This is a genomic window from Leclercia sp. GHBNCSD (assembly GCF_055805075.1).
The window spans coordinates 1,775,428-1,832,795 of record NZ_JBQVYO010000001.1 but is presented as its reverse complement, the minus strand read 5'-3'; the positions used below and the strand labels follow the sequence as shown (position 1 = coordinate 1,832,795).

Genomic DNA, 57,368 nt, shown 5'->3' with positions numbered 1-57,368 from the left:
CATGTCAGAACAAAATAATACCGAGATGACTTTCCAGATCCAGCGCATCTACACCAAAGATGTCTCCTACGAAGCACCTAATGCGCCGCACGTTTTCCAGAAAGACTGGCAGCCAGAGGTTAAACTTGATCTGGATACCGCTTCCACCCAGCTGGCGGAAGATGTGTATGAAGTCGTGCTGCGTGTTACCGTAACCGCCTCTCTGGGCGAAGAGACTGCATTCCTGTGTGAAGTACAGCAGGGCGGCATCTTCTCTATCGGCGGCATCGAAGGTAATCAGATGGCGCATTGCCTGGGCGCATACTGCCCGAACATTCTGTTCCCGTATGCCCGCGAATGCATCACCAGCCTGGTTTCCCGTGGTACGTTCCCGCAACTGAACCTTGCGCCAGTGAACTTCGATGCGCTGTTCATGAACTATCTGCAGCAGCAAGCTGGCGAAGGTACTGAACAACATCAGGATGCCTGATGAGTACTGTCAATGCGTCAATGACTGTGATCGGTGCCGGCTCTTACGGCACCGCTCTTGCCATCACCCTGGCAAGAAATGGACACGAAGTGGTTCTCTGGGGCCACGATCCCAAACATATCGCGACGTTACAAGCCGATCGCTGCAACGTCGCGTTCCTCCCCGATGTGCCTTTCCCTGACTCACTGCATCTTGAAAGCGATCTTGCGACGGCGCTTGCCGCCAGCCGCAATATTCTGATCGTGGTGCCAAGCCACGTGTTTGGCCAGGTGCTGCGACAGATTAAACCGCTGATGCGTGACGATGCGCGTGTGGTATGGGCGACTAAAGGGCTGGAAGCCGAAACCGGACGCCTGTTACAGGATGTCGCCCGCGAAGCGCTGGGCGATGCCATTCCGCTGGCGGTGATCTCCGGCCCAACCTTTGCGAAAGAGCTGGCGGCAGGGCTGCCGACGGCCATTTCACTTGCCTCGACCGATGAGGCCTTCGCTGACGATCTGCAGCAGCTGCTGCACTGCGGTAAGAGCTTTCGCGTTTACAGCAACCCCGATTTTATCGGCGTACAGCTGGGCGGTGCGGTGAAGAACGTTATCGCTATCGGCGCGGGCATGTCCGACGGCATCGGCTTTGGCGCCAACGCACGTACCGCTCTGATCACCCGTGGTTTAACTGAAATGTCCCGTCTTGGCGCGGCGCTCGGTGCCGAACCGGCCACCTTTATGGGGATGGCAGGGTTAGGCGATCTGGTGCTGACCTGTACCGACAACCAGTCCCGTAACCGTCGTTTTGGCATGATGCTCGGCCAGGGCATGGATGTGATCGGCGCGCAGGAGAAGATCGGCCAGGTGGTGGAAGGCTACCGCAATACCAAAGAAGTCCGCGAGCTGGCACACCGCTTTGGTGTCGAAATGCCAATAACCGAGGAAATTTATCAGGTATTGTATTGCGGAAAAAATGCGCGCGAGGCAGCATTGACCTTATTAGGTCGTGCACGCAAGGACGAGCGTAGCAGCCGTTAACCGCAGGAAAGCGTTGTCCCCTGAATGACCCGGCTGGCAAAGAACTGGCCGGTCATTATTATTACGTCTGGAGTAAGCAATGCCGTGTGAAGAACTGGATATCGTCTGGAACAATATTAAAGCCGAAGCCCGGGCTCTGGCTGACTGTGAGCCCATGCTGGCCAGCTTCTACCACGCGACGCTACTCAAGCACGAAAATCTCGGCAGCGCCCTGAGCTATATGCTCGCCAATAAACTGGCTTCACCGATCATGCCGGCAATCGCCATCCGTGAAGTGGTGGAAGAGGCCTATGCGGCTGACCCGGAGATGATCGCCTCCGCCGCCTGCGATATTCAGGCGGTACGCAACCGCGACCCGGCGGTGGACAAATACTCCACGCCATTACTCTATCTGAAAGGTTTCCACGCCCTGCAGTCCTACCGTATCGGCCACTGGCTGTGGAACGAAGGTCGCCGCGCGCTGGCCATCTTCTTGCAGAATCAGGTCTCGGTGAGCTTCCAGGTGGATATTCACCCGGCGGCGAAGATTGGCCGCGGCATCATGCTCGACCACGCAACGGGTATTGTGGTGGGTGAAACGGCGGTGATTGAAAACGACGTCTCAATCCTGCAGTCCGTTACCCTGGGCGGGACCGGGAAAACCAGCGGTGACCGTCACCCGAAAATTCGTGAAGGGGTGATGATTGGCGCAGGCGCGAAGATCCTCGGCAATATCGAAGTTGGGCGCGGCGCGAAGATTGGCGCCGGTTCGGTGGTGCTGCAACCTGTCCCGCCGCATACCACCGCCGCAGGCGTTCCGGCACGTATCGTCGGCAGGCCGGACAGCGATAAACCGGCGATGGATATGGATCAGTTCTTCAACGGTATCCACCATACCTTTGAGTATGGCGACGGGATTTAACCTGTAGGCCGGGTAAGCGAAGCGCCACCCGGCAAGAAATCAGCTACGTAATATCGCGCCAGGGTATCCCAGCTGGCGCCAGGCTTCATACACCACCACCGACACCGCATTCGACAGGTTCATACTGCGGCTGTCCGGCATCATCGGAATACGAATTTTTTGTTCAGCAGGCAGGGCATCAAGAATGGTGGCCGGCAGGCCGCGCGTTTCCGGGCCAAACAGCAGATAATCCCCTTTCTGATAGCTCACGGCGCTGTGGGCAGGCGTGCCTTTCGTTGTCAGGGCAAAGATCCGCTCCGGCTTTTCCGCGTCCATAAAGGCAGCCAGATCCTGATGGCGCACCACGGCGGTGAATTCGTGGTAATCCAGCCCGGCGCGGCGCAGGCGCTTGTCGTCCCACGTAAAGCCCATTGGCTCGATGATATGCAGACGGAACCCGGTATTGGCGCACAGGCGGATGATGTTGCCGGTATTAGGTGGAATTTCTGGTTCGAATAGAACGATGTTAAGCATGCTGCCCCCTTAAATAGCGCGGGCAGAATATCATCCCCTCTCCCCTTTGGGGAGAGGGTCAGGGTGAGGTATCAGACCGCACTCATCTACGCCGCGTTCCCCTGCGCCAGCGGCGCCAGCCCGGCAGGGAGTTTACTCAACTCCTGCACCAGCATCTCCTTGCTGATTTCCGGGATGGTTTTCGCTCCGGTGAGCGTCATCGCCACCTTCATCTCTTTCTCGATCAGGTTGAGCAGATTGGCAACGCCTGCCTGGCCGTGGGTCGCCAGCGCATACAGATAGGCGCGGCCCAGCAGGACGGTATCGGCCCCGAGGGCAATCATACGCACCACGTCCAGGCCGTTGCGGATGCCGGAGTCCGCCAGAATCGCGATATCGCCCTTAACCGCATCGGCAATGGCGGGCAGGGCGCGGGCCGAGGAGAGCACGCCGTCGAGCTGGCGGCCGCCGTGGTTCGACACCACAATCCCGTCGGCGCCGAAACGGACCGCATCGCGGGCATCTTCCGGATCGAGGATCCCTTTGATCACCATCGGGCCATCCCAGAACTCGCGGATCCACTCCAGGTCTTTCCACGAGATGGACGGATCGAAGTTATTCGCCAGCCAGCCAATGTAATCTTCCAGCCCCGTCGGCTTACCCAGATAGGTGGAGATATTCCCCAGATCGTGCGGGCGGCCGTTGAGCCCCACATCCCACGCCCATTGCGGATGCGTTACCGCCTGCCAGTAGCGGCGCATCGCCGCATTCGCGCCGCTCATTCCGGAGTGAGCATCGCGATAGCGTGCGCCGGGGGTCGGCATGTCCACGGTAAAGACCAGGGTGGAACAGCCTGCCGCCTTCGCCCGCTCCAGCGCATTGCGCATAAAGCCGCGGTCGCGCAGGACGTACAGCTGGAACCACATCGGGCGCTTAATGGTGGGAGCCACCTCTTCAATCGGGCAGACGGAAACGGTTGAAAGCGTAAACGGAATGCCTTTCGCATCCGCGGCGGCGGCGGCCTGCACTTCACCCCGGCGGGCATACATGCCGCACAGCCCGACCGGGGCGAGGGCGACCGGCATGGAGAGCGTTTCATTGAACAGCTTCGTCTCAAGACTCAGGTCGGACATATTCTTCAGCACGCGCTGGCGTAGGGCCACTTCCGACAGGTCTTCCACGTTGCGACGCAGGGTGTACTCGGAATAGGCCCCTCCATCGATATAGTGAAACAGGAACGGTGGCAGGATGCGCTGGGCGGCGGCGCGATAGTCACTGGCTGCGGAAATGATCATCAGTTCTTCTCCCTGGAAATAACAGTATCGCCCGGTAGGCGGGTAATACGCGCCTGCCGGGCCTGATCTTCATCAAATTGTTTAATGGTGGTGTGGACGAAGCCCAGATGCGCCATCATCGCGGCGCGTGCGGCTTCGGCATCACCTGCCAGAATGGCGTTGAGGACCGCTTCGTGCTGCTCGGTCAGCCGGGCAAAAACCGGCGGCACCAGATACATGCGCTGGCGACTCTGCTTTACGGACGATTGCAGCAGGTCGAAGAAGCCGCGCATGGTCTGGAGCAACACGACATTGTGTGAGGCCTCGGCAATGGCCAGATGAAACCGGACGTCCGCCTGCGAGGCGATATCCGGATCGCTGCTTTGGGTGGCCTCGAAGCAGGCTTTGAGCTTCTCTTTATCCGCTTCGGTTGCCCGCATAGCCGCATGCCAGGCGGTGCTGGTTTCTATGGCGTGACGGGCTTCGAGGATGTCAAAGCTGTAGTCCGGGTCGTTCTCCATCAGAGTTTTCAATGGCTGAACAATGTTCTGCCCGGACCAGTCATCGTCCTGCCAGCGCACAAAGGTGCCGCCACCGCGACGGCTCACCAGCACCCCTTCGCTGACCAGGGTCGCCAGGGCTTCGCGCAGCGAGTTACGCGATACGCCAAGCCGGGCGGCAAGCTGGCGTTCGGCGGGCAACTTCATGCCCGCTTCCAGCTGCATCTCTTCAATCAGCGCCCGCACGCGAGTAGCAATCTCGTCGGACAGGCGTCTGGGCATCACTATCATGGGATCATCCAGGTTAAGACATAGGCCTGCAGGGTGGTGATGACCCCGACCATGCAGGTAAATATCAGGCTGTGTTTAACGGTAAAGCGGAACAGGTCGGACTCTTTCCCCACCAGGCCTACCGCCGCACAGGCAATGGCGATGGACTGCGGGGAGATCATCTTGCCGGTGACGCCCCCGGTGGTGTTGGCCGCCACCAGCAGAACATCCGACACGCCAATCTGCTGCGCGGCTGTCGCCTGCAGGGCCGCGAACAGGGCGTTCGATGAAGTATCTGACCCGGTCAGGAAGACCCCCAGCCAGCCGAGGAACGGCGAGAAGAAGGTGAAGGCTGAACCGGTATGGGCCAGCGCCAGGGCCAGCGTTGACGACAGGCCGGAGTAGTTCGAGATAAACGCGAACGCCAGCACCATGCCGATGGAGTAGATCGGCAGCATCAGCTCTTTAAGGGTCGCGGCAAAGGTCTGCACCGCGGCAACAGGCTTCATGCGCAGCCACATCACGGAAAGGAGGGCGGCAAACAGAATGGCGGTACCGGTGGCCGAGAACCAGTCGAACTTGAACACCGCCGCGTACGGCGTGGCGTCATGTACCACCGGCGGCATACGGGCAACCATCTTGTCGAGGAACGGCACGGAGATATTGACCACCATGTCATACAGCGCGCCGTTCGGAGCGAACAGGGCTTTAAACGGCGGGATACTCCACAGCGTCACGGTCGCGGTCAGGAACAGGAACGGCGACCAGGCGCGGACGATTTGTCCTGCGGTATAGCCCGTGCGGGCCAGAGTCTGATCCACGTGCGAGGCGCCCATATCGGCAAAGCGGAAGATACGCACCGGCTGCCAGCGTTTCAGGAACAGCGTCAGGCAGACCAGCGAGACCAGGGAAGAGATAATGTCCGGCAGTTCCGGGCCAAGGAAGTTAGAGCTCAGGTACTGGGCGATGGCGAACGAGCCACCCGCGACCATTACCGCAGGCCAGGTCTCTTTAATGCCGCGCCAGCCGTCCATAATCGCCATGATCCAGAACAGCACGATAATGGTCAGGAACGGCAGCTGGCGGCCCACCATCTGGCCGATCTCGAAACTGTCCAGGCCGGTTACCTGCCCGGCCACCAGAATCGGAATGCCCATCGCACCAAACGCCACCGGCGCGGTGTTGACGATCAGGCACAGACCCGCGGCATAGAGCGGATTGAAGCCAAGACCGACCAGCAGGGCGGCGGTGATCGCCACCGGGGCACCAAATCCGGCAGCCCCTTCCAGGAACGCGCCGAAGGAGAAGCCGACAATCAGCATCTGCAGACGCTGGTCCGGGGTGATGGAGAGGATCGACGAGCGGATAATGTCGAACTGCCCGGTCTTCACCGAGATTTTATAGACAAAGACCGCTGCAATGATGATCCAGGCGATGGGCCACAGGCCGTAGAAGAAGCCATATACCACCGAGGCCAGGGCACGATCGACCGGCATTTTGTAGAAGAACAGCGCTACCAGCAGGGCGATGGCAACGGTGTACGTCGCCGCAAGGTAGCCCTTCAGCTTGAGCTTAATCAGCGCGAAGAAGAAGAACAGAATAGGTAGCGAGGCGATCAGGCTAGATAGCCAGATATTTCCTGCCGGATCGTAGTTTTGTTGCCAGAGGCTCATTGCAGGTCTCCCGAGGACCACACCTTCTGTGAGGCGGTGAGTCTGTGCTCATCTCTGCGTCACATTATGTGTAAAAGTGGTCCTGCCAATAGTGTGATGTAGGGTTAATGACAACAAATGGTTAACCAAATGTTATTGGTCGGCAATGTGTTTGTGAGCAAAGATTATAGAAATGTGAACCAAGGAAGGGTTGTTCAGTGAATTGGTAGGGCCAATGTGGAGAGGGAAGAAAGCGGTAGGCCGGGTAAGCATCGCGCCACCCGGCAAAAAATCAGAACTCGGTCTTACTGAAACCGGTCATCTCTTTCAGACCCATTTCACGACCCAGCTCGGTCATCGGATGGACAACCACCAGGCCGCGCACGCTTTTCTTCAGCTTGCCCATATCGGCCTGCTCTTTCTTGGTGATCGCACGGCGGAACGGCAGCTTAGTGAGCTTTTGCGCCTCTTTGCTCAGCTTCTGGCTGTGCACGCTGCGCAGACGTTCGATCTCAGTTTCCAGCGTCGCTTTCTCTTTTTCTAGTTCGGCGTACTTCTCTGCGGCATCAACCAGAGAGAGGCTGGCCTGCTGGTGGCGGATCAGATCCAGACGATCGCTCAGACGTTTAATTTCACTCTTTTCGACTTCTTTCATAACAAATGGCTCTAAAAACAGGGGGAATTACCACAAAGGATACACGAATGTGCGCAGGCTTACTTCTGAAACGCTTTTTTTAAGCTGATTCGGGAAATCAGCTCGGTCAGGGAGAGTACCATGGTGGAGCGAACAATCTGCTGATAACGCTGTTTCTGCATGGCGTAAAGCTCAGGATCGCTGGTATCAAAATGCGGCGCCGGGGGCAGGGCGGTAACGCAATGCAGCTCGCCCAGCGGACCGAGGATCTCGTCGTCGGTAAACGAATAGTCGTTGCCGTCGTGATTGAGCTCCTCGCGCAACGCCATCAGCAGTTCCGCATCTTCATACTCGTGACGGCTGATGACGCCCAGGCCATAGATCAGTTTCAGACGTACAGATAAATCGCCCAAGGGGCCGTCACCGTCGAGCAACGGTTCAACTGCGTATTTCACTGCGTAGTCGTCTTTGCGAAACACCTGAAGCACCAGGATATTCACCGCCTCGGTTAATAACTCGACGGCGGATATCAGGAAACTTCGAACGGTTTTGCCAGCATTCAGACGCTCCAGCACACGGTTTTCAAAGGCCTGGGTTTGTTCCATTATTGCCTGCATATCTGACAATCTATCTTCCGGGCGCAGGATGACCTGCGCCAGTTCCTGCATCATTTGGTTGCGTTATAGTCGTTCACCGCCTCCACGACCACGTCGCTGTTGGCATCCAGACCGGATACCTGCGCCAGCGCGGCCTGTGGACCTTTCTCAGCAATTAACTGCGCCAGCTCCTGCGCCTGCGGATCTTCTTCGCTGCGGTAGTGCATCGCGGCGGCAATGCCTTTGACCAGGTTGGCGTGCGGCAGACCATATTCCAGGGTGCCGAGCAGCGGCTTAATCAGGCGATCGCCCGCACTCAGTTTGCGCAGCGGCTGACGGCCAACGCGCTCAACGTCATCTTTCAGATACGGGTTTTCAAAACGACCGAGGATTTTCTGAATGTATGCCGCGTGCTTATCGGCATCAAAACCGTAGCGTTTAATCAATACCGCGCCGCTCTCATCCATTGCACCTTTTACCACGGCGCGGACCTTCTCATCGAGAATGGCGTCACGAATGGTCTGATGACCGGCTAATTTACCGAGGTAGGCGGTTATAGCATGCCCGGTGTTCAGCGTGAAGAGCTTACGTTCGACAAATGCCATCAGGTTATCAGTTAATTCCATGCCAGCAATGTCAGGCAGTGGGCCTTTAAACTGGGTTTTGTCGACAATCCATTCGCTGAAGGTCTCGACGGTCACTTCCAGCGGATCGTGCGTGGCAGAGGCGGACGGTGGCACAATACGGTCTACGGCGGAATCAACAAAGCCAACGTGCTCTTCAACCCAGGCTTTATCTTCATCGGCTACCGCGGCCATCACGTGGCCTTTCAGCTGGCTGGTTCCACGCACCATGTTTTCACAGGCGATGATATTCAGCGGGGCGTCGTTACCCTGGGCCTTACGTTTGGCCAGACCTTTCGCCACCGCTGGCGCGATGCGCTCCAGCACCACCGGACCGACGGCGGTCGTCACCAGGTCAACCCCGGCAATCAGATCGATAACGTCGTCGCCAATGCTGCTGACCGCGTTGACGCCGGTCACGGTTTCAACCTGCTCGTTTTCGCCAACCACATGCACCTGATAGCTATGACGTGCATTCAGGGCATCAAGTACCGTCTGGTTGACATCGGCGAATGTCAGCGTAATGCCCGCGTCTGCCAGCAGTTTACCGATAAAGCCACGACCGATGTTACCTGCGCCAAAATGTAATGCTTTCATAGTATTAACCTTCATCAATGTTTTTACCCGAGAGGGCTGGGGTGAGGAACCACGCGAATTTCCCCTCACCCTAGCCCTCTCCCCAACGGGGAGAGGGAGGTTTGCTTAACTTACTTGTTCAGCAGCGCCAGAACTTCTTCTACGCTGGTGGTGTTAGCCAGACGTTCGATAACACTCTCATCGTCCAGGGCATTGGTCAGGCTGGTAATCACCTGAATGTGCTCGTTGTTACGGGCCGCGATACCAATTACCAGACGGGCGATGTCATCTTCTTCTTCACCGAAGCGCACGCCTGCCGGGTACTGACAGAACACCACGCCGGTTTTCAGAACGCGATCTTTCGCTTCAACCGTACCGTGCGGTACCGCAATGGATTCGCCCAGGTAGGTCGGGGTCAGTTTTTCACGTTCCAGCATCGCTTCAACATATTCTGGCTGAACGTAGCCGCCTTTCACCAGCTGCTCACCGGCAAAGCGAATCGCTTCTTCTTTATTGCTCGCGGTACGGCCAAGGAAGATGTTCTCTGCACCCAGACGGAACAGGTGGCTGTTGCTCTCGTCAAAGCTGTCCTGCAGGCTGGTACGCACTTTCACTTCGTTTTCTTCGTGACGCTGTGCCGCCACCAGGCGTTCGGTCAGGCTGGTATACAGGCCGCTGTCGAGGAAGTTGGTCAGCGAAATGTGCTGCGCCTGCGGTACCTGGCGCATCGCACGCTCGGTCAGGTCGCGGTGGGTGATGACCAGGTCAACATCCGGCGGCAGGCTGTTAATGGCGCTGTTGGTAACGGAGATCTGAGACAGACCGGCATCCGCCACTTTCTTACGCAGTACGCCTGCACCCATGGCGCTGGAGCCCATACCGGCGTCGCAGGCAACGATGATTTTACGAACATGGCTCAGGTCGTTAGAGACATCGCCCGCAGCCAGCGGCGTTGCGCCTTTAGACTGGGCTTTCATGTCCTGCATACGACGGGTTGCCGCTTCGATATCGTCTTCTTCTTTCACTTTGCTGGTTTTCAGCAGGATAGATGCCACGATGAAGGAGACTGCCATAGCTGCAAAGATTGCCGCGAGGTTAGCGAAGTAAGCACCTTTCGGGGTCATCGCCAGTACTGCCAGGATAGAACCCGGAGAAGCCGGAGAAACCAGACCGCCACCCAGCACGCTCAGGGTGAACACACCGGTCATACCGCCGAGGATAACGGCGAGGATCAGACGTGGGTTCATCAGCACGTACGGGAAGTAAATTTCGTGGATACCACCCAGGAAGTGGATGATTGCCGCACCGCCCGCAGACTGTTTCGCACTGCCGCGACCGAAGAAGATGTACGCCAGCAGGATGCCCATACCTGGACCCGGGTTCGCTTCAATCAGGAAGAAGATAGACTTGCCGAGATCGTGAGACTGCTGAATACCCAGCGGTGAGAAGATACCGTGGTTGATGGCGTTGTTAAGGAACAGAATTTTCGCCGGTTCAACAAAGATGGACGCCAGCGGCAGCATGTCGTGGGCAACCATGAAGTTAACGCCCGCCGCCAGCAGTTTGGAAAGTACTTCAACTGCAGGGCCAATGCCGAGGAACGCCAGAATCGCCAGGATCATACCGATGATGCCGGCAGAGAAGTTGTTCACCAGCATTTCGAAGCCGGATTTGATCTTGCCATCAACCCAGACGTCAAATTTCTTAATTGCCCAGCCGCCCAGTGGACCGGCAATCATTGCGCCGAGGAACATCGGCATATCCGCACCGACAATAACACCCATGGTGGTGATAGCACCGACCACGCCGCCACGGTCACCGCCAACCAGACGACCACCGGTATAACCGATGAGCAGCGGCAGTAGATAGGTGATCATTGGGCCTACAAGTTTTGCCAGCGTTTCGTTAGGCAACCACCCTGTCGGAATAAATAACGCGGTGATGATACCCCACGCGATAAACGCGCCGATATTTGGCATCACCATGTTGCTGAGGAAACGACCAAAGCTTTGAACTTTGATCTTGAAATCGGATGACATAAAACACCCCTTCTTTTTGTTTACGCAGGCCTTCGGCCCGAGGTTTGTTGTGAATGCGGTGGCAGAGGTAGCCTGCACTGTTCTGATGTCGTGAAATCTGGCACTTAATTGTTTCACTGTCCAGATGGGCAAAATTTATGTGATCTTAATCACGTAAATGTGGGGGGTGTGGTGAGGAATGGCGTGATGAATATCACAAAATTGATGTGTAAAAAAAATACAATGGACGTGAAGGCGACAATATAACCCCTTAAATGTGAAGTAAATCACATTTAGAAGTCGCGAGTTTGTTTCTGGAGTGTGATCAAAACCACAAAAAATTTTTATGCGGATTTCTCTGGATGTGATCGCAGACAACTTCTGCTTTGGCGAACAGCGCCAGGATGTAAGTCAACAACACTTATCGCCAAAATTAAATATCTGTGATGTGGTGTGGCAAAAAGTTATAAGCTAAAGTAATCCATATTGTAAATTTAAGTCTATTATTATTCAGGATATATTTTGTCACGCTTATAAACTTGCATGGAGATATAACGAAAAACCATACTCCCCGGCTCTGAAATATTAATATCACGATCGTGTACTTACCAGTGAATTAATATGCTTGCTTACCATTTAATTACTTAAATGAGTTGTTGATTTATTTAGCGAGGCAAATATGTTTCTCAACTATTTTGCGCTGGGTGTGTTGATTTTTGTTTTCCTGGTTCTTTTCTATGGAATCATCGCTATCCATGACATTCCTTATAATATGGCCAAAAAGCGCAACCATCCTCATGCCGATGCGATCCATACGGCGGGATGGATAAGCCTGTTTACGCTCCATGCCATCTGGCCATTTCTGTGGATTTGGGCCACGCTCTACCAGCCAGAGCGCGGCTGGGGAATGCAGAACCACATTCAGCCCCCGGACCGTAGCCCCGACGTAGATGCGCTGGCGAAGCGCGTAGCCGAGCTGGAACAAAAACTGGCCGCCGTGCCGCCCGTTGCTGACAAGAATACGCCGGAGCGATAATCATGGATCTGTTGATCATATTGACCTATGTCGCGTTTGCATGGGCCATCTTTAAAATATTCCGTATCCCGGTAAACCAGTGGACGCTGGCGACCGCAACGTTAGGCGGCGTATTTATCGTGGCCGGCCTTATTTTATTAATGAACTATAACCACCCCTATACGTTTACGGCGCAGAAAGCGGTTATCTCAATTCCGATTACGCCGCAGGTTACAGGGGTAGTAACCGAAGTGACCGATAAAAATAACCAGCTCATTAAAAAGGGCGAAGTGTTATTTAAAATCGACCCGGGCAGGTATAAAGCGCGCGTCGATCGGCTCCAGGCCGACCTGGTGACGGCGACACACAATATTGATGTTCTGAAAGCCCAGCTTACGGAAGCACAATCGAATACCACCCGCGTCTCCGCCGAGCGTGACCGTCTGTTCAAAGACTATCAGCGTTATGTGAAAGGCAGCCGGGCGAAGGTGAATCCGTTCTCTGAAAGCGACATCGATAACGCGCGGCAAAACTACCTGGCGCAGGACGCCATGGTGAAGGCGTCGGTGGCGGAACAGGTGCAGATCCAGAGCCAGTTAGAAAGCATGTCTAACGGCGAACAGTCGCAAATCGCCTCTCTGCGCGCCCAGCTGGCCGAAGCCACCTACAACCTGGACCAGACCATCATCCGGGCGCCGAGCAACGGCTACATCACCCAGGTGCTGATTCGTCCGGGGACCTATGCGGCTTCACTGCCGCTGCGTCCGGTGATGGTGTTCATTCCTGAGCAGAAACGGCAGATTGTGGCGCAGTTCCGCCAGAACTCGTTGCTGCGTCTGAAACCGGGCGATGAAGCTGAAGTGGTATTCAACGCCCTGCCGGGCCAGGTGTTCTCTGGCAAGCTCACCAGCATTCTGCCGGTGGTGCCGGGCGGTTCTTACCAGGCGCAGGGCTCGCTGCAGTCCCTGACGGTAGTGCCGGGTACCGACGGCGTGCTGGGCACCATTGAACTGGAGCCGAACGCCGACGTGGACGCTCTGCCTGACGGTATCTATGCCCAGGTGGCGGTTTACTCCGATCACTTCTCGCATGTTTCCGTGATGCGTAAGGTCCTGTTGCGTATGACCAGCTGGATGCACTACCTCTATCTCGACCATTAATCCCCTGAAAGGCAGGCATGCGCGATGCATCGCCTGCCTTTTTTCTTTGCCTGAGCCATACTTATGCTTTTGTTGGCGGATAAGGAGCAGGCAATGAAACTCATCGGCAGTTATACCAGTCCCTTTGTACGTAAAATCTCCATTCTCCTGCTGGAGAAAGGCATCACTTTTGAATTTGTTAATGAACAGCCCTATCAGGCTGAAAGCGGTGTCGCGCAGTACAATCCCCTGGGCAAAGTCCCGGCGCTGGTAACCGATGACGGTGAACACTGGTTCGATTCCCCCATCATTGCCAGCTATATCGAACTGCTGGATATCGCCCCGGCGATGATCCCCCGTGAACCGAAAGCGGCGCTGGCTATCCGGCAAATCGAGGCGCTGGCGGATGGGATCATGGATGCGGCGTTAGCCTCCGTGCGTGAACAGGCCCGCCCGGCGGCGCAGCAATCCGAGACCGAGCTGCTGCGTCAGCGCGAGAAAATCGCTCGCAGTCTCGATCATTGTGAGCAGCTGATCCGCGACGGGAAAATTGCCACCGACAGCGTCAATCTGGCGACCATCGCCATCGCCTGCGCCATCGGCTACCTCAATTTCCGCCGGGTTTCACCGGGCTGGTGCGTCGATCGTCCGCTGCTGGTTAAGCTGGCGGAAACCCTCTTCCAGCGTGAAAGTTTCGCCCGTACCGAACCGCCAAAGGCTTGATGTCGTCGATAACACTTCCTTGCCGGACGCGGTACAATCGCTCCTGACATTGACTCCCTCTCCCGTCGGGAGGGGGGAAAATACCTAACTGTCAGGCATATTCATGACTACTCAGCACGCTCTCTACAGCCAACTCCCCGCGACCGATCGTCTGCTTCGCGATGCCCGTCTTACTGCCATTATTGCCCGGTTTGGTCACAGCCGAACGGTGGAGACCTTGCGTCTGTTACAGGACGAAGCCCGCGCCGGGATCCGCGCCGACAACCGCCTGCCAGCGTGGTGCGACGACTGGGCCCAGGAGACCGAAAAGCGGCTGGCGCAGGATGACGCCACGGGCCTGCGCCCGGTCATCAACCTGACGGGCACCGTGCTGCATACCAATCTGGGGCGCGCGCTGCTGGCAGAGGAGGCGGTTGCCGCGGTCACCCAGGCGATGCAGGTGCCAGTGACCCTGGAGTACGATCTCGACGGTGCCGGACGCGGCCACCGCGACCGCGCGCTGGCGGCGCTGCTGTGCCAGCTCACCGGGGCGGAAGATGCCTGCATTGTGAATAACAACGCTGCGGCGGTGCTGCTGATGCTGGCCGCGACGGCAAGCGGCAAAGAGGTGGTGGTCTCCCGCGGTGAGCTGGTGGAGATTGGCGGCGCGTTTCGCATCCCGGATGTGATGACCCAGGCCGGGTGCCAGCTTCGCGAGGTGGGCACCACCAACCGTACCCACGACCGGGATTACGCCGCAGCCATCAATGAAAACACCGCTCTGTTGATGAAGGTGCATACCAGTAACTACCACATCGAAGGCTTTACTCATGCCGTCGACGAAGCCGAGCTGGTGCGCATCGGGCAGGAGAAAGAGGTGCCGGTGGTCGTCGATCTGGGCAGCGGTTCGCTGGTGGATCTCAGCCGCTATGGCCTGCCGAAAGAGCCGATGCCCCAGGCGCTGATTGCCGCCGGTGTCAGCCTGGTGAGCTTCTCGGGGGATAAGCTGTTAGGCGGTCCGCAGGCGGGGATTATTGTCGGTAAGCGCGAGCTGATTGCCAGATTGCAACAGCATCCACTGAAACGCGCCCTGCGGGCGGATAAAATGACCCTCGCCGCGCTGGAGGCGACCTTGCGCCTCTATCTTCATCCGGAGACGCTGGCCGAACGGCTGCCGACGCTGCGCCTGTTGAGCCGCGATGCCGCCTCCATTCACCGTCAGGGGGAGCGGCTGCTGACAGACATTGCTGCACACTACCCTGACTTCGAGGTGCGGGTGGAAGATTGCCTGTCGCAGCCGGGCAGCGGGTCGCTGCCGGTGGATCGTCTGCCCGGCGCGGCACTGACCTTTACCCCGCGTGACGGGCGCGGCGGCCAGCTGGACGCGCTGGCATTGCGCTGGCGCTCGCTGCCCGTGCCGGTGCTCGGACGGATCAAGGACGGGCGCCTGTGGCTGGATTTACGTTGCCTGGAAGATGAAGCACTGTTTCTGGAGATGTTGTTGAAATGATTATTGCCACTGCCGGTCATGTTGACCATGGCAAAACGACGTTGTTGCAGGCGATCACCGGCGTCAACGCCGACCGACTGCCGGAAGAGAAAAAGCGCGGTATGACCATCGATCTGGGTTATGCCTACTGGCCGCAGCCGGATGGCCGGGTGCTGGGGTTTATTGACGTGCCGGGGCACGAAAAGTTTTTATCCAACATGCTGGCGGGGGTGGGCGGTATCGATCACGCCCTGCTGGTGGTGGCCTGTGATGACGGGGTGATGGCGCAGACGCGCGAGCATCTGCAGATCCTCAGTCTGACCGGCAACCCGCAGCTGACGGTGGCGCTGACCAAAGCCGATCGCGTCGATGAGGAGCGGGTGGAGGCGGTGCGCGAGGAGGTGCTGGCGACCCTGCGCGATTATGGCTTCGCGGATGCCACGCTGTTTGTCACCGTCGCCACCGAAGGGCGGGGAATCGATGCCCTGCGCGATCATCTGCAACAGCTCCCTGAGCGCGCCCATGCTGACCATCACCGTTTTCGGCTGGCTATCGACCGCGCCTTTACCGTGAAAGGGGCGGGGCTGGTGGTGACCGGCACGGCGCTGTCTGGCGAGGTGCGCGTGGGTGACAGCCTGTGGCTGACCGGAGTCAACAAGCCGGTACGTATTCGCGGGTTGCACGCGCAGAATCAGCCTGTCGAACAGGCGCACGCCGGACAGCGTATTGCCCTGAATCTGGTGGGTGATACGGAAAAAGCTGAGCTGAACCGCGGCGACTGGCTGCTGGCCGAAGCGCCGCCGGAGCCGGCCACGCGGGTGATTGTCTCCCTGCAGAGCGATGTACCGCTCGCGCAGTGGCAGCCGCTGCATATTCACCATGCCGCCAGCCACGTGACGGGACGTGTCTCGCTGCTGGAGGGGGCGCTGGCGGAGCTGGTCTTTGACACCCCTCTGTGGCTGGCCGGCAACGATCGGCTGGTGCTGCGCGATATTTCTGCCCGCGTCACCCTGGCCGGGGCGCGGGTCGTGACGCTTAATCCCCCGCGTCGCGGAAAGCGTAAGCCGGAGTACCTGAACTGGCTGGCGACGCTTGAGACGGCGACGGATGACCGCAGCGCCCTGCTGGCGCACCTGGAGCGTGGGGCGGTGAATCTGGATGACTTTGGCTGGGCACGCCAGCTCAGCGGAGAAGGACTGCGTCAGCTGACGCAGCAGCCGACGTTCATCCAGGCCGGAAACAGTCTGTTAAACACCCCGGTTGCCGCACGCTGGCAGCGTAAAATTCTCGATGTGCTGGCAATCTATCATCAGCAGCATCAGGATGAACCTGGCCCCGGGCGCGAGCGCCTGCGTCGCATGGCGCTGCCGATGGAGGATGAAGCCCTGGTGCTGCTGCTGATCGAGCGGATGCGCGAGAGCGGGGAGCTACACAGCTACCACGGCTGGCTGCATCTGCCGGATCATAAAGCGGGCTTTACCCCGGAGCAGCAGGCCGTCTGGCAAAAAGCGCAGGCGCTGTTCCGCGACGACCCCTGGTGGGTACGCGACCTGGCGCGTGAAACCGCCACTGACGAACAGACCATGCGTCAGGTGCTGAAGCATGCGGCGCAGCAGGGGCTGATCACCGCGATCGTCAAAGACCGTTACTATCGCCACGATCGCATCGTCACCTTTGCGAATCTGATCCGGGCGCTGGATAGCGAGCGCGGCTCCACCTGCGCGGCGGATTTCCGCGATCGGCTGAACGTCGGGCGTAAACTGGCGATCCAGATCCTGGAGTATTTCAACCGCATTGGCTTTACCCGCCGCCGCGGTAACGATCATCTCCTGCGTGACGCACAGCTCTTTACCGGCGAGTCGCCGCAGCCTTAAGCCTCGCTTCTGGCAAGTTTCTGTTTTGCCAGCCATACGGCTCCCAGCCTGCCCGCCTGGTTACCCAACTGACAGGGCAGGATGGGCACCTGCAGCGCCTCCCACTCTTCAAAGGTCTGCAGGTGTCTGTCGAGCAGCTTATAAATTTTCTCCTGCTCGCTGATGCCGCCGCCAATCAGCACCACCTGCGGATCAAACATGGAGATGACGCTGTAGACTCCGCGGGCCAGAAACAGGGCCCACTCTTCGACGGCTTCGCGCAGATGCAGGTCGTTCTCCATACGCTCGAACAGCTCTTCGCCTTTCGGCATCTCCTCTTCGGAGACGGCCAGCGCCCGGCGGCAGGTCTCCATCAGCCCTTTGGCCGAGGCGACGATATGCATCCCTTCGCCGTTCTTGCCGACCGGGATCACCCCGAATTCCCCGGCGCGGTGGTGCGAGCCGCGCCAGAGATCGCCCTCCACCACAATGCCGCCGCCGATCCCGGTACCGAGCGTAATGCAGACAAAGTTTTCATATTCACGCCCCGCGCCGCGCCAGCGTTCGCCCAGCGCAGCGCAGTTGGCGTCATTCTCGGCGATAACCGGCAGGTCCGTCAGCTCTGAGAAAAGCGCATACAGGTTGACGTTGTCCAGATAGTCGAGCGCGCCCGCCTTTGCGGCTTCGCCGGTATGGGTATTGATGTGGCCAGGAAAACTCACGCCGATAGCCGCGATCTCGTGTTCGTTCTGGTAAGCCTCGACCACCTCGCGCCACTGTTGCTTAAAGCTCTCTTCATCCTCTGGGGTATCAAACTGATCGGTGGCGATTTCGTTGCCGTTCTCGTCGATCACGCCATGTTTAATGTGGGTTCCGCCCACGTCAAAGCCGATAAAAAGCCGCATTTATCCTTACCTCCGCCCGGGTTGTGCGCTTTAAGTATGGCTCAGCGCCGAAAACCAAACGTAAAGTAAGGTAATGCGTGAAGGGGCTCGCAAAGCAGGCGACGACTGGCGATGTTTTCACCGCCGCGGTCTACCTTTGAAAGACACTACACACAAGGAGACAGTCATGACGAATAACCCTCCATCAGCACGTATCCTGCCTGGCGAATATGGTTTTCCTCTCAAACTTAAAGCCCGTTATGACAACTTTATCGGCGGCGACTGGGTTCCTCCGGCCGACGGCGACTATTATCAGAACCTCACCCCGGTGACCGGCCAGCCGCTGTGCGAGATCGCCAGCTCCGGGAAACGCGATATCGACCTGGCGCTGGATGCCGCCCATAAAGCGAAAGAGAAGTGGGCGCACACCTCGGTACAGGATCGCGCGGCGATCCTGTTCAAAATCGCCGATCGTATGGAGCAGAATCTGGAGCTTTTAGCCACGGCGGAAACCTGGGACAACGGTAAACCGATCCGCGAAACCATGGCCGCCGACGTGCCGCTGGCTATCGACCATTTCCGCTACTTCGCCTCCTGTATTCGTGCGCAGGAAGGGGGGATCAGCGAGGTGGACAAAGATACCGTGGCCTATCACTTCCATGAGCCGCTGGGTGTGGTCGGACAGATCATTCCGTGGAACTTCCCGCTGTTGATGGCCGCCTGGAAAATGGCGCCCGCGCTGGCGGCAGGCAACTGTGTGGTACTGAAACCGGCGCGCTTAACCCCGCTGTCGATCCTGCTGCTGATGGAAGTGGTGGGCGACCTGCTCCCGCCGGGTGTCGTGAATGTGGTCAACGGTGCGGGCGGGGAGATTGGTGAATATCTGGCGACCTCCAAACGGATCGCCAAGGTGGCCTTTACCGGCTCCACCGAAGTGGGCCAGCAGATCATGCAGTACGCCACCCAGAACATCATCCCGGTCACGCTGGAGCTGGGCGGAAAATCCCCGAACATCTTCTTCGCCGATGTGATGGATGAAGAGGATGCCTTCTTTGACAAGGCGCTGGAAGGGTTTGCGCTTTTTGCCTTCAACCAGGGTGAAGTCTGTACCTGTCCAAGCCGGGCGTTGGTGCAGGAGTCCATTTACGAACGCTTTATGGAGCGCGCCATCCGCCGCGTGGAGTCGATCCGCAGCGGTAACCCGCTGGACAACGGTACCCAGATGGGGGCCCAGGTTTCCCACGGGCAGCTGGAGACGATCCTCAACTACATTGATATCGGTAAGAAAGAGGGGGCGGATATCTTAACCGGCGGGCGGCGCAAGATGCTGGACGGGGAGCTGAAAGAGGGTTACTACCTTGAGCCGACCATCCTGTCCGGTAAAAACAACATGCGCGTCTTCCAGGAGGAGATCTTTGGCCCGGTGCTGGCGGTGACTACCTTCAAAACCATGGAGGAGGCGCTGGAGCTGGCCAACGATACCCAGTATGGCCTGGGCGCAGGCGTCTGGAGCCGCAACGGCAATCTGGCCTATCAGATGGGCCGCGGGATCCAGGCCGGACGCGTATGGACCAACTGCTATCACGCTTACCCGGCCCATGCCGCGTTTGGCGGATATAAACAGTCAGGTATTGGCCGCGAAACGCACAAGATGATGCTGGAACATTACCAGCAGACCAAGTGTCTGCTGGTGAGCTACTCCGACAAGCCGCTCGGGCTGTTCTGACCCTTCAGCGCAGGTCGCCGCTGGGTGGCCTGCGCTATCTGCTTACGCAGGGTATTCAGCACGCCGTCGAGTACATACTGCACCCGCCACGGTTGATAGTCACGTTTACGGAAGATAGCCACCAGATCCAGCCACCACTCCTCCTGATGCGCGAAGCAGGGCACCAGAACACCCTGTTCGATCTCTTTCTGCAGGCTCTGTTTGGGCGCAAAAACGATCCCCAGATGATTGCGCGCCAGCTCCAGCGCCGTCTGGGTGTTGTCGCAAATATAGTTCCCGGTGACTTTATAGTCATGTATCTGATTGCTGTGATTCGCGCGGAAACGCCAGATGTTGGCATCGTCGATAACCATTGAATCAATAAGAATGCAGGAGTGGTTAATTAAATCCTCAGGATAACTAATAGGATGCTTTTTAATATATTCCGGGGTGGCGAAAGCGGTAACCGAATATTTGGTTAAGGTCGTGGCGACCAGACTTTCATCTTTGGGTTGGGCATAGGTAATTAAAATATCACAATCGTCGGGGAACACGACGCCTTCGAGAAACTCGCTGCCATTCAGGTTATAGGTTTTCAGGCTAATGCGAATATCGCCAATATTGTCGATCTCATGAATCACATGGCGGGCCAGCCAGGTAATGATACCCGTTGGCCCGTAAATAGTCACTTTACCGCGTTTTTCATGCTTATAATCTGCAATAAAATTAACCAGTTGTTCGTTCTTTTCCAGCGAAGCGTTGATAAAGGGCAGCAGCGACTGGCCAAACTGGGTCAGCGCCAGGTGACGGGTGGTGCGCTCGAAAATCTTCAGCCCGACGCGAGTTTCGAAATCCGAGAGATATTTACTGACGTTGGCCTGGGCCATACCCAACAACGCGGCAGCATCTCCAATGCTGTGAGTGGCGGCAATGACGGAAATAATTTTTAATTCGCGCGGTTTGATTTGCAGCTTGTGCATTGCCTGATGCTCATCTATATGAATTTATATATAATATTATACAAATATCAAAATTGCATTGCGATTTTTGTAACCATTATTATGCGCCGGGTCGCAGGAAATTTAATGGATTACAAACAATGACGTTTAAAAAGAGTTTACTCATCGCCACGGTTTTATTTGAGGCTGCTCCCGCAATGGCGGATGAATTTTCAGTTGGCGCGGGCGCCGTTTTTAATGAGTCACCGTATAAAGGTTATAACGAGAATGTTTTCGCTGTTCCATTAATGCACTACGAAGGGGAACATTTTTACGTGCGTCAGGCTACCAGCGGCTGGATTGTCTGGAAAGATGCCAAAAACGAACTCAGCCTGACCGCCTCCTGGATGCCGCTGCACTTTGATCCGGACGATAACGACGACTCTGCGATGAAGCAGCTGGACGAGCGCAAAGCCTCCGCGATGCTGGGCGGCGCCTATTATCACCATGAAAGCTGGGGTAGCCTGAAGTTGGCGATTGCCGCCGATGCGATGGATGAGAGCGGCGGCGTGATGGGCGAAATCTCTTATTTCCGCCCGTTCCGCATGGCGCGCCTGACCCTGACGCCATCGGTGGGGGTCTTTTACTACGATGAAAGCTTCAACGATTACTACTACGGCGTCTCGCAGAAAGAGTCCCGTCGCAGCGGTTTAAAGCAGTACAACGCAGGCGAAACCGTGACCCCTTATGTGGGTGTGGCAGCTAAATACCCGCTGACACAGAATCTCTCTCTGAATGCCAGCGCCGTCTATACCGTGCTGCCTGACGATGTGAAAAACAGCCCGATGATCGACCGTGACGACAGCTTCGCGCTGATGACCGGTCTCTCCTGGACGTTTTAAGGTAGTAAAAATCAGCCCTCTGAGATGAGGGCTGATTCTGTTTTCCGGCTTTAGCGTGCGGCGTTCGCCTCATCCACCCAGATCCGCATCTCCCCTTCGCCCCGGTTAGCCCAGCTAAACCACGGAATAAAGGTCAGCGTCTGCGCCTGTTGCGTGGCGGGGGCACGATCGTACTGCCACAGCGGTTGGTGTTCAGCGTCCGCGGCGTGGCGGACATACCCTTGCGTCTGGATCAGCATCTTATGGGCAAAAATCCCTTTGCCTTCAACGAGTCTGAATTCGCTGTCGGCTGGCAGGGTAAGGTTGTGCAGCCCCGCGCCGTTATCCGCCTCTTCAAGACAGTAGACCAGTGGTCCGCGCTGCAAAGCCACTTTTCCGGCCTGCTGGCGCACCTGCGGATTACCGTAAACCCGGCGGACCGGCATCGGCAGGGTTAACACCAGCTTATCGCCTTCCTGCCAGCGGCGGGTCAGGTAGATATAGCCCTGACGCATCTCACCCGTGATGGGTTTGCCATTCAGCGTGAGCTGTGGATTGTCGCACCAGTCCGGCGCACGTAAGGCCAGGGTATAGTCGACGTCCACCGAGGAGGCGATTTCGATGACGACCTGCTCCTGCCACGGGTAGTTGCCGCTGATCCGCAGCTGCAACTCCTGCTCACCCACCGGGAAAGCCATGCTGTTGCCGATGTAGAGGTTGATAAACAGGGCATCGTCGCGAACGGTATAGATGTAGTGACCAATCGAGGCCAGAACGCGGGCGATGTTTGGCGGGCAGCAGGCGCAGCCGAACCAGCGCTGGCGAACCGGCTTCACGTGATCGTAGACATGGTTAAATTTCAGCGTCTTCGGATGCACTTCCAGCGGGTTGACGTAGAAGAAGTGTTTCCCGTCCAGCGCCATGCCGCCAAGCACGGTGTTGTACAGCGCCCGCTCCATAACGTCGGCGTACTGGCTGTTGGCTTCCATTTCCAGCATGCGACGGGCAAACATCATCAGGCCGATGGAGGCGCAGCTTTCAGCATAGACGGTGTCGTTCGGCAGATCGTAATCGCTGCTGAAGGCTTCGCCGCTGCTCTGGGAACCAATCCCGCCGGTGATATAGAGCTGGCGCTGGGCCATGTTATTCCACAGGCGCAGGCAGTCCTGGCGTTTACTCTCATCCTGATTTAAACGGGCCAGGTGCGCGACGCCGGTCATCAGATAGACGAAACGCACCGCATGACCAATCGCCGTTTGCTGTTCCGCCAGCGGCTGATGCGCCTGGCTGTAGGCTTTATCCTGTACCATCCACGCCGGGCCGTAGGTGTTCCAGTACGAGGTTTTGCCCCGCTTTTCATATTCGATGTCGTAGAAGTGCGGCTGGGTGCCACGCGCTTCAACGAAATATTTCGCCAGCGCCAGGTAGCGCGGCTCCTGGGTGACATCAAACAGGCGCATCAGCGCCAGCTCGATCTCCGGGTGGCCGGGATAGCCGTGTAGCTGCTGCTCGCCCGGACCAAAAACGCTGTCGATATGGTCGGCCAGCTTACAGACCACCTCCAGCAGACGGCGTTTGCCGGTGCCCTGGAACCAGGCTACGCCCGCTTCAATCATATGCCCGGCGCAGTAAAGCTCGTGGCACTCCGCCAGGTTTGTCCAGCGCTCCTCCGGCGCTTTTACCGTGAACCAGGTATTGAGATAGCCATCGTCGCACTGAGCGGCGGCTACCAGTTCAATCACCTCATCGGCGGTTTTTTCCAGCTCCGCGTCGGGTTTCTGGCATAGCGACCAGGCGACCGCCTCCAGCCATTTCGCCACGTCGCTGTCCTGAAAGACCATCCCGTAGAATTCACCATTTTGCTGACCCGCCGCGATGCGAAAGTTGCTGATGGCATGGCTCGGTTCCGCCTCCTCAATGCGATCGTTCAGGGCATCCCACTGGTAGGGGATGACCACATCGCGCACCAGCTGTTGATACTGACCCAGAAACGGGTCGCTGATTTTCAGTTTATGCAGGTCGGGTTCCATTATGGACATCATGTTCTCCTCAGGCGTGAGCGTGACGCTGGCGCAGGTCGGTGGCAATGCGCGTCATCATCGGGTTATTGAGTCGGCACTTGCGGATCGCCAGCGCCAGCAGCAGATGGAAAAGAGCGGGCAGCAGGGTCTCCATGGCGGTAATGCCCTGTAATGAGGCGGGCGTCTGGTTGCCTGCGCCCGGCTGGTAGGCGACGAAAATAAACACCAGGCTGATGATCCCGGCGCTGGAAGCCCAGGCCAGCTTGATGAAAAAGAGGTTAAAGGCGAAGTTCATGCCGGAGGAGCGTACGCGGGTTTTCCACTCGCCGTAGTCGTCAGCAAAGGCCATCAGTGCGAAGTGCAGCGGCAGGGTAAAGCCGAGGATCACGCCGTTCGCCAGAATGACCACCAGCCACAGAGTCTGGTAAGCCGGGCCGCCGGGCAGGAACCACATCCCCACCGCCAGGGCTGCCAGCACCAGGTTGGTGTAGTAGTAGAGTTTGACGGTGTCGCTGCGACGTGACAGCAGGTTAACGATCACCGCGCCCAGAATAGAGGCAAAGGTCACCATCGTGAAGAAGAGCGAGGTGTAGGCGGTGCTCCCTTCCAGCACGTAAGTGATGAAATACATGTAGCCGCCGCCACGAATGTTGAAGACGTTAATCAGCAGGAAAGACATCACTAGCATCAGCAGCAGCTGGTCGTTGTTACGCAGACCGGCGAGGTGCTCCTTAAGGGTAAATTTTCCCATCATCGCCAGCGGTACGCGCTCGCGAACCCAGAAGAAGCAGCACAGGAACATCACCACCGCAATGGCGCACAGCACACCCACGCCGAACTGATATCCCTGCGCCACGTTGCCCTGGCCGAGAAGTTCAACCAGCCACGGCAGGCCAACGGAGACCAGAAAACCGGCCACGCCGCACAGCACAAAACGCCATGACTGGCAGGAGAGCACTTCGCTGTGGCGGGTGGTCATGGTGTTGATCAGCGCGCAATAGGGCACATTGATGGCGGTATAGCCCACCGAGAGCAGCAGATAGGTGCCGAAGGCCCAGGCGATTTTGACTCCCATGCCCGCGTCCGGCACGGTGAAGGTCAGCACGCCGATAATGCCAATCGGCAGGGCGACCCACAGCTGCCAGGGGCGAAAGCGTCCCCAGCGGCTCTGGGTACGGTCGGCGATGATCCCCATCACCGGGTCGGATATCGCGTCGAAGATGCGCAGGGCGATAAACAGCGTGCCGACCAGCGCCGGGGTTAAACCAAAGACATCGGTATAGAAAAAAGTGAGAAAGTTCATGATCAAACAGGTGATCACCGTGCCGCCAGCATCACCCAGGCCGTAGCCTATTTTTTCTCGCACCGTCAGGCGATCGTGGATGGCCTGCTGGGCGATCTCTGTCTGTGTAATCGGGGTAGAAGTCATGAGGTAACTCCTCGGGTTATTGAATTTTTTATGTTGTTTTGCAGAGTACCTGACTAATTTTGCACTGTTCCCTGGGGGCAACAAGGGAAGGGAAAAGTATAAAAAGGTGAGGATTCCGACCTTGTGCGTAAAATGTGATTTTGATCGGGACGAATGGCAAATAGCTGTTAATAATCAGGGATAAAGAGAGAACATTGGCTCATAAATAGCGAGAAATTGAATAACCATGCTCGAATTATCCATAGCGCTTCCGATCAGGGTGCAGAATGGCGGCTATTTTATCTCCCGGGGCGTCGGGCGACATCCGGCGCGCAGGCTCGACTCCTGGGAGGTCATCTTTGTGGAAAAGGGGACATTAACGATCCAGGAGGATACGACGCTGTTTGAGGTCCATGCTGGAGAAAGTCTGCTCCTGTGGCCCCACCGCCGACACAAGGGGATTGAAGATTTTCCTGCCGATTTACGCTTTTACTGGCTGCATTTTGAAGTTCACGAGCAGGCCGCGCCGTCATCCCTGAGCACGCTGCTGTCGGTGCAGCAGCACGGCAAAACCGGCGATCCGCAGGCGATGATTGCCCTGTTCCGGCAATTTCTGACCGAACAGGAGAAGCTCCAGCGCAGCCCGGCGCTGGAATTTATTCTGCTGCTGATCCTGCAACAGCTCTCAGTCATGCCCGGGCAGGAGCTCGCCCCGGACGAAGCGGGCGTCAGCCTGGCGTGGAAGGCGCGGCAGCTGATCAGCACGCAGTTTCACCGGCCGCTCTCCACGTCGCAGCTTGCCCGGGAGCTGCACTGCAACGCCGATTATCTGGGGCGGGTGTTTCGTCGGGTCTTTCATCTGACGCTCACCGAGGCTATCCACCGTCAGCGCGTCAGGGCCGCGGAGAAGTTACTGCTTAATGATGCCGTGTCGCTCAAGGAGGTGGCGGTGCGCTGCGGGTTTAACGACACCGGATATTTCCGGCAAATTTTTCGTAAGCATACCGGGTTAACGCCCGGCGTCTGGAAGCGCCGCTACTGCAAGGAGCACATCAATTCCGCCTGAGCGCTGTGGCAAATGGCCAGTATTCGCGGCAGGACGCACAAAAGTGACTTTTTGCCCCGTCTGATCAAAGCGCGTGCCCTGAACACTCTGGCAACCTGACTTTTTCAACAAGGATGGAGCAGGCGATGAACCCGTTTATTGTTGCGGACCCGGCGAAATGTATTGGCTGTCGCACCTGCGAAGTGGCCTGCGTGGTATCGCACCAGGAGAACCAGAATTGTGCCGCTGTGACGGCAAAGACCTTTACCTCCCGCATCCGGGTGGTGAAAGGCGGGACGTTCACTACGGCGGTCACCTGCCACCAGTGTGAAGATGCCCCCTGCGCCAACGTCTGCCCGACGCAGGCGATCCAGCGTGAGCAGGGGGTCTGGCGGGTGGAGCAACACCGCTGTATCGGCTGTAAAAGCTGCATGATTGCCTGCCCGTTCGGGGCGATGCAGGTTACGGGAGAAGCAGAAGCGGTGCAGGCACTGAAGTGCGACCGTTGTGCGCACCGCGAAGGCGGACCCGCCTGCGTGGAGGCCTGTCCAACCCGCGCGTTAAGTTGCGTCGATCCTGCCAGATTACGTGCCGAACGGCTGCGTTATCTGGCATAAATCATTACTGACCGTTTTCCCGCCAGGCGAGGTCGATCTCCTCGGCGAGGATCTTCACGCCCGCTTCGATTTTTTCTGGGTCCGGGACATAGTTCATGCGCATGCACTGGTGGGTGTGCGGCCACGGCTTGTCCAGCCCCGGGAAGAAATAATCCCCCGGCACCATCAATACACCGCGCTTTTTCAGACGCTGATAGAGCAGTTCGGTGGTGATCGGCAGATCCTTAAACCACAGCCAGAGGAAAATTGCCCCTTCGGGTTTGTGGATCAGACAGCGCTCTTCCGGGAGATAGCGGCGGATAGTCGCAATGGTCTCCTGGACGCGCTGATAGTAGAAGGGCTTAATCACCTCGTTGGACAGGCGCAGCAGATCGTTGCGCTTAATCATCTCGCACATCATTGCCGGGCCGATCCCGCCAGGGGAGAGGCTGATGATGCCGTTCATGTTGGTAATGGCGGTGATAATTTTCTCATTGGCGATGATAATCCCGCAGCGGCTGCCCGGCAGACCCAGCTTGGAGAGGCTCATGCACAGCACAATGTTCGGGTTCCACAGCGGACGCGCTTCGCTGAAGATAATGCCCGGGAAGGGGACCCCGTAGGCGTTATCGATCACCAGCGGAATATCATGCTGGTTCGCCAGCGCATCCAGCTTAATCAGCTCTTCATCGGTGATGACGTTGCCGGTCGGGTTGGTGGGGCGCGAGACGCAGATCATCCCGGTCTCTTCGCCAATATGCAGATGCTCAAAATCGACGTGATATTTGAACTGGCCTTCCGGCAGTAGCTCGATGTTCGGGCGCGCAGCGACGAAAAGATCGTCCTCAAGGCCGGAGTCGGCATAACCGATGTACTCCGGCGTCAGCGGGAAGAGCACTTTTTTGGTGGTGCCGTCGGCACGTCGTCCCGCGAAGAGGTTAAATAAGTAGAAAAACGCGCTCTGGCTGCCGTTTGTCAGAGCAATGTTCTGTGGATCAATCTCCCAGCCGAGGGTGTCGCGCAGCATCTTAGCCAGGGCAGCAAGCAGCTCGGTTTTGCCCTGTGGGCCGTCGTAATTGCACAGCGCATCTCTGGCTTTGCCATTTTCCAGCATGTCCGCGAGGAGCGTCTGAAAATAGGCGTTCATCTCAGGGATTTGTGCCGGGTTACCGCCGCCGAGCATGATGGCGCCCGGTGTGCGCAGCCCGTCGTTGAGATCCTCCATCAGGCGGGTAATGCCTGAATGGCGGGTGAATTTGTCGCCGAAAAGTGAAAAAGTCATAGCAGGTGATCTGTCGAGCGTGTTCTAAGTGTGGCTCACCATAACGCTACAACTGCGCAGGTGCAAATCAGCGTCGAAACGAAGATGTGTGACTTTATGTTGTTAGTTTGCTATCAGGTAGCAATTTATCCTGCACCCCTCTCCCGTAGGAGAGGGATTTTGCCCCAGCCGATCAGCGATTACCCGCCCACACCACCATCACCTTGTCGCCCTGATGCTCGCGGACAAAGCCGTAGCCCTGAGGCATCGTCAGCGTGGTTTGTCTGCCTTCACCGATCGCCGGATGGCGGGCGCGGAACTGACCGAGCCGCTGCCAGTGGGCGACGTTTGCAGCCTGCGAGCCGTTGATATCCTGCCAGTTCATGTCCGAGCGCGTGCCCTGTAAGGGATCGGAGCCCGTCGGGCCGAACGGTCTTGCAGATTCATCGCCATAAAAGATCTGTACGCTGCCCGGCGCCAGCAACAGCAGCTCTGCCGCACGCTGGTCACCCTCGCGGAACAGACGGGTATCGTGAGAGGAGAGATAGCTCAGGACGTTAAAGCTCTGCAGCTTTTCCGCCATCTGCTGCCAGGTCAGGTCAATGTCCGCCAGACAATCTACCGCTTTGGCCGCCTGCTCCTGGTAATCAAAATTGATCATCGCATCGAAGCCGTGACGGTAGTAATCGCTCTGCATTACCCCGTGCCCCCAGGATTCACCGGTCATCCAGAACGGGGCATCGTCGAGTTTTTTCTCCGGGTTGGCCGCTTTCCATGCTTTAAGGGCATCGCTGGCCTGGTCTTTCAGCTGCTGCCAGCCCGCCAGCTCAACATGCTTGGCGGTATCAACGCGGAAACCGTCGATGCCGTATTCACGCACCCACTGACTCAACCAGTGGGTGAGGTAATCCCGGGGCGTGTAACCGTCAATGGCCTTCGCCCGGGTGTCGGGCTTGTGGCGATAGAAATTCGGTAAGCCTGATGGGGTGGTCGATTCCGTCTTCAGGTCCGGCAGGAAGGCCAGCGACATGGTCAGATCGTCGAAGCCGGGGTTGTCATAATCGCCGATATCGGTGCGTACCCACTTCTTGCCCCACCAGTTTTCCCAGCCCGCTTTATCGCTGAAGTTGATGTAGTCATTAAAGCTGTGCCAGCTCTGGCCGGCCCCCGGTTTCCAGTCAGTCCAGCGTTCGCCCAGGGTTTTCTTCAGCTCTTCGCCCTGCAGATAGAGCGATCCGAACTGGTACGCCTGCATGTCCGCCAGCGTCGCGTAACCGGTGTGGTTCATCACCACGTCAAACAGGATGCGGATCCCCCGGCGGTGAGCTTCATCTACCAGCTGACGTAAATCATCCTCCGTACCCATGTTGGCATCGAGCCGGGTCCAGTCCTGGGTGTAATAGCCGTGATAGGCGTAATGGGGGAAATCGCCTTTCGTTCCGCCCCCGACCCAGCCGTGGATCTGCTCCAGCGGGGAGCTGATCCACAGGGCGTTAACGCCAAGCTGTTGCAGATAATCCAGTTTGCTGGTGAGTCCTTTCAGGTCGCCGCCGTGGAAGGTGCCGATCTCCTGCATGCCATCTTTATGGCGCCCGTAGCTGTTGTCATTGCCCGGATCGCCATTCTCAAACCGGTCGGTGAGAACAAAATAGACGGTGGCGTTTTGCCAACTGAACGGGGCGGGCTTGTCCGTTTCTGCCCGCTCAAGTAACAGCAGGCCGTTGCTCCCCGGTGCGGGTTGCAGGGTAATTTTACCCTGCTGCACCGTCGCGGTCTGTTTGCTGTAAAAATCACGCACCACGCTCCCTTCCGGGAAGGTATTGCTGACATCGAGCGTCAACGGTTTGCCGTCCCATTTGGGACACTGGCGCACTACCGATGCCACCGCCTGTTCGTTGGCGCTGGCAACGGTCAACATCAGCGTTGGCGTGCCGGAGCGGGTATCAATTCGTGCCTGATAATCCCCATCGCGGAAGATGCGCCACTGCGCCGGATCGCCTTCGCACGGCTTCAGTGACATCATCTCGTTGAGTTTTATGGCGTTGGTGGGTTGCCAGCACGCCTTGTCAAAACTCAACGTCAGCGGGCGGGTACCCTTCGTCAGCTTTGCCTGTGCCGTGAAGACGCCCGTTCCTTCAGCGGTAAAGGCTGGAAAGCCGGGGGCGGACCAGTCGGCGCTGGCCAGTGCAGGCAAGAACAGAAGAGCGAGAGCAGAACATTTCATACCATTTTCCTGTCACAGCATTTTGCTCAGTTTGCCATCTATTCTAGTGGGCAAACTCATCCCCTGGCGCTATCGCGCAGGGAGGAGCAACGAGGGTGAGTGATCTCACGCTAAGTACGCTATTTAACTGCGATATTGAGCACGTTTTCGCGAGAATGATGCTGAAACGCGCAGATTCCAGGTGACAGGGTTTCGGATTTGGACTATTTCTAATGGTGCTCTTCTCGTCTATTTTTGCTAGGATTTGAGATTCGCCTCTCAATTTTCGAAAAAAATAAGGTGTTGGAATGTTTCTATCCGACCAGGAGACCTAATGATATCGACTCCCATTCGACGATATGGGGCTGCGATACTCATGTTACTCACCACGGCATTTTCTGGTGGGGTGCTTGCAAAGACGCACACGGATACAACGAGTAAGAAAGCCCACGTCATAAAGACGACAGCAAGTAGTAAGGTTAGCAGTAAACAAGAGTATTCTCGCAATAGTGCAAAGAGTAGTTCACTTCCTGATTTGCGAAAATACCCTTCCGGAACACCAAGGAAAAAAGCGTTTCTCCGGACGGTAATGCCTTACATTACAAGTCAAAATGCCGCGATTACGGCGGATCGTAACTGGCTTATTTCCAAGCAGTACGACAGCCGCTGGTCGCCGTCCGAGCGTGCGCGCCTGAAAGAGATAGCCAAAAACTATAAAGTGAGCTGGAACGGGAACACACGTCGTGTACCGTGGAACACCTTGCTTGAGCGTGTGGATATCATCCCAGGCAGCATGGTCGCAACGATGGCAGCAGCCGAAAGTGGCTGGGGTACCTCTAAGCTGGCTCGTAGCAATAACAACCTGTTTGGCATGAAATGTGCGAAAGGTCGTTGTAACAATGCGCCGGGCAAAGTGAAAGGTTACTCGCAGTTTGAATCGGTAAAAGATTCCGTGAATGCGTATGTTGTGAACCTGAACACGCATCCGGCCTATAAATCCTTCCGTAAGTCGCGTGCGCAGCTGCGTAAAGCAGATCAGGAAGTGACGGCGAGCACGATGATCCACAAGCTGAAAGGTTACTCAACCCAGGGCCAACGCTATAACAACTATCTGTTTGCGATGTACCAGGATAACCAGCGCTTAATTGCCGCTCATATGTAATCTTAAAAAAAGGCCTTCCATCCGGAAGGCCTTTTTTATTTATATCAGTACTTCACTGTAGCGATCGCGATACTCTTTCGGCGTGGTGTCATACTCTTTTTTAAAGACCGAATAGAAATACTGCAACGACGGATAACCGCACATCTGGGAAATCTCATTAATGGAGAGCGAGGTCGAAATCAGCAGGCTGCGGGCTTTCTCCAGTTTCTCTGCATGGATAACCGCATGGATCGTCTCGCCCACCTCTTCTTTAAAGCGCTTCTCCAGATTTGAACGCGAAATCCCTACCGCATCCAGCACCTGATCCACTTTGATGCCTTTGCAGGCGTGGTTACGAATGTAGTGCATGGCCTGAATGACGGCAGGGTCGTTTAGCGAGCGGTAATCCGTTGAGCGTCGCTCCACCACACGAACCGGTGGCACCAGCAGACGTTGCAGGGGAAGATTTTCGTTATCCAGCAGCCGGTGCAGCAGCTTGGCCGCCTGATAGCCCATCTGACGTGTTCCCTGCGCCACGGACGACAGCGCCACGCGTGACAGGTAGCGGGTGAGCTCTTCATTATCGATCCCGATGACGCACAGCTTCTCCGGCACCGGAATATGCAGATGTTCGCACACCTGCAGCACGTGCCGGGCGCGGGCATCGGTCACGGCGATAATGCCGGTCTGCGGCGGCAGGGTTTGCAGCCAGTCGGCGAGACGGTTCTGCGCGTGCTGCCAGTTTTCCGGGGCCGTTTCCAGCCCCTGATAAACCACGCCGCGATACTTCTCCTTTGCGACCAGCTGACAGAAAGCATATTCCCGTTCCGCCGCCCAGCGTTTTCCGCTGGAGGTGGGCAAACCATAAAAGGCGAAGCGGTGAACCCCTTTTTCTTTGAGATGTAGAAACGCGCTCTCTACCAGGGCGTGGTTGTCGGTGGCGATATAGTGAACGGCAGGGTAGTGTTCCGGCTGGTGGTAAGAGCCGCCGACGCCGACGATGGGGACGTCGACATCGACCAGCAGTTGCTGGATAACGGCGTCGTCAAAATCCGCGATGACGCCGTCGCCCAGCCAGTCTTTGATATTTTCGATTCGCGTGCGGAAATCTTCTTCGATGAAAATATCCCACTCGGATTGCGACGCCTGCAAATATTCCCCAACGCCCTCGACGACCTGACGGTCATAAGCTTTGTTGGCATTGAATAACAACGTAATGCGGTGACGCTTCTCAAACATGGCGCTATTTTTCCAGTATCAGTGACAGATGAAAAGGCATCCTCAGGCGCGCCGTTTGGTAGCGGAATCCATCCATACCGCCAGCAACAAAATGGCACCCTTGACGATATACTGCCAGAATGTCGGGACGTCCATCATACTCATTCCGTTATCCAGCGACGCCATAATAAATGCCCCCATAACTGCCCCTGCGACGCTACCGACACCTCCGGCAAGACTGGTTCCGCCGATGACACAGGCGGCGATGGCATCGAGTTCGGCAATATTCCCGGCAGACGGCGAGCCCGCACCCAGACGCGAGCTTAAGATCAGGCCCGCTACGGCAACCATCAGGCCATTAATGGCAAAGACGGCAAGTTTGGTGCGTTCAACATTAATACCTGACAGACGTGCGGCTTCAAGGTTGCCGCCGATGGCATAAATACGCCGGCCAAAGGCGGTGCGGGTCGCCATAAACATGCCTGCCAGTAATAACAGAACCAGTATCAGCACCGGCGTTGGCACGCCACGATAGTCGTTCAGCAGCCAGATTGCCCCCAGCACGATCACCGCCGTCAGCGCCTGACGCCCAACGACAGAGGTGGAAGGCGTTGTGGCTAACCCTAACGCCTGCCGGCGCATTCTGCCGCGCCATTGCCAGGCGACAAACGCCATCAGGCCAATCGCGCCGAGGGTAAAACCGACTCCGCCGGAGAGATAGCTCTGCCCAATCTGCGACATGGAGGCGCTGGTGGGGGAGACGGTGGTGCCGTTGGTGATACCAATCAGAATGCCGCGGAAGGCCAGCATTCCCGCCAGCGTGACGATAAACGACGGTACTTTGCGGTAGGCCACCCACCAGCCGTTCCAGGTGCCGAGCAGTAGACCGAGTAACAAGGTGACGACCACGGTGAGCGGCAGCGGCCAGCCCAGCCAGACGTCGAAAATCGCCGCCACGCCCCCCAGCAGGCCCATCATTGAGCCCACGGAGAGGTCGATTTCCGCGGAGATAATCACAAACACCATCCCCACCGCCAGAATGCCGGTAATGGCGGTCTGGCGCAGCAGGTTGGAGACGTTACGCGCGCTGAGATAGGAGCCGTCGGTCATCCAGGTGAAGAACAGCATGATCGCCACGATAGCGGCAATCATGACAAACACCTGCAGATTGAGCGCTTTTAGCCCGGAAAACAGACCCGGTGCGGGTGCCGTGACTTTTAACTCAGAGGGGTTGCTTTTCGACATGGCGTTCGCTCCTTAGTGCGGCTTCCATCACCTGTTCCTGCGTCAGGTTCTGGTTTATCAGGTTGGCTTTCAGTTTTCCTTCGTGCATCACCAGTACCCGGTCACTCAGACCCAGCACTTCGGGAAGCTCCGAGGAGATCACAATCACGGCGATACCCTGCTGGACCAGCTGGTTGATCAGCTTGTAGATTTCGTATTTCGCACCGATATCAATCCCGCGGGTCGGTTCATCGAGGATCAGAATGCGCGGGTTGAGCAACAGGCAGCGGGCGAGGATCGCCTTCTGCTGATTGCCCCCGCTCAGGCGGCCAATCGCCAGCTCCGGGGAGGAAGTTTTGACTTTCAGCTGCTGTAAAGAGTGAAGAATGCAGTGCTGTTCCGCGGCATCATCCAGACTGCTCAGCGTGCCGCTGAACTGATCTAATGCGGCAAGGGTGATGTTTTTGCCCACCGCCATCACCGGTACGATGCCATCTTTTTTGCGATCTTCCGGCACCATCGCGATACCCTGGGCGATGGCCTGCTGACAGTTTTTGATCTCTACCTGCTGCCCATCAATAAATATGCTGCCCTCCCAGCGGCCAGGCCAGACGCCGAACAGACACTGCACAGCCTCGGTGCGCCCGGCGCCAACCAGCCCGGCCACCCCCAGGATCTCACCGCGATGCAGCGAGAAAGAGACATCATTGACCCGTTTAATATGGCGATTCACCGGATGCCAGGCGGTAAGATGCTCCACGCGCAGCATCTCTTCCCCCAGGGTGTGGGGTTCGTTCGGGTAGAGCGCGGTCAGCTCACGGCCCACCATCATGGTAATAATGTCGTCCTCGCTCATCCCCTGCGCTTCCCGGGTGCCGATATGCTGCCCGTCGCGAATTACGCATACCGTGTCCGAAATCGCTTTCACTTCGTTGAGCTTGTGGGAGATATAAATGCAGGCAATCCCGTGGTTTTGCAGGTCACGAATGATGTCCAGCAATACCGCGGTTTCCTGTTCCGTCAGCGATGCTGTTGGTTCATCGAGGATCAGCAGACGCACCTGTTTGTTCAGGGCCTTGGCGATCTCCACGAGTTGCTGCTGTCCCAGACCTAAATCGCCCACCCGGGTGTCGGGGGAGATCGTCAGACTGACCTGCGCCAGCAGCTTCTCGCAGCGCAAGGTCATGGTGTCGTAATCCAGGACGCCGTGGCGGGTTACCTCGGCACCGAGGAAGATATTTTCCAGCACGGTCAGATGCTTCACCAGCGCCAGCTCCTGGTGAATGATGGCGATCCCTTTGCGCTCGGTGTCGCGGATATGCGTGGCCTGCAGCGTTTCGCCGGAAAAGACAATTTCACCCTCGTAGCTGCCGTGAGGATAGATGCCACACAAAACCTTCATTAAGGTGGATTTGCCCGAGCCATTTTCGCCGCATAACGACATGATCTCGCCGGGGTTTAAGCGCAGGCTGACGTTGTCGACGGCCTTCACCGCGCCAAACGCTTTGGTGATACTTTTCATTTCAAGTAAATAAGACATAACTGCTCCACATGACCCGAAGGAAAACAGTACAAGTCGATGTGCCCCCGCAAGCCGGGGGCGATGATGGATTACAGTTCGCTCTTTTTATGGAAACCGTCTTTCACAACGGTAGCGTCAATGTTCTCTTTATTGACTTCGATAGGGGTAAGCAGTCGGGAAGGCACATCTTTCAGGCCGTTGTTTAAGCTGGCGTCCGCTTTAGGCTGTTGGCCATTGCCAAGCTCAACGGCAATTTCTGCGGCGGTAGTGGCAAGCTCGGTGATCGGCTTATACACCGTCATGGTCTGGGTACCTGCCACAATACGTTTCACCCCGGCGAGGTCCGCATCCTGTCCGGAGATCGCCACTTTTCCGGCCAGCCCCTGGGCGCTGAGTGCCTGAATAGCGCCGCCTGCGGTCGCATCGTTAGAGGCCACCACGGCATCGATTTTGTTATTATTGGCGGTGAGGGCGTTTTCCATAATTTTTAACGCGTTTTCAGGTAACCAGCCGTCCGCCCACTGATCGCCAACGATCTTGATTTTGCCTTCATCAATATAGGGCTTCAGCACCTTCATCTGTCCGGCGCGGAAGAGTTTGGCATTGTTGTCCACCGGGGAGCCGCCCATCAGGAAGTAATTGCCCTGTGGAACTTTGGCGACCAGGCTTTGCGCCTGTAATTCGCCGACCTTTTCATTGTCGAAGGAAATATAATAATCAATGTCCGCATTATTAATCATGCGGTCGTAGGCCAGCACTTTAATCCCTTCGCGCTTGGCTTCTTTTACCACGTTACTTAAAACCTGACCGTTATAAGGAATAATAACCAGCACATCGACGCCGCGGTTTATCATATTTTCGATTTGCGACATTTGCGTTTCTTCATTGCCATTGGCAGACTGGACGAAAACTTTCGCGCCTAATGCTTCTGCCTTATTGACAAAAATATCGCGATCTTTTTGCCAGCGCTCCAGACGGAGGTCATCTATCGCCATGCCGATTTTAACTTCTTTTGCATGACTCGCCGTACTCGCCAGCAGCAGCGATGCACAAAGAGTGAGGCACAGGTTCTTTATCTTCATAATTGTATTGCCTTTTGTAGGGTTAGGTTGCTGAGATAAAAGAAACAATCATTGCAAGAGACGTAGCAAATTCTTAACGGGGAATGGCAGGCTGGCAATTACAGATTTTTATCTTCTCGTTATGATATTTGGTTTATTTTCGAATTTATGACCGCGATCGAATTTTAAATTACATAAGCTCTTAATTACACGTGATTATGGAATTTGTGCAGTGAAATTTGTTTGTCTGCAAATTGATTTTGCGAGCCAGCGCACGTTTGTGCATTCTCTCAATAGCAGTGTGAAATAACGTAATTGAGCAACCTGCGATCCCTATTCAGTATTACTCCAGTATCAACTCTTTGCTGTATCCCTGATTATGGAGCTCACTATGCAAGCTTATTTCGATCAACTCGATCGCGTTCGTTATGAAGGTCCGAAATCCTCAAATCCTTTAGCGTTTCGTCATTACAACCCGGACGAGCTGGTGCTGGGTAAGCGCATGGAAGATCACCTGCGTTTCGCTGCCTGCTACTGGCACACCTTCTGCTGGAACGGTGCCGATATGTTTGGCGTGGGCTCATTCGATCGTCCGTGGCAGCAGCCAGGTGAAGCGCTGGAGCTGGCAAAACGCAAAGCGGATGTCGCCTTTGAGTTCTTCCACAAGCTGAATGTCCCTTATTACTGCTTCCACGATGTGGACGTTTCACCGGAAGGCGCTTCGCTGAAAGAGTATCTGAATAACTTTGCGCAGATGGTCGATGTGCTGGCCGAAAAACAGCAGCAGAGCGGCGTGAAGCTGCTGTGGGGCACCGCCAACTGCTTTACCCATCCACGCTATGGCGCAGGCGCTGCCACCAACCCGGACCCGGAAGTCTTCAGCTGGGCGGCCACGCAGGTGGTGACGGCGATGAATGCCACCCATAAGCTGGGCGGGGAAAACTATGTGCTGTGGGGCGGACGTGAAGGCTACGAAACGCTGCTCAATACTGACTTACGTCAGGAGCGCGAGCAAATTGGCCGCTTCATGCAGATGGTGGTCGAGCATAAACACAAAATCGGCTTCCAGGGTACGCTGCTGATTGAGCCAAAACCGCAGGAGCCGACCAAGCACCAGTATGACTACGACGTGGCGACGGTGTATGGCTTCCTGAAGCAGTTCGGGCTGGAAAAAGAGATCAAGGTGAATATCGAAGCCAACCACGCGACGCTGGCGGGTCACTCGTTCCATCACGAGATCGCCTCCGCTATCGCGCTGGGCATTTTCGGCTCCGTAGATGCCAACCGCGGCGATCCGCAGCTCGGCTGGGATACCGACCAGTTCCCGGTCAGCGTGGAAGAAAACGCGCTGGTGATGTACGAAATTATCAAAGCGGGTGGCTTCACCACCGGCGGCCTGAACTTTGACGCCAAAGTGCGCCGTCAGAGCACCGATAAATACGATCTCTTCTATGGTCATATCGGGGCGATGGATACCATGGCGCTGTCGTTGAAAGTGGCTGCCCGCATGATTGAAGATGGCGAGCTGGATAAGCGCGTGGCGAAACGCTACGGCGGCTGGAACAGTGAGCTGGGTCAGCAAATTTTGAAAGGCCAGTTATCACTGACCGAACTGGCGAAGTACGCTGAACAGCATAACCTTGCGCCGCAGCACCAGAGCGGTCATCAGGAACTGCTGGAAAATCTGGTGAATCATTATCTGTTTGATAAGTAACCGGGTATTGCCGGGCAGCGCGACGCTTGTCCGGCTTACGGTTAGCCCAGGCCCGGAACCGCTGCAAGCGTCCGGGCATTTCTGTTAAAGGAGTCACCGCAATGTATATCGGGATCGATCTTGGCACATCGGGTGTGAAAGCCATTCTGTTAAATGAACAGGGCGACGTGCTGGCAACGCAAACAGAAAAACTGCACGTTTCACGGCCACACCCGCTCTGGTCTGAACAGGATCCTGAAGCCTGGTGGCTGGCCACGGATCGCGCCCTGAAAGCGCTTGGCGAGCAACACTCTCTGCGCGAGGTAAAAGCGCTGGGCATTGCCGGACAGATGCATGGCGCCACGCTGCTGGATAAGGATAACCGCGTTTTGCGCCCGGCGATTTTATGGAACGATGGCCGCTGCGGTGAAGAGTGCGCCCTGCTGGAAGAACGTGTCCCGGCCTCGCGGGAGATCACCGGCAACCTGATGATGCCGGGCTTTACCGCCCCGAAACTGCTGTGGGTGCAGCGCCATGAACCCGAAATTTTTAGCCAGGTAGCGAAGGTACTGCTGCCGAAAGATTATCTGCGGTTGCGCATGACCGGAGAGTACGCCAGCGATATGTCCGATGCCGCTGGCACCATGTGGCTCGACGTGGCAAAGCGTGACTGGAGCGAGACGATGCTCGACGCCTGCCATCTCACCCGCGACCATATGCCAGCGCTGTTTGAAGGCTGTGAGCAGACGGGCACGCTGCTGCCGTCGGTGGCGCAGCAGTGGAATATGCCGGCCGTTCCGGTCGTGGCGGGGGGCGGGGATAACGCCGCCGGCGCGGTTGGCGTGGGCATGGCCGATGCCGGGCAGGCGATGCTGTCGCTGGGCACCTCCGGCGTTTATTTCGCCGTGAGCGACGGCTACCGCAGTAACCCTGACAGCGCGGTGCACAGTTTCTGCCATGCGCTGCCGGGCAAATGGCATCTGATGTCGGTGATGCTCAGTGCGGCGTCCTGCCTGGACTGGGCGGCGAAACTGACCGGATTAGAGAGCGTGCCGGCCCTGCTCGATGCCGCGCAGCAGGCAAATGAAAACGCCGATACCGTCTGGTTCCTGCCCTATCTGTCCGGCGAGCGCACGCCGCATAACAACCCCCAGGCGAAAGGGGTGTTCTTTGGCTTAACCCATCAACACGGCCCGGCTGAGCTGGCGCGAGCGGTGCTGGAAGGGGTGGGCTATGCGCTGGCCGATGGGATGGATGTGGTGCATGAGTGCGGGTTACAACCATCCAGCATTACGCTGATTGGCGGGGGAGCGCGTAGCCCTTACTGGCGCCAGATGCTGGCGGATATCAGCGGGCAACAGCTCGATTACCGTACCGGTGGGGATGTCGGGCCTGCGCTGGGTGCGGCGCGGCTGGCGCAAATTGCAATGAATCCGGGCAACCCGCTGGCGTCGCTGTTGCCACAGCTGGCGCTTGAACAGCAGCACACCCCGGACCCCGATCGTCATGCCCGCTATGCCGGGCGTCGCGACGTGTTCCGCAAAATCTATCAGCAGCTTCTGCCACTGATGTCGTGATACAGCGCCGGGTAGCGGCTTCGCCTAACCCGGCCTATCCATCTCTATATTTTAAATAATTGATTCTAAATAATTATTTATTTGTATGGTTTTTTTCCGAATTCATACTTCTCCGTGTCCTTCATTTCAGTGGATCGCAAGACTTCATCCATAATGCCTTGTTCAGTTCCCTGGTGAGGTTTACGTGAAAATGGAAAGAGACGTGACAAATAGCTCCCCTGCTTATAATGCCGTATCCTGGCTTGCGCTTCTTGGTGGGATCATTAGTTATCTGGTTGGTTTATGGAATGCAGATATGCAGCTCAATGAGAAAGGGTATTACTTTGCGGTCATTATCCTTGGCTTGTTTTCTGCAGCCTCTTATCAGAAAACCGTTCGTGACAAATATGAAGGGATCCCGACGACGTCGCTCTACTATATGACGTGCCTTACGGCATTCATTATCGCCGTCGCGCTTTTAGTGGTGGGTTTGTGGAATGCCACTCTGTTGCTAAGCGAGAAGGGCTTTTATGGTCTTGCGTTCTTCTTAAGCTTATTTGGTGCGGTGGCCGTGCAAAAAAACGTGCGGGACAGTGCGGTGCAGACTTCGTCTGATACGATCGCAGAAGAGAAAGAGATCGCCTGATACAGCGCCCGGTGGCGCTTCGTTTGCACAGCCTTGCTTGCCCGGCAAGCGAAGCGCCGCCGGGCAAACAAGCCGCACACTCAGCTCACAAACCTGCGCGTATCAATGCGCTGTAGCAGCATCGACAGCAACAGGCTGACCGCCACCGTTATGGAGAAGATCCAGACGATATCCAGAAGCGGCCAGCTTTTTAACTCCACGCCACGGGTGCGCAGAGCGTGGATCACCAGCGCGTGAAAACCGTAGATCCCAAGCGAGTTCCGTGAAATTAACCCCAGCAGCGGCAGGGCGCGCGCATTGAGCGTGTTTTTCACCAGGGTAAATAACGAAACCGCGCAGATAAAGACCATCGGGCCGCAGTAGAGATACCAGGTATCGGCGAAGGTGCCACGCCACTGCAGTTCATGCAGCGTACCGCGGGAGATTATCGCCACCGCGGCAATAAACAGGGCGGCGCACAGGGCATTCAGCCAGCGTTTGCGGGTATCCATCATACCCAGGGCGCGGCCCAGCATGCCGTACAGCACGTAATAGAAGGTGTCGCCGTTGATATAGAGATTGATGGGCAGCCATTCAAACCCGCCCATTTTTTGCGAGACCGTATTGGGGTTCGCCAAGATGCCAATCACGACCATCAGCGCCAGCAGCATTTTGCCGCTCGTGCTTTTCACCTGCACCAGCGGGGAGAGCAGATAAATCACGATAATGGCAAAGAAAAACCACAGGTGATAGAAGACCGGCTTTTGCAGCAGGTATTTCAGCGACAGCTCGCTGTTGATCGAGGTAAAGAGCACGATATAAAGGAACGCCACGGTGCTGTAAAACAGCAGGCACAGACCGATGCGTAAAAAGTGGCGCGGTTGCGCGCTGCGTTCGCCAAAAAAGAGATAGCCGGAGATCATAAAAAAGAGCGGCACGCTCACCCGCGAGGCGGAGTTGAGCACGTTGGCGATATCCCAGTTTATAAGACTGACGGCGGGGGCGTTGGTGATATACCAGGTGGTGGTATGGATCATCACCACCATCAAACAGGCGATTCCCCGCAAATTATCAATCCAGTTAATTTTTTCCTGCATCCATCCCTCTGTTTACACATTAAAAAGAGTCTGACTGTGATAATGATTCAGACGCTCGTTGGAAAATTCTGAGTTTGCATCGTCCTGCTTGTGCCGGGGCGGTGAGATTCGCAGAATGCCGGGCCATAATCTATAAAGTTTAGAGTTTAAAAATAACAGCCACAGCAGAGGGCGGTAATATAAATGATGATGCGTGCGATATGGCTTTTGCTACCCGCGCTACTGGCCAGCTGTGCGGCTCAGGAGACCACCCCGGCGCAAAAAGCGCAAACCCAAAAAGTCAGCCCGGAGCGTTCCCTGGATATGGAACAGCTGTGTAAGGATCGGGCGGCCCAGCGCTACAATACCGGCGCGCAAAAAATCGACGTCACCGCCTTTGAGCAGTTTCAGGGCAGCTATGAGATGCAGGGCTTCACTGCCCGCAATGAGAGTTTCATCTGTTCTTTTGACGCAGATGGCCATTTTTTACACCTTTCGATGCGTTGAGATAGTCGCTTAATGTGGTGGCTGCGTCAGCAGGGCGCTGTCAGCTATGCTTATTTCCCAATTTTCCCTAAACAACCCCGTTTCGTACTGTATATCTTGCACTCAGCGGGTATACTGAACCCTTCCATTTAAAACCACACGTATCCAGCACGAAATACTATGCAAAAGTTTGATACTAAGACCTTCCAGGGCCTGATCCTGACCTTACAGGATTACTGGGCTCGCCAGGGCTGCACCATTGTTCAACCTTTGGACATGGAAGTGGGCGCCGGCACTTCACACCCGATGACCAGCCTGCGTGCACTGGGGCCAGAGCCGATGGCTACCGCCTATGTACAGCCATCCCGCCGCCCGACCGATGGTCGCTACGGTGAAAACCCGAACCGTTTACAGCATTACTATCAGTTCCAGGTGGTGATTAAGCCATCGCCAGACAACATTCAGGAACTGTATCTCGGGTCGCTGAAAGAGCTGGGTATGGATCCGACCATTCATGACATTCGTTTCGTGGAAGATAACTGGGAAAACCCGACGCTGGGTGCCTGGGGTCTGGGTTGGGAAGTGTGGCTGAACGGAATGGAAGTGACGCAGTTCACCTACTTCCAGCAGGTTGGCGGTCTGGAATGTAAACCGATTACGGGTGAAATCACCTACGGTCTGGAACGTCTGGCCATGTATATTCAGGGCGTAGACAGCGTTTACGACCTGGTCTGGAGCGACGGCCCGCTGGGTAAAACCACCTACGGCGACGTGTTCCATCAGAACGAAGTGGAACAATCCACCTATAACTTTGAATACGCGGACGTGGACTTCCTGTTCACCTGCTTCGAGCAGTATGAGAAAGAAGCCCAGCAGCTGCTGGCGCTGGAGACTCCGCTGCCGCTGCCTGCCTACGAGCGTATTCTGAAGGCCGCCCACAGCTTCAACCTGCTGGACGCCCGTAAAGCGATCTCCGTGACTGAACGTCAGCGCTACATTCTGCGCATTCGTACCCTGACCAAAGCCGTTGCAGAAGCTTACTATGCGTCCCGTGAAGCCCTTGGCTTCCCGATGTGCAACCGAAACAAATAAGAGGCGGCCATGTCTGAGAAAACTTTCCTGGTGGAAATCGGCACCGAAGAGCTGCCACCAAAAGCCCTGCGCAGCCTGGCTGAATCTTTCGCTGCGAACGTGACTGCCGAGCTGGATAACGCTGGCCTGGCACACGGTAAAATTGAGTGGTTTGCTGCCCCGCGTCGTCTGGCGCTGAAAGTGGCTAACCTGGCGGCGTCTCAGCCCGATCGCGAAGTTGAAAAGCGCGGCCCGGCGATTGCCCAGGCGTTCGACGCTGAAGGTAAACCAAGCAAAGCGGCAGAAGGCTGGGCGCGTGGTTGCGGGATTACCGTTGACCAGGCCGAGCGTCTGACCACCGACAAAGGCGAATGGCTGCTCTATCGCGCCCATGTGAAAGGCGAGAGCGCAGAAGCGCTGCTGCCGAACATGATTGCCACCTCGCTGGCGAAGCTGCCGATTCCCAAACTGATGCGCTGGGGCGCAAGCGACGTGCACTTCGTGCGTCCGGTTCACACCGTGACTCTGCTGCTGGGCGATACCGTTATTCCTGCCACCATTCTGGGCGTCGCGTCCGATCGCGTGATCCGCGGCCACCGCTTTATGGGCGAGCCGGGGTTCACCATCGACAACGCCGATCAGTACCCGGAAATCCTGCTGGAACGCGGTAAAGTCATTGCTGACTACGAACAGCGTAAAGCCAAAATTAAAGCCGATGCGGAAGAAGCGGCCCGCCAGATTGGCGGTAAAGCCGATCTGAGCGACAGCCTGCTGGAAGAAGTGACCTCCCTGGTGGAATGGCCGGTTGTGCTGACCGCGAAGTTCGAAGAGAAGTTCCTCGCGGTTCCGGCGGAAGCGCTGGTTCACACCATGAAAGGTGACCAGAAGTACTTCCCGGTCTATGCCAACGACGGCAAGCTGCTGCCGAACTTCATCTTCGTGGCGAACATCGAATCGAAAGATCCGGTGCAGATCATCTCCGGTAACGAGAAAGTGGTTCGTCCACGTCTGGCGGATGCGGAGTTTTTCTTCAATACCGACCGTAAAAAGCGTCTGGAAGATCACCTCCCACGCCTGCAAACCGTGCTGTTCCAGCAGCAGCTGGGTACCCTGCGCGACAAGACCGACCGTATTGCAGAGCTGGCCGGCTGGATCGCCCGTGAAATCGGTGCCGACGTTAACCACGCTACCCGCGCCGGTCTGCTCTCCAAGTGCGACCTGATGACCAACATGGTGTTTGAATTTACTGACACCCAGGGCGTGATGGGCATGCACTACGCGCGTCACGATGGCGAAGCGGAAGATGTGGCCGTGGCCCTGAACGAGCAGTATCAGCCGCGCTTTGCCGGTGACGATCTGCCGTCCAACCCGGTTGCCTGTGCTGTGGCGATCGCCGACAAGATGGACACCCTGGCGGGTATCTTCGGTATCGGGCAGCATCCGAAAGGGGATAAAGACCCGTTTGCGCTGCGTCGTGCTGCGCTGGGCGTGCTGCGTATCATCGTTGAGAAGAACCTGAACCTCGATCTGCAGACCCTGACGGAAGAAGCGGTGCGTCTGTACGGCGACAAGCTGACCAACACCAACGTAGTGGATGAGGTTATCGACTTTATGCTCGGTCGCTTCCGCGCCTGGTATCAGGACGAAGGCTATAGCGTGGACACCATTCAGGCGGTGCTGGCGCGTCGTCCGACCCGTCCGGCCGATTTCGATGCCCGTATGAAGGCGGTCTCCCACTTCCGTACCCTGGAAGCGGCATCTGCCCTGGCTGCGGCCAACAAGCGTGTCTCCAATATCCTGGCGAAGTCCGATGAAAAGCTGAACGAGCGAGTGAACGCCGCGACGCTGAAAGAGCCGGAAGAGATCGCTCTGGCGATGCAGGTTGTGGTGCTGCGCGACAAGCTGGAGCCAGTCTTCGCAGAAGGTCGCTACCAGGAAGCGCTGGTGGAACTGGCCGAACTGCGTGATGTTATCGACGCCTTCTTCGAGAAAGTGATGGTCAACGTAGAGGATAAAGATCTGCGTATTAACCGTCTCTCTATGCTCGAAAAACTGCGCGAGCTATTCCTGCGCGTGGCGGATATCTCGCTGCTGCAGTAAGGGCTTTTGCCCGGCGGCGCTACGCTTGCTAAAAAACCCGCTTCGGCGGGTTTTTTTATGGCGTGCCGTTGAAAATTTAACCTTGAAACCCTGAACAAAAACCCGCTATCCTGTCCCCGGTTACTTTTTTCCCTCTGGAGCGCCCCCCAAAAATGAACAAACACGACTGATGAATTTCGATCCTTGCTAAACGCCACCGCGTCGGCAGGGGATGTTTTGATTTCATTCAGGAGTGCTTATGGCTCATTTTGCGCAATCCCCTTCTTTTATTTTGCATCAGGTCACCTGCCAGTTTTCGACAGGCGATACCCTTTTTGGTCCGCTGAATCTCTCGTTGGAGCCGTCACTGTGCGCGCTGGTTGGCCGTAACGGCAGCGGCAAGACCCGTCTTCTGCGCCTGCTGGCCGGGCTGGACGTGCCTGCCAGTGGCCATATCGAACGTTTCGGCACGCACCGCTATGTGGCGCAACAGCACGATATTTCCCCCCACACCACGCTGGCTCAGCTGCTTGGCTATGAAGGCCTTTTCGCGGCCCGCAGGCGTATCGACAGTGGTGCTTATCTGCCTGAGGATCTGGAGCGCCTCGACGGTTATTGGGATTTAACGGAACGACTGAGCGAGGCGTTTATCGGCGCCGGGCTTGCGCCGTTTGATCCCGACAGGCTGGCCGCTGAACTGAGCGGCGGCGAGCGGGTTCGCGCTCTGCTGTGCGGCGCGTTTACGGCGAATGCGGACTCTCTGCTACTGGACGAACCCACCAACCACCTCGACAGGCAGGGGCGGGCGTGGTTTTACGAGCAACTTGCCCGGCATGCCGGTTGCGTGCTGGTCGCTTCACACGATCGTGAGCTGCTGGCACAGGTGCCGCGCATACTGGAACTCAGCGCGTCGGGTTTACACAGCTACGGTGGCAATTACGCGGACTATCAGCGCCAGCGGAATGCGGAGCAGCAGGCCGCCCGCGCGGCACTGGAGCATGCAACCACCGAGCGCAAACGCACCCGCGCCCGTCTACAAAAGGAGCATGATGACAGCCTGCGCCGGTCGGCGAAAACCCTGCGCACGGTGGATAGTCTTAATATCGCCTCGTTTGAGCGCGTTAAGTATAAAGGGGCAGCAAAGGAGCGTCCGGGCGCGTGGCGCAAACAGCACCAGGAGCAACAGGGTGCGATGAACGCGGCGGTCACTCAGGCGCGGGAGCGGGTGGAAGAGGAAAATCCGGTGATGTTTACCCTGCCAGGCAGCCAGATTGCGGAGGGGAAACAGGTGCTGGTGCTGGAGGATCTGGTGCTGCCGCACATCACGATGGCGCCGCTTAACTGGCGCATGGATGGGCCGATGCGGGTGGCGTTGCGGGGGCCGAATGGCTGCGGGAAATCCACCTTGCTGAAAGCCATCCTCGGCCAGTGCCAGCCTGTTTCGGGACATTGCCGGACGTCGGTCACGGTGGCATATCTCGACCAGCACTTATCGCAGCTGGATCTGACGCAATCCGTTATCTCCCACCTCAATTTGCATAACACGCCGCTGGAGGAGGGGATACTCCGCAGCCGTCTGGCCCAGCTGCAGCTGGGCGCCGATCGGGTGACGCTCCCGCTTTCAGCGCTCAGCGGCGGCGAACGCTTAAAAGCGGCGCTGGCCTGCGTGCTGTGGCGGGAAGAGGCGACGCAGCTCTTGCTGCTCGATGAACCGACTAACCATCTGGATCTGGCCTCGACACGTGCTATCGAGGCGGCGCTGGCAGGCTTTACAGGCGCACTGCTGGTGGTATCGCATGACGACGTTTTTCTGGATGGGCTGAAGCTGACCCATGAACTGGCGTGGCTGAACGGAGAGTGGCGTGGTAAAAGGCGGTGATAGAAACAGAAACCCCCGCAAATGCGGGGGCTAAAATATAACTATTCAGTCAACTGCTTGCGGAGTGCCGGGTTAGCCTGAATCAGGCTCATCAGCTTCAGCTCGGTCATGGAGGGCTTCACTCTTTTTGATTCCCACTCTTGAACCATCGCTACGCTGACACCCATTGCTCGTGCGAAATCATCGGTTTTCATCCCTGTCCCTTTGCGTAAGCGCTCAAATTCCGTAAAGGGGTTGGACTTTTGCGAACGGGTAACCGTCTGCGGTGCATCCTTAAAAACAATCTGTTCCAGACTGCTTAGCAGATCAAACATAGGATCTTTTAATTCCATTGAGAACTCCTCATAAATCACACTGCGGGATCGTGAACATTAGAGAGCAATTTAAGAATAGTCGCTAAAACTGAGAACAGATCGTAACGTGCGTGATTAATTGTTAGAGATACGTTTCGCTGGCTCGCTTTGCGAACCGACTGAGTATGCTAATGACTTGATTATTCTGTAGCGCCATAGCATCAGGTATTTTTTTGTAAATGGTAAGAATTTATATGGCAATAGTCGTTTTACATGAAAAGGGTATCTTGCGGGCCTGACCTGGACTATTCTGTCACCGTTGGGCACGCGTGTGCCGGTGTGCGCTTTTTTGGGTGAAAGGAGTAATAACAATGGCGACAGGAAAGCCCTGCTCTCGCTGGTTTGCGCCGCTTGCGGCGTTGTTAATGATAGTTAGCCTGAGTGGGTGTTTCGATAAGGAAGGGGATCAGCGCAAAGCGTTTATCGACTTCCTGCAAAATACTGCGATGCGTAGTGGCGAGCGTTTGCCAACGCTGACTGCGGATCAGAAAAAACAGTTTGGTCCCTTCGTTTCTGACTATGCCATTTTGTATGGTTATTCACAGCAGGTGAACCAGGCGATGGACGCCGGACTGCGTCCGGTGGTGGATAGCGTGAATGCAATTCGCGTACCGCAGGATTACGTGACCCAGCGCGAACCGCTGAGCCAGTCAAACGGCGCACTGGGTGTGCTGGGCCAGCAGCTGCAGAACGCCAAAATGCAGGCCGATGGCGCGCGCTCTGCGCTGAAGCAGGGCGAAGATCTCAAGCCTGTGTTCGACAAAGTGTATGAAAAAGTGGTGACCAAACCTGCCGAAGCTCTGCAGCCGCTTATTCCAGCAGCCCAGATCTTTACACAGCAGCTGGTGCAGGTAGCAGATTATATTTCCCAGCAGGGCACCCAGGTGAGCTTTGTCTCCAACGGCATTCAGTTCCCGACCTCGCAGCAGGCCAGCCAGTACAATGCGCTGATTGGGCCGCTGGCCGCGCAGCATCAGGCGTTCAGCCAGGCGTGGAGCGCGGCGATGGCCGCAACGGAATAACGTCTGAAAACGTACTCGCATTTTGCCAGGCCATGCTGCGTTTAGCTGGCCTACAAATCTGTAGGCCCGTGCAAGCGAAGCGCCGCCGGGCGCATTCCAGAATAAAAAACCCCGCTGCAAAGCGGGGTTTTTTATCTTCTCTGAAAATAAAGCTTGTCTTTGATCCGCGAACTATGTCTTAATACACCTCGTCGGTTTGTTACACAGACCTAGAGCAGTTTAGTTAAGCAGTCCAGATGCGTTATCTTAGATACCCTTCGTAGTGACCCTTCCTTCATCGCTTAAAAATCTGTAACACATTCCATCATCGCGCCGGAAGGCAAAACAAATTTTTAAAAGGTAATATCTATGTCTGGTAAAATGACTGGTCTGGTAAAATGGTTCAACGCTGATAAAGGTTTCGGCTTCATCACTCCTGACGATGGCTCTAAAGACGTGTTCGTACACTTCTCTGCTATCCAGAACGATGGCTACAAATCTCTGGACGAAGGTCAGAAAGTTTCCTTCACCATCGAAAGCGGCGCTAAAGGCCCAGCAGCTGGTAACGTTGTAAGCCTGTAAGCTTCCAACTCAGCGCAAGAATTTAAAAACCCGCCTCTGGCGGGTTTTTTTCGTTTAAGGCTTAACTTGTGGATTGACGCAGTTTTTATCCACCTTGCCCTGCAGGGCGTCGATCAGGTTTTCCACCGCACAGGCCGCCATGTTATAGCGCGTTTCGTGGGTGGCGGAGCCAATATGCGGCAGCGCGACCACGTTTGGCATTGTCAGCAGTTCCGAGCTGACCGGTAGCGGCTCCTGCTCAAATACGTCCAGCCCCGCGGCGTGGATCTCACCGTTTTTCAACGCTGCAATCAGCGCCTGTTCATCCACCACCGGTCCGCGTCCTGCATTAATAAAGATGGCGGATTTCTTCATCTTCTCAAACTGCGCTTTGCCGAACATATGGTGAGTTTCATCGGTCAGCGGCAGGATCAGGCAGACAAAGTCCGCTTCCTGCAACAGGGTATCCAGGTCACAGGGGCGGGCGTTAAAGCGTTCTTCAGCCTCTTTATGCTGGCGGCGCGCGTTATACAAAATCGGCATGTTGAAACCGAAGTGGGCGCGCTGGGCCAGCGCCATGCCGATGCGGCCCATCCCGACAATGCCCAGCGTTTTGCCATGCACATCGACACCAAACCAGTCCGGACCGATGCTTTTGGTCCACTCGCCGGCTTTAACGCGCTCGGCCACTTCCACCACGCGACGCGCGCTGCTGAGCACCAGCGCCATCAGCGTATCCGCCACGGTTTCGGTGAGTACGGTTGGCGTGTGCATCAGCAGGATGTTGCGGGCATTCAGCGCATCGACGTCAAAGTTGTCATAGCCTACTGAGATGGTCGAGGTTGCACGCAGCGCAGGCATTTTTTCCAGCAGCGCGGCATCCACCTTTTCGCTGGAGCCCAGCAGCCCGACGGCACCCGCGAACGCCTCAGCATGCTGCTGTACCGTCTCCGGGCTCAGGTTGTTAACCCGGGTAACGGTGAAATGCTCTTCAAGGCGCTGCTGCAGGGCATCAGGCAGGGCTTTATACAAAATGATGGACGGCTTCATGCTAATCTCCGTTGATTTTAAAAGGATTCAGGCGTGGCGTGCGCCGACGGGAATATTTTGATTATTAGCAGGCTTAACAATTAAAGTAAGCCACACCGAGGCAAAAAGCGCCACCCCCATAAAGATGTACGAGGCTGACGGGCCGCCGGTCACACCGTTCAGATAGCCCACGAACCATGAACCAAAGAACGAGCCCAGCGCACCCATGCTGTTGATGAGCGCCATCGCGCCGCCCGCCACGTTACGCGGCAGCATTTCCGGGATGATGGCAAAGAACGGACCATACGGGGCATACATCGCCGCACCGGCGATCACCAGCAGCGTATAGGAAACCCAGAAGTGGTTCGCGCCCACCGCCCACGAACCGATAAAGGCACAAGCGGCAATCAACAGCAGCGGCCAGACGAACAGCTTGCGGTTTTGCAGTTTGTCCGACGCCCAGGAGACCACAATCATGGCGATGGTTGCAGCCAGATAAGGCACGGAGGAGAGCCAGCCCACTTCAACCATGCCGAGGTTATCGCCCGCGCTACGGATGATAGACGGCAGCCACAGAACAAAACCGTAAACGCCGATACTCCAGGTGAAATATTGCATGCACAGCAGTACCACGTTGCGGGAGCGGAAGGCTTCGCCGTAGTTACGCACCGCTTTCAGTCCCTGCTGCTCTTTATCCAGCTGCGCCTGCAGGGCCGCTTTTTCATCTTCAGAGAGCCATTTGGCCTGGGCCGGTTTGTCTTTCACCAGCACCCACCAGCAGAAGGCCCAGATAATGGCCGGCACACCTTCAATAATGAACATCTCACGCCAGCCGAAGGACTGGATCAGATATCCGGAGACCACCGACATCCACAGTACCGTGACCGGGTTGCCGAGAATAAGGAAGGTATTGGCGCGCGAGCGTTCGGATTTGGTAAACCAGTTGCTGATGTAGATCAGCATCGCGGGCATGACCGCCGCCTCCACTACGCCAAGAATAAAACGAATGGCCGCCAGCGCCGGGATGTTATTCACCACCCCGGTGAGGGAGGCGCAGGCACCCCAGAGAATCAGGCAGATGAAGATCAATTTGCGGACGCTGCGGCGTTCGGCATAGATGGCGCCAGGGATCTGGAAAAAGAAGTAACCGAGGAAGAAGAGGGCCCCCAGCAGCGAGGAGACGCCTTTGGTGATCCCCAGGTCTTCCGTAATGCCTGCGGCAGACGCGAAGCTAAAGTTCGCACGATCAAGGTACGCCAGGCTGTACGTGATAAACACGACAGGCATGATGTACCACCAGCGTTTTACTGCGTTTGTTGCATTGTTCATAGGCTTGCCTCTGTCGTTGAGGGGGTTACCGCCGTTGTCTGTAGGGTACACGGTGGTTTAATCGTTAGCCCACTCTCCCCTGTAGGGAGAGGGAAGTTATGCGTCCAGTTGCGCCCGGGTGGGTAATCCTTCGCTGTCGCCCTGAACCTGGATCGCCAGCGAGCCGATAACATTGCCGCGCGTGACGGCCTGATGCAGCGTTTTGCCTTCCAGCAAGGCGCTGACCACACCAACAGCAAAGCCGTCTCCCGCGCCGACGGTATCGACGACGTTCTCGACCTTCACTGCCGCCACGGCACCCTGCTCGCCATCGGCGGTTTTATACCAGGCGCCGTCGGCACCGGTTTTCAGGATCACGGCCTTCACGCCCCGGTTCAGGTAAAAATCGGCGATCCCTTCCGGGGTGTTTTCCCCGGTCAGGATGAGGCCCTCTTTCAGGCCGGGTAGCACCCAGTTGGCCTGGAAGGCGAGGTGGTTCAGCTTCTCCACCATCTCCGCTTCGCTTTTCCACAGCACCGGGCGCAGATTGGGATCGAACGAAAGGGTTTTCCCCGCGGCTTTCATGGCGCCCGCCGCGTGATCGAGCAGGGCGTAAGAGCTGGCGGACAATGCGGCCGCCACGCCGCTCAGGTGCAGATGCCTGGCTGCGGTAAACCCGATCGGATTGAAATCTTCAACGGAGAGATGGCTGGCTGCCGAGCCTTTGCGGAAATACTCCACAATGGGATCGGTTCCATCGGTGACTTTTGATTTAAGCTGGAAGCCCGTCGGATAACGGTCGTCTATGGTCACGCCTGCGGTCTCGATCCCCTCTTTTTTCAGGGTGTCGAGCACAAACTGGCCGAAGCTGTCATTGCCGACGCGGCTCACCCAGCTCACCTTCAGGCCCAGGCGCGCCAGCCCGGTGGCGACGTTCAGCTCGGCACCCGCGACGCGCTTCATAAAGCGATCGACTTCGCTTAAGTCGCCGGTGTGGGTAGCCACAAACATGGCCATCGCTTCACCAATGGTGATGACATCCAGACTATTCGGCATCGCTTACGCCTCCCGCAGTAAATTGACGTAATGACGGGTGACCGCCGTCAGATCTGGCCCTTCAAGCGGAAACTCGATCCCGCGTGGGACATCGCCGGGCAGTTGCTCCAGCAGGGCCTGCCAGCGGGTGCTGTCCTGGTCGGGCGGCACGGCGCGATACTGCTGCTGATGAGGAACGGCGGCCTTAACGTGGATATAGCTCACCGCGGGCGCCAGATGCTTCGCGGCTTCTTCCGGTGACTCACCCACCCACAGCCAGTTGCCCATATCAAATGTCAGCGTGACCGGCAGGCTCATTACCCGGCAGGCCGCCTTGAAGCGCTGCATCGGCGCCAGCTGGCCGCAACGCGTCTGGTCGTTTTCCACCACCAGCGTCATGCCGGTGTCATCGAGCAGGGCGCGCAGCGCATCGAGCTGCTGCTTATCGCTGAAGTTGCCGAGGGAGACTTTCAGCCACAGGGCGTTGAGCGTCGCGGCCTCGGCAAGGTAGCGGGGCAGCAGTGGGTTGAGGGTGCCATCCGCGCTAAACAGTGCATCGGGGGCGGAGTAGCAGGCCAACAGGCCGAGCAGTTCAATGGACTCGGCAAGGGTGGGTAAGGTTGCCAGTTCGGCATCGCTGAATAACTCCCGGCGGATCTCGACGCCATCCGCGCCTGCCCCGGCGATAACCGGCAGCATGGCGCGCTGCCCACCCGCTTGCCGTACCTGGTCAGCGCCATACGCGGCGGTGACAACAATAATTTTTCTGCCCATCGGCGGACTCCATCACGTAGCTGATACTCTTTACGCTAGATGGAACCGGTTCCAAAGAAAAGTTCAGGATGCCGGATTTATGATCGCCATCACGAAGGGGGATTAACGCGCCGTGGAACCGCGCACGATCAGCTCCCCGGAGAAGACCTGCTCCCGGACCGCTTCATCGGCGCCGTTGATCCGGCGAATCACCTGCTCGACGGCGGCGAAGCCAATCTGCCAGGTGGGCTGTTTGAGGGTGGTGATGCCGACACCGGCCAGCTCGGCCCACTCCAGCTCGTCAAAGCCCAGCAGACCGATATCGCTGCCCCAGTGCAGGCCGATGCGCTTAAGCGATCGGGCGACCTGTAGCGTTAAGGCGCCGTTAGCGGAGATGACCGCCTTGCGCATGCCGCGATGACGGGTATGGAACTGGCGCAGGGCACTGTCCATCTGTCCGGCTTCATGGAGGGGGATTTCGACGTTCTCGGCGATCACGCCAGTATAACGGGCGAGGGTCGCGCGAAACGCGCTGAGGCGCTCGCGACGGGTGTTGACCATCCCCAGCGGTTCGCTCAGGAACAGAATCGCTTCAAACCCTTGCTCTATAAGATGTTCCGTGGCGGTGGTGGCGGCCTGGGTGTTGTCCAGCCCTACCACATCACAGGCGAAATCCGGGATTTTGCGGTCAATCAGCACCATCGGCAGGGCGGACTGTTGCAGGCGGTTCAGTCCCTCTTCACGCATTCCCACGGCGTTAACCACAATGCCCTCTACCTGATAGCTGCGCAGAAGATCGAGGTAGTGCAGCTCCTGGTCAAGTTCGTTGTTAGTGTTACACACCAGCGGGGTGAAGCCTTTTTCCCGGCAGGCGGCTTCGATGCCGCTGAGGACGTTAACAGAGTAGGGGTTGGTAATATCGGCGAGGATAAGCCCGATCAGGCGGGTTCGCCCGCGCTTCAGTCCCCGGGCCATCAGGCTGGGACGATAGTCGAGATCGGCAATGGCCTGTTCAATGCGGGCTAACAGCGCGTCGGACAGCAGGTGTTTTTCGCCGTTGAGGTAACGGGAGATGCTGGTCTTACCGGTTTTTGCGGCTTTCGCCACATCGCTGATGGTGGGCCGTGTTGATTTGCTCATCGCTGGTTTCCTTGCCTTGGGTGAGCATACCTTAGCGCGAAAATGCCCGGTGGCGCTACGCTTACCGGGACGACTGGCCGGGCAGGCGATGCCGCCACCCGGCACAACACTTACTGAATCGGGCTTAAGGTGATCTCAACGCGACGGTTCTGCGCTTTGCCTTCCGCCGTGCTGTTGCTGGCGATCGGATTCGCCGGGCCCATACCGCTGGTGCGAATACGGGTCGCCGCTACGCCCTGGGTGATCAGCGAGCTGGCCACCGCGTCAGCACGTTGCTGGGAGAGACGCATGTTCAGATCCTGGCTGCCGGTGCTGTCGGTATAGCCCAGCACGTTCACCGCGGTTTTTTCGTACTCCTTGAGCACCATCGCCACGCCGGTCAGGGTATTGGCCCCCGCCGGTTTCAGCGTTGAGCTGTTGCTGTCGAAGGTGACGTTGTTTGGCATGTTCAGAATGATGTTATCGCCGCTGCGGGTTACGCTCACGCCGGTGCCCTGCATTTTGTCGCGCAGCTTCGCTTCCTGCACGTCCATGTAATAACCGACGCCGCCACCCAGGGCTGCGCCTGCTGCGGCGCCAATCAGCGCCCCTTTGCCGCGATCTTTTTTCGAGGAGGAGAGTGCGCCAACACCTGCGCCGACCAGGGAGCCGAGGCCTGCGCCAATGCCTGATTTACCCGCTTCGCGTTCGCCGGTGTAAGGGTTCGTTGTGCAGCCTGAAACAACCAGTGCGCCGCTCACCACGGCGGCAATCATAAGTGCGCTTTTTTTCATCTTCTTTCCTTAAGCTTTTTTATTCTTTGCCACGATGGGCGTGGCGGTTGATTATGACGTCCAGTTACGGAGAAAATTCCGGGGATAACTCTTAAATTTGTGTCTAATCATAAACAGCCTCAATGAAGGCTGAGAAAACCTGCAACCGGCAATCCAGGAGCACACGCTGTGACCACTTCAACGAAAACCATTCTGACTGCAGCCCACTGGGGGCCCATGCTGGTCGAGACCGACGGCGAGACGGTGCTGTCATCCCGCGGCGCGTTGCCGACAACCTATCCCAACTCCCTGCAGACCGCGGTGCGCGACCAGGTGCACAGCAAAACCCGCGTGCGCTGGCCGATGGTGCGTAAGGGGTTTCTCGCCTCGCCGGATAATCCGCAGGGGGTGCGTGGGCAGGATGAGTTTGTGCGCGTCAGCTGGGATGAGGCGCTGACGCTTATCGATGCGCAGCATAAACGCATTCGCCAGAGCTATGGCCCATCGTCCATTTTCGCCGGTTCGTACGGCTGGCGTTCCAATGGCGTGCTGCACAAAGCCGCAACCCTGCTTCAGCGCTATATGAGCCTGGCGGGCGGCTATACCGGCCATCTGGGGGACTACTCCACCGGTGCGGCGCAGGCCATCATGCCGTATGTGGTGGGCGGCAACGAAGTGTATCAGCAGCAGACCAGCTGGCCGCTGGTGCTGGAGCACAGCGAGGTGGTGGTGCTCTGGAGCGCCAACCCGCTCAACACCCTTAAGATCGCCTGGAACGCCAGCGACGAGCAGGGCATCCCCTATTTCGACGCGCTGCGTAAAAGCGGCAAGCGCCTGATCTGCATCGATCCGATGCGCTCCGAAACCATGGATTTCTTTGGCGAGCGCGCCGAGTGGATCGCCCCGCATATGGGCACCGATGTGGCGATGATGCTCGGCATCGCCCATACGCTGGTTGAGAATGGCTGGCAGGATGAGGCGTTTCTTGCCCGCTGTACCTCCGGGTATGAAAAATTTGCTGACTACCTGCTTGGAACGACGGACGGTATCCCCAAAACCGCCGAGTGGGCCGCCGACATTTGTGGCGTTCCGGCAGATAAAATTCGTGAACTGGCGGCGTTATTCCACAATAACACCACCATGCTGATGGCGGGGTGGGGGATGCAGCGCCAGCAGTTTGGTGAGCAAAAACACTGGATGCTGGTCACCCTCGCGGCGATGCTCGGCCAGATTGGTACGCCGGGTGGCGGCTTTGGCCTGTCGTATCACTTTGCTAATGGCGGTAACCCGACGCGTCGGGCGGCGGTGCTGGCCTCGATGCAGGGTTCGGTCAAGGGCGGTACCGACGCGGTGGATAAGATCCCGGTCGCCCGCATTGTGGAAGCCCTGGAAAATCCCGGCGGTTTTTATCAGCACAACGGCCTGGATCGCCACTTCCCGGATATCCGCTTTGTCTGGTGGGCAGGCGGGGCTAACTTTACCCATCATCAGGATACCAACCGCCTGATCCGCGCCTGGCAAAAACCGGAGCTGGTGGTAATCTCCGAATGTTTCTGGACGGCGGCGGCGAAGCATGCCGATATCGTGCTGCCGGCGACCACCTCGTTTGAACGCAACGACATGACCATGACCGGCGACTACAGCAACCAGCATATGGTGCCGATGAAGCGGGTTGTGGCGCCGCGCGATGAAGCGCGTGACGATCTTGATGTGTTTGCCGAGCTGAGCGAGCGCTGGGAGCCGGGCGGCGGCGAGCGTTTCACCGAAGGTAAAACCGATCTGGAGTGGCTGGAGACGTTCTATGAGATTGCCGGGCAGCGCGGCGCGGCACAGGGAGTGACCTTAGCACCCTTCGCCGAGTTCTGGGAAGCCAATGATATCGTCGAAATGCCGGAATCTGAGGTGAACGCCAGATTCGTGCGCTTCGCGGATTTCCGTCGCGATCCCGAGGGCCATCCGCTTAAAACCGAGAGCGGCAAAATCGTGATTTACTCCGAGCGGATCGCCAGCTTCCAGTATGCCGACTGTCCGCCGCACCCGATGTGGCTGGCGCCGGACGAGTGGTATGGCAATGCTGAGCCGGGGCAGTTACAAATTCTCTCTGCCCATCCGGCGCATCGTCTGCACAGCCAGTTGAACTACTCCTCACTGCGCGAGCAGTATGCGGTGGCCGGACGCGAGCCGGTGACGCTCCACCCGGATGACGCCAGCGCGCGCGGCATTGCCGATGGCGACGTGGTCCGCGTCTGGAACCATCGCGGGCAGGTCCTGGCAGGCGCGGTGGTCAGCGAGGGCATCAAGCCGGGGGTGATCTGCATTCATCAGGGGGCATGGCCGGATCTGGATCCTGATAACGACGGGATTTGTAAGAACGGGGCGGTCAACGTGCTGACCAAAGATCTCCCCAGCTCGAAGCTGGGGAATGGCTGCGCGGGAAATACTGCGCTGGCGTGGCTGGAAAAATATCAGGGGCCGGCGCTTACGCTGACGGCGTTTGATCCGCCTGCCAGCTCATAAGCCAGGTCGGGTGTTGGGTATCTTCCTGCCAGGCGCTGTCTTCAATGCGAAAGCCCTGAGCGTGGTAGAAATTCACCGCCCGATTGTTCTTCTGGTAGACCTCGAGACTTAAAGAGGGGTAGCG

The 57,368-nt window shown here is 57.1% G+C and carries 50 protein-coding genes (1 of these 50 running past the window's edge); 23 read left to right on the top strand and 27 right to left on the bottom strand.

Annotation, left to right across the window (positions count from 1 at the left end):
- Nucleotide 1: 1 nt before the first annotated feature.
- From secB to cysE, 3 genes are all read left to right on the top strand, one after another.
- Nucleotides 2–469, top strand: a complete 468-nt coding sequence (gene secB, locus ACT3IC_RS08875) for a protein-export chaperone SecB (RefSeq protein WP_032615746.1) — start codon at nt 2–4, stop codon at nt 467–469.
- Nucleotides 469–1,488, top strand: coding sequence for an NAD(P)H-dependent glycerol-3-phosphate dehydrogenase (gene gpsA, locus ACT3IC_RS08870; RefSeq protein WP_159340407.1), 1,020 nt, complete (start codon nt 469–471; stop codon nt 1,486–1,488). Before secB ends, gpsA begins: the two co-directional genes overlap by 1 nt.
- 79 nt (nt 1,489–1,567) lie before the next feature.
- The gene (gene cysE, locus ACT3IC_RS08865; protein WP_159340406.1) at nt 1,568–2,389 is read left to right on the top strand and encodes a serine O-acetyltransferase; all 822 of its coding nucleotides are present in this window, start codon (nt 1,568–1,570) and stop codon (nt 2,387–2,389) included.
- 39 nt (nt 2,390–2,428) lie between these two features.
- On the opposite strand, the gene trmL is transcribed toward cysE, so the two are convergent.
- The 8 genes from trmL to ACT3IC_RS08825 all read right to left on the bottom strand — a co-directional run bounded on the left by trmL (nt 2,429) and on the right by ACT3IC_RS08825 (nt 11,045).
- Nucleotides 2,429–2,902, bottom strand: a complete 474-nt coding sequence (gene trmL / locus ACT3IC_RS08860; protein WP_159340405.1) for a tRNA (uridine(34)/cytosine(34)/5-carboxymethylaminomethyluridine(34)-2'-O)-methyltransferase TrmL — start codon at nt 2,900–2,902, stop codon at nt 2,429–2,431.
- A gap of 86 nt (nt 2,903–2,988) precedes the next feature.
- Entirely contained in the window at nt 2,989–4,176 is a 1,188-nt protein-coding gene (lldD, locus tag ACT3IC_RS08855) for an FMN-dependent L-lactate dehydrogenase LldD (protein ID WP_103177742.1), read from the bottom strand.
- Nucleotides 4,176–4,946: a transcriptional regulator LldR gene (gene lldR, locus ACT3IC_RS08850; RefSeq protein WP_114316219.1), complete on the bottom strand. Its 771-nt coding sequence runs from the start codon at nt 4,944–4,946 to the stop codon at nt 4,176–4,178. The genes lldD and lldR overlap by 1 nt, the downstream gene beginning before the upstream one ends.
- Nucleotides 4,943–6,598, bottom strand: coding sequence for an L-lactate permease (lldP, locus tag ACT3IC_RS08845; protein ID WP_103177744.1), 1,656 nt, complete (start codon nt 6,596–6,598; stop codon nt 4,943–4,945). The genes lldR and lldP overlap by 4 nt, the downstream gene beginning before the upstream one ends.
- A gap of 271 nt (nt 6,599–6,869) precedes the next feature.
- Nucleotides 6,870–7,232: a YibL family ribosome-associated protein gene (locus tag ACT3IC_RS08840; RefSeq protein ID WP_103177745.1), complete on the bottom strand. Its 363-nt coding sequence runs from the start codon at nt 7,230–7,232 to the stop codon at nt 6,870–6,872.
- Between the two features lie 59 nt (nt 7,233–7,291).
- A complete protein-coding gene (mtlR, locus tag ACT3IC_RS08835) occupies nt 7,292–7,882 on the bottom strand; it encodes a mannitol operon repressor MtlR (protein ID WP_103177746.1) in 591 nt (196 codons plus the stop codon).
- Nucleotides 7,879–9,027: a mannitol-1-phosphate 5-dehydrogenase gene (gene mtlD, locus ACT3IC_RS08830; RefSeq protein WP_103177747.1), complete on the bottom strand. Its 1,149-nt coding sequence runs from the start codon at nt 9,025–9,027 to the stop codon at nt 7,879–7,881. The genes mtlR and mtlD overlap by 4 nt, the downstream gene beginning before the upstream one ends.
- A gap of 110 nt (nt 9,028–9,137) precedes the next feature.
- Nucleotides 9,138–11,045 (bottom strand): PTS mannitol transporter subunit IICBA, encoded by a 1,908-nt coding sequence (locus tag ACT3IC_RS08825; RefSeq protein WP_103177748.1) that lies wholly within the window; start codon nt 11,043–11,045, stop codon nt 9,138–9,140.
- Nucleotides 11,046–11,703: 658 nt separating this feature from the next.
- Here ACT3IC_RS08825 and ACT3IC_RS08820 point away from each other — a divergent pair.
- The 5 genes from ACT3IC_RS08820 (at nt 11,704) to selB (ending at nt 17,243) form a co-directional block, all read left to right on the top strand.
- Nucleotides 11,704–12,060, top strand: coding sequence for a DUF3302 domain-containing protein (locus ACT3IC_RS08820; protein ID WP_103177749.1), 357 nt, complete (start codon nt 11,704–11,706; stop codon nt 12,058–12,060).
- Nucleotides 12,061–12,062: 2 nt separating this feature from the next.
- Nucleotides 12,063–13,199: an HlyD family secretion protein gene (locus ACT3IC_RS08815; protein WP_156653696.1), complete on the top strand. Its 1,137-nt coding sequence runs from the start codon at nt 12,063–12,065 to the stop codon at nt 13,197–13,199.
- A gap of 93 nt (nt 13,200–13,292) precedes the next feature.
- A complete protein-coding gene (locus tag ACT3IC_RS08810; protein ID WP_159340404.1) occupies nt 13,293–13,901 on the top strand; it encodes a glutathione S-transferase in 609 nt (202 codons plus the stop codon).
- Between the two features lie 103 nt (nt 13,902–14,004).
- Nucleotides 14,005–15,390 (top strand): L-seryl-tRNA(Sec) selenium transferase, encoded by a 1,386-nt coding sequence (selA, locus tag ACT3IC_RS08805; RefSeq protein ID WP_159340403.1) that lies wholly within the window; start codon nt 14,005–14,007, stop codon nt 15,388–15,390.
- Complete coding sequence (gene selB / locus ACT3IC_RS08800) at nt 15,387–17,243, top strand: selenocysteine-specific translation elongation factor (RefSeq protein ID WP_159340402.1); 1,857 nt, start codon at nt 15,387–15,389, stop codon at nt 17,241–17,243. Before selA ends, selB begins: the two co-directional genes overlap by 4 nt.
- On the opposite strand, the gene ACT3IC_RS08795 is transcribed toward selB, so the two are convergent.
- Nucleotides 17,240–18,127 (bottom strand): ROK family protein, encoded by an 888-nt coding sequence (locus tag ACT3IC_RS08795; protein WP_159340401.1) that lies wholly within the window; start codon nt 18,125–18,127, stop codon nt 17,240–17,242. The genes selB and ACT3IC_RS08795 overlap by 4 nt on opposite strands.
- A gap of 166 nt (nt 18,128–18,293) precedes the next feature.
- On the opposite strand from ACT3IC_RS08795, the gene aldB reads away from it, so the two are divergent.
- The gene (gene aldB, locus ACT3IC_RS08790; protein ID WP_103177755.1) at nt 18,294–19,832 is read left to right on the top strand and encodes an aldehyde dehydrogenase AldB; all 1,539 of its coding nucleotides are present in this window, start codon (nt 18,294–18,296) and stop codon (nt 19,830–19,832) included.
- On the opposite strand, the gene ACT3IC_RS08785 is transcribed toward aldB, so the two are convergent.
- Complete coding sequence (locus ACT3IC_RS08785; protein WP_103177756.1) at nt 19,802–20,791, bottom strand: LysR family transcriptional regulator; 990 nt, start codon at nt 20,789–20,791, stop codon at nt 19,802–19,804. The two genes, aldB and ACT3IC_RS08785, sit on opposite strands and share 31 nt — an antisense overlap.
- A gap of 119 nt (nt 20,792–20,910) precedes the next feature.
- On the opposite strand from ACT3IC_RS08785, the gene ACT3IC_RS08780 reads away from it, so the two are divergent.
- A complete protein-coding gene (locus ACT3IC_RS08780) occupies nt 20,911–21,651 on the top strand; it encodes a MipA/OmpV family protein (protein WP_473477167.1) in 741 nt (246 codons plus the stop codon).
- Nucleotides 21,652–21,701: 50 nt separating this feature from the next.
- Here ACT3IC_RS08780 and ACT3IC_RS08775 read toward each other — a convergent pair whose 3' ends face one another.
- Nucleotides 21,702–23,669 carry a glycoside hydrolase family 127 protein gene (locus ACT3IC_RS08775; RefSeq protein WP_263951635.1) on the bottom strand — a complete coding sequence of 656 codons (1,968 nt, stop codon included), beginning with the start codon at nt 23,667–23,669 and terminating at the stop codon, nt 21,702–21,704.
- Between the two features lie 10 nt (nt 23,670–23,679).
- Nucleotides 23,680–25,080, bottom strand: coding sequence for an MFS transporter (locus ACT3IC_RS08770; protein ID WP_473477164.1), 1,401 nt, complete (start codon nt 25,078–25,080; stop codon nt 23,680–23,682).
- Between the two features lie 226 nt (nt 25,081–25,306).
- On the opposite strand from ACT3IC_RS08770, the gene ACT3IC_RS08765 reads away from it, so the two are divergent.
- Together ACT3IC_RS08765 and ACT3IC_RS08760 are read left to right on the top strand one after the other, a co-directional pair.
- Nucleotides 25,307–26,125 (top strand): AraC family transcriptional regulator, encoded by an 819-nt coding sequence (locus tag ACT3IC_RS08765; protein ID WP_103177760.1) that lies wholly within the window; start codon nt 25,307–25,309, stop codon nt 26,123–26,125.
- A 125-nt stretch (nt 26,126–26,250) separates the two neighbouring features.
- Nucleotides 26,251–26,721 carry a 4Fe-4S dicluster domain-containing protein gene (locus tag ACT3IC_RS08760; RefSeq protein WP_263950082.1) on the top strand — a complete coding sequence of 157 codons (471 nt, stop codon included), beginning with the start codon at nt 26,251–26,253 and terminating at the stop codon, nt 26,719–26,721.
- Nucleotides 26,722–26,725: 4 nt separating this feature from the next.
- Here the strand turns inward: ACT3IC_RS08760 and avtA are convergent, their stop codons facing one another.
- Both avtA and ACT3IC_RS08750 read right to left on the bottom strand, forming a co-directional pair.
- Nucleotides 26,726–27,982, bottom strand: a complete 1,257-nt coding sequence (gene avtA, locus ACT3IC_RS08755; protein ID WP_263950081.1) for a valine--pyruvate transaminase — start codon at nt 27,980–27,982, stop codon at nt 26,726–26,728.
- 172 nt (nt 27,983–28,154) lie between these two features.
- Nucleotides 28,155–30,185, bottom strand: coding sequence for an alpha-amylase (locus tag ACT3IC_RS08750; protein ID WP_473477161.1), 2,031 nt, complete (start codon nt 30,183–30,185; stop codon nt 28,155–28,157).
- A 313-nt stretch (nt 30,186–30,498) separates the two neighbouring features.
- On the opposite strand from ACT3IC_RS08750, the gene ACT3IC_RS08745 reads away from it, so the two are divergent.
- Complete coding sequence (locus ACT3IC_RS08745; protein ID WP_103177764.1) at nt 30,499–31,326, top strand: protein bax; 828 nt, start codon at nt 30,499–30,501, stop codon at nt 31,324–31,326.
- Nucleotides 31,327–31,365: 39 nt separating this feature from the next.
- Here ACT3IC_RS08745 and xylR read toward each other — a convergent pair whose 3' ends face one another.
- From xylR to xylF, 4 genes are all read right to left on the bottom strand, one after another.
- A complete protein-coding gene (xylR, locus tag ACT3IC_RS08740) occupies nt 31,366–32,544 on the bottom strand; it encodes a D-xylose utilization transcriptional activator XylR (protein ID WP_103177765.1) in 1,179 nt (392 codons plus the stop codon).
- Nucleotides 32,545–32,586: 42 nt separating this feature from the next.
- A complete protein-coding gene (xylH, locus tag ACT3IC_RS08735; protein ID WP_103177766.1) occupies nt 32,587–33,768 on the bottom strand; it encodes a xylose ABC transporter permease XylH in 1,182 nt (393 codons plus the stop codon).
- A complete protein-coding gene (locus tag ACT3IC_RS08730; RefSeq protein WP_473477157.1) occupies nt 33,746–35,287 on the bottom strand; it encodes a xylose ABC transporter ATP-binding protein in 1,542 nt (513 codons plus the stop codon). Before ACT3IC_RS08730 ends, xylH begins: the two co-directional genes overlap by 23 nt.
- A 71-nt stretch (nt 35,288–35,358) precedes the next feature.
- Nucleotides 35,359–36,351, bottom strand: a complete 993-nt coding sequence (gene xylF / locus ACT3IC_RS08725; RefSeq protein WP_103177768.1) for a D-xylose ABC transporter substrate-binding protein — start codon at nt 36,349–36,351, stop codon at nt 35,359–35,361.
- Between the two features lie 370 nt (nt 36,352–36,721).
- On the opposite strand from xylF, the gene xylA reads away from it, so the two are divergent.
- The 3 genes from xylA (at nt 36,722) to yiaA (ending at nt 40,225) form a co-directional block, all read left to right on the top strand.
- Nucleotides 36,722–38,044 carry a xylose isomerase gene (gene xylA, locus ACT3IC_RS08720; protein WP_114316199.1) on the top strand — a complete coding sequence of 441 codons (1,323 nt, stop codon included), beginning with the start codon at nt 36,722–36,724 and terminating at the stop codon, nt 38,042–38,044.
- Nucleotides 38,045–38,145: 101 nt separating this feature from the next.
- Nucleotides 38,146–39,600, top strand: coding sequence for a xylulokinase (gene xylB, locus ACT3IC_RS08715; RefSeq protein ID WP_473477154.1), 1,455 nt, complete (start codon nt 38,146–38,148; stop codon nt 39,598–39,600).
- 202 nt (nt 39,601–39,802) lie between these two features.
- Nucleotides 39,803–40,225, top strand: a complete 423-nt coding sequence (gene yiaA / locus ACT3IC_RS08710) for an inner membrane protein YiaA (protein ID WP_473477151.1) — start codon at nt 39,803–39,805, stop codon at nt 40,223–40,225.
- Between the two features lie 80 nt (nt 40,226–40,305).
- Here the strand turns inward: yiaA and ACT3IC_RS08705 are convergent, their stop codons facing one another.
- Complete coding sequence (locus tag ACT3IC_RS08705) at nt 40,306–41,301, bottom strand: acyltransferase (RefSeq protein WP_473477148.1); 996 nt, start codon at nt 41,299–41,301, stop codon at nt 40,306–40,308.
- A gap of 183 nt (nt 41,302–41,484) precedes the next feature.
- On the opposite strand from ACT3IC_RS08705, the gene ACT3IC_RS08700 reads away from it, so the two are divergent.
- The 4 genes from ACT3IC_RS08700 (at nt 41,485) to ACT3IC_RS08685 (ending at nt 46,795) form a co-directional block, all read left to right on the top strand.
- Nucleotides 41,485–41,787, top strand: coding sequence for a YsaB family lipoprotein (locus ACT3IC_RS08700; RefSeq protein ID WP_103177773.1), 303 nt, complete (start codon nt 41,485–41,487; stop codon nt 41,785–41,787).
- 159 nt (nt 41,788–41,946) lie between these two features.
- Nucleotides 41,947–42,858, top strand: coding sequence for a glycine--tRNA ligase subunit alpha (gene glyQ, locus ACT3IC_RS08695; RefSeq protein WP_003860141.1), 912 nt, complete (start codon nt 41,947–41,949; stop codon nt 42,856–42,858).
- 9 nt (nt 42,859–42,867) lie between these two features.
- A complete protein-coding gene (gene glyS, locus ACT3IC_RS08690) occupies nt 42,868–44,937 on the top strand; it encodes a glycine--tRNA ligase subunit beta (RefSeq protein ID WP_473477145.1) in 2,070 nt (689 codons plus the stop codon).
- Nucleotides 44,938–45,175: 238 nt separating this feature from the next.
- Complete coding sequence (locus ACT3IC_RS08685) at nt 45,176–46,795, top strand: ABC-F family ATP-binding cassette domain-containing protein (protein WP_325941881.1); 1,620 nt, start codon at nt 45,176–45,178, stop codon at nt 46,793–46,795.
- Between the two features lie 41 nt (nt 46,796–46,836).
- Here ACT3IC_RS08685 and ACT3IC_RS08680 read toward each other — a convergent pair whose 3' ends face one another.
- Nucleotides 46,837–47,127, bottom strand: coding sequence for an HTH-type transcriptional regulator (locus tag ACT3IC_RS08680; protein WP_103177777.1), 291 nt, complete (start codon nt 47,125–47,127; stop codon nt 46,837–46,839).
- A gap of 332 nt (nt 47,128–47,459) precedes the next feature.
- Here ACT3IC_RS08680 and ACT3IC_RS08675 point away from each other — a divergent pair, with 332 nt between their 5' ends.
- Together ACT3IC_RS08675 and cspE are read left to right on the top strand one after the other, a co-directional pair.
- Complete coding sequence (locus ACT3IC_RS08675) at nt 47,460–48,170, top strand: DUF3053 domain-containing protein (protein ID WP_103177778.1); 711 nt, start codon at nt 47,460–47,462, stop codon at nt 48,168–48,170.
- 348 nt (nt 48,171–48,518) lie between these two features.
- On the top strand, nt 48,519–48,731 hold the full coding sequence (gene cspE / locus ACT3IC_RS08670) for a transcription antiterminator/RNA stability regulator CspE (RefSeq protein ID WP_032615822.1): 213 nt from the start codon (nt 48,519–48,521) through the stop codon (nt 48,729–48,731).
- 54 nt (nt 48,732–48,785) lie between these two features.
- Here cspE and ghrB read toward each other — a convergent pair whose 3' ends face one another.
- The 6 genes from ghrB to ACT3IC_RS08640 form a co-directional block, all read right to left on the bottom strand.
- A complete protein-coding gene (ghrB, locus tag ACT3IC_RS08665) occupies nt 48,786–49,760 on the bottom strand; it encodes a glyoxylate/hydroxypyruvate reductase GhrB (protein ID WP_159340392.1) in 975 nt (324 codons plus the stop codon).
- A gap of 27 nt (nt 49,761–49,787) precedes the next feature.
- The gene (locus tag ACT3IC_RS08660; RefSeq protein ID WP_103177780.1) at nt 49,788–51,068 is read right to left on the bottom strand and encodes an MFS transporter; all 1,281 of its coding nucleotides are present in this window, start codon (nt 51,066–51,068) and stop codon (nt 49,788–49,790) included.
- Between the two features lie 96 nt (nt 51,069–51,164).
- Nucleotides 51,165–52,103, bottom strand: coding sequence for a sugar kinase (locus ACT3IC_RS08655; RefSeq protein ID WP_159340391.1), 939 nt, complete (start codon nt 52,101–52,103; stop codon nt 51,165–51,167).
- 3 nt (nt 52,104–52,106) lie between these two features.
- Nucleotides 52,107–52,856 carry a sugar phosphate isomerase/epimerase family protein gene (locus ACT3IC_RS08650; RefSeq protein WP_114385542.1) on the bottom strand — a complete coding sequence of 250 codons (750 nt, stop codon included), beginning with the start codon at nt 52,854–52,856 and terminating at the stop codon, nt 52,107–52,109.
- A gap of 102 nt (nt 52,857–52,958) precedes the next feature.
- On the bottom strand, nt 52,959–53,975 hold the full coding sequence (locus tag ACT3IC_RS08645) for a LacI family DNA-binding transcriptional regulator (RefSeq protein ID WP_156653707.1): 1,017 nt from the start codon (nt 53,973–53,975) through the stop codon (nt 52,959–52,961).
- 110 nt (nt 53,976–54,085) lie between these two features.
- Nucleotides 54,086–54,748: an OmpA family lipoprotein gene (locus tag ACT3IC_RS08640; RefSeq protein WP_103177784.1), complete on the bottom strand. Its 663-nt coding sequence runs from the start codon at nt 54,746–54,748 to the stop codon at nt 54,086–54,088.
- A 168-nt stretch (nt 54,749–54,916) separates the two neighbouring features.
- Between ACT3IC_RS08640 and ACT3IC_RS08635 the strand changes: the two genes are divergently transcribed.
- Nucleotides 54,917–57,244 carry a molybdopterin guanine dinucleotide-containing S/N-oxide reductase gene (locus ACT3IC_RS08635; protein WP_473477140.1) on the top strand — a complete coding sequence of 776 codons (2,328 nt, stop codon included), beginning with the start codon at nt 54,917–54,919 and terminating at the stop codon, nt 57,242–57,244.
- On the opposite strand, the gene ACT3IC_RS08630 is transcribed toward ACT3IC_RS08635, so the two are convergent.
- Nucleotides 57,207–57,368, bottom strand: the end of a protein-coding gene (locus ACT3IC_RS08630) for an N-acetyltransferase (RefSeq protein ID WP_103177786.1). Its footprint extends 285 nt past the window's final position; only the last 162 of its 447 coding nucleotides appear in the window; its start codon lies beyond the right edge, outside the window — the gene reads right to left on this strand; its stop codon occupies nt 57,207–57,209. The two genes, ACT3IC_RS08635 and ACT3IC_RS08630, sit on opposite strands and share 38 nt — an antisense overlap.

Coding starts and splice junctions, on each gene's coding strand:
- gpsA (WP_159340407.1), top strand. CDS start 469: ATGAGTACTGTCAATGCGTCAATGACTGTGATCGGTGCCGGCTCTTAC.
- ACT3IC_RS08770 (WP_473477164.1), bottom strand. CDS start 25,080: ATGACTTCTACCCCGATTACACAGACAGAGATCGCCCAGCAGGCCATC.
- selB (WP_159340402.1), top strand. CDS start 15,387: ATGATTATTGCCACTGCCGGTCATGTTGACCATGGCAAAACGACGTTG.
- xylB (WP_473477154.1), top strand. CDS start 38,146: ATGTATATCGGGATCGATCTTGGCACATCGGGTGTGAAAGCCATTCTG.
- xylR (WP_103177765.1), bottom strand. CDS start 32,544: ATGTTTGAGAAGCGTCACCGCATTACGTTGTTATTCAATGCCAACAAA.
- ACT3IC_RS08775 (WP_263951635.1), bottom strand. CDS start 23,669: ATGTCCATAATGGAACCCGACCTGCATAAACTGAAAATCAGCGACCCG.
- ACT3IC_RS08660 (WP_103177780.1), bottom strand. CDS start 51,068: ATGAACAATGCAACAAACGCAGTAAAACGCTGGTGGTACATCATGCCT.
- mtlR (WP_103177746.1), bottom strand. CDS start 7,882: ATGATGCAGGAACTGGCGCAGGTCATCCTGCGCCCGGAAGATAGATTG.
- xylH (WP_103177766.1), bottom strand. CDS start 33,768: ATGTCGAAAAGCAACCCCTCTGAGTTAAAAGTCACGGCACCCGCACCG.
- lldR (WP_114316219.1), bottom strand. CDS start 4,946: ATGATAGTGATGCCCAGACGCCTGTCCGACGAGATTGCTACTCGCGTG.
- ACT3IC_RS08750 (WP_473477161.1), bottom strand. CDS start 30,185: ATGAAATGTTCTGCTCTCGCTCTTCTGTTCTTGCCTGCACTGGCCAGC.
- lldP (WP_103177744.1), bottom strand. CDS start 6,598: ATGAGCCTCTGGCAACAAAACTACGATCCGGCAGGAAATATCTGGCTA.
- ACT3IC_RS08815 (WP_156653696.1), top strand. CDS start 12,063: ATGGATCTGTTGATCATATTGACCTATGTCGCGTTTGCATGGGCCATC.
- ACT3IC_RS08840 (WP_103177745.1), bottom strand. CDS start 7,232: ATGAAAGAAGTCGAAAAGAGTGAAATTAAACGTCTGAGCGATCGTCTG.
- xylF (WP_103177768.1), bottom strand. CDS start 36,351: ATGAAGATAAAGAACCTGTGCCTCACTCTTTGTGCATCGCTGCTGCTG.
- mtlD (WP_103177747.1), bottom strand. CDS start 9,027: ATGAAAGCATTACATTTTGGCGCAGGTAACATCGGTCGTGGCTTTATC.
- ACT3IC_RS08680 (WP_103177777.1), bottom strand. CDS start 47,127: ATGGAATTAAAAGATCCTATGTTTGATCTGCTAAGCAGTCTGGAACAG.
- ACT3IC_RS08655 (WP_159340391.1), bottom strand. CDS start 52,103: ATGCCGAATAGTCTGGATGTCATCACCATTGGTGAAGCGATGGCCATG.
- glyS (WP_473477145.1), top strand. CDS start 42,868: ATGTCTGAGAAAACTTTCCTGGTGGAAATCGGCACCGAAGAGCTGCCA.
- lldD (WP_103177742.1), bottom strand. CDS start 4,176: ATGATCATTTCCGCAGCCAGTGACTATCGCGCCGCCGCCCAGCGCATC.
- ACT3IC_RS08730 (WP_473477157.1), bottom strand. CDS start 35,287: ATGTCTTATTTACTTGAAATGAAAAGTATCACCAAAGCGTTTGGCGCG.
- ACT3IC_RS08640 (WP_103177784.1), bottom strand. CDS start 54,748: ATGAAAAAAAGCGCACTTATGATTGCCGCCGTGGTGAGCGGCGCACTG.
- ACT3IC_RS08645 (WP_156653707.1), bottom strand. CDS start 53,975: ATGAGCAAATCAACACGGCCCACCATCAGCGATGTGGCGAAAGCCGCA.
- ACT3IC_RS08675 (WP_103177778.1), top strand. CDS start 47,460: ATGGCGACAGGAAAGCCCTGCTCTCGCTGGTTTGCGCCGCTTGCGGCG.
- trmL (WP_159340405.1), bottom strand. CDS start 2,902: ATGCTTAACATCGTTCTATTCGAACCAGAAATTCCACCTAATACCGGC.
- ACT3IC_RS08825 (WP_103177748.1), bottom strand. CDS start 11,045: ATGTCATCCGATTTCAAGATCAAAGTTCAAAGCTTTGGTCGTTTCCTC.
- glyQ (WP_003860141.1), top strand. CDS start 41,947: ATGCAAAAGTTTGATACTAAGACCTTCCAGGGCCTGATCCTGACCTTA.
- xylA (WP_114316199.1), top strand. CDS start 36,722: ATGCAAGCTTATTTCGATCAACTCGATCGCGTTCGTTATGAAGGTCCG.
- ACT3IC_RS08700 (WP_103177773.1), top strand. CDS start 41,485: ATGATGATGCGTGCGATATGGCTTTTGCTACCCGCGCTACTGGCCAGC.
- ACT3IC_RS08820 (WP_103177749.1), top strand. CDS start 11,704: ATGTTTCTCAACTATTTTGCGCTGGGTGTGTTGATTTTTGTTTTCCTG.
- avtA (WP_263950081.1), bottom strand. CDS start 27,982: ATGACTTTTTCACTTTTCGGCGACAAATTCACCCGCCATTCAGGCATT.
- ghrB (WP_159340392.1), bottom strand. CDS start 49,760: ATGAAGCCGTCCATCATTTTGTATAAAGCCCTGCCTGATGCCCTGCAG.
- aldB (WP_103177755.1), top strand. CDS start 18,294: ATGACGAATAACCCTCCATCAGCACGTATCCTGCCTGGCGAATATGGT.
- ACT3IC_RS08810 (WP_159340404.1), top strand. CDS start 13,293: ATGAAACTCATCGGCAGTTATACCAGTCCCTTTGTACGTAAAATCTCC.
- cysE (WP_159340406.1), top strand. CDS start 1,568: ATGCCGTGTGAAGAACTGGATATCGTCTGGAACAATATTAAAGCCGAA.
- selA (WP_159340403.1), top strand. CDS start 14,005: ATGACTACTCAGCACGCTCTCTACAGCCAACTCCCCGCGACCGATCGT.
- ACT3IC_RS08745 (WP_103177764.1), top strand. CDS start 30,499: ATGATATCGACTCCCATTCGACGATATGGGGCTGCGATACTCATGTTA.
- ACT3IC_RS08650 (WP_114385542.1), bottom strand. CDS start 52,856: ATGGGCAGAAAAATTATTGTTGTCACCGCCGCGTATGGCGCTGACCAG.
- cspE (WP_032615822.1), top strand. CDS start 48,519: ATGTCTGGTAAAATGACTGGTCTGGTAAAATGGTTCAACGCTGATAAA.
- ACT3IC_RS08780 (WP_473477167.1), top strand. CDS start 20,911: ATGACGTTTAAAAAGAGTTTACTCATCGCCACGGTTTTATTTGAGGCT.
- ACT3IC_RS08765 (WP_103177760.1), top strand. CDS start 25,307: ATGCTCGAATTATCCATAGCGCTTCCGATCAGGGTGCAGAATGGCGGC.
- ACT3IC_RS08685 (WP_325941881.1), top strand. CDS start 45,176: ATGGCTCATTTTGCGCAATCCCCTTCTTTTATTTTGCATCAGGTCACC.
- secB (WP_032615746.1), top strand. CDS start 2: ATGTCAGAACAAAATAATACCGAGATGACTTTCCAGATCCAGCGCATC.
- ACT3IC_RS08785 (WP_103177756.1), bottom strand. CDS start 20,791: ATGCACAAGCTGCAAATCAAACCGCGCGAATTAAAAATTATTTCCGTC.
- ACT3IC_RS08795 (WP_159340401.1), bottom strand. CDS start 18,127: ATGCGGCTTTTTATCGGCTTTGACGTGGGCGGAACCCACATTAAACAT.
- ACT3IC_RS08760 (WP_263950082.1), top strand. CDS start 26,251: ATGAACCCGTTTATTGTTGCGGACCCGGCGAAATGTATTGGCTGTCGC.
- ACT3IC_RS08705 (WP_473477148.1), bottom strand. CDS start 41,301: ATGCAGGAAAAAATTAACTGGATTGATAATTTGCGGGGAATCGCCTGT.